The organism is Nostoc sp. EspVER01, assembly GCF_034530635.1.
Classification (GTDB): domain Bacteria; phylum Cyanobacteriota; class Cyanobacteriia; order Cyanobacteriales; family Nostocaceae; genus Nostoc.
The window spans coordinates 1-57,671 of sequence record NZ_JAVRCS010000032.1 but is presented as its reverse complement, the minus strand read 5'-3'; the positions used below and the strand labels follow the sequence as shown (position 1 = coordinate 57,671).

The window sequence follows — 57,671 nt, the reverse complement described above, 5'->3', positions numbered from 1 at the left end:
TTTTGGGGGATGAACAAGGAGCGCTCACAGATTATAATCAAGCATTAAAAATTAATCCTGATTTAATTGAAGCATATTACAACCGGGGTTCTACCCACTACGCTTTAGAAGAATATGAAAGTGCGATCGCAGATTACACCCAAGCTTTGCAAATAAATCCCCAATCTGCTGCATTTTACAGCGATCGGGCCAATGCTCGCTATGCCCTAGAAGATTATCAACACGCAATAGAAGATTACAGTCGAGCGATCGCGCTTGACCCCAGCTTTGCCGAAGACTGGTACAATCGGGGTCGTAGCCGTTCTCTGTTGGGAGATTTACAAGGAGCGCTTACAGACTTAAACCAAGCCTTACAGCGTCAGCCGAATTGGGCTTCAGCTTACATCCTTCGGGCAGATGTCTACCGGAATTTGGGAGACTCTCAAGGAGCAATTGCGGATTTCCAGAAATCCGCAGACTTGTATTATCAAGAAGGAAATATCCAGTATTACCAACAAATTATTGAACTAATTGAACAGCTTTGAAGAACCCCACCCCGCCTAACAGTGCAATTTAGACGGGGTGATTTGTCGTAAACATTTTTGTATTATTAGTTTTGTTGTATAAAAACATACTTTTATATAAGCCATGAGAAAGGCGATAAGCTAGGATTAAAATTTCTGGCTAACAGTGGAATTTTGAGAGTATCAACCAAATTCTTTCTGTTCGTTGTTGCCAAAACCAGATGCTCCCCACTCACACCCCCTATTTTTCTTGAAAATATCTGAAAATATATGAAATTTAGAACCTTCAAATATCCTTTCGCACTCATCCTAGTCAGCTTCGGTTTTTTGCAGATAGCTGATGCTCAAACTCCTGTAGCTGAAACCTCCAAGCTATCTCAAGAAGTTTCTGTACTTCGGAAACAGGGCCCAAAAGGGTTAGAAGTATTTCTTAAATCCCATGCTAAGACGTTAAATACCGCTTCTTCAGGAGCAGCTCTACCTTCCCCTGCACTTCGGCTAGCTTTAGACGAACTTTGTCAACAACGGGACTGTTACGCCTCTCGTTTGTATTGGTACACTGATATAGAACAAGCCAAAGCTGCTGCTAAAACCAGTGGTAAACCTATTCTATCTCTGCGGTTATTGGGTAGGCTGAATCAAGATTTGAGTTGTGCCAATAGTAGATTCTTCAGGGTAGCACTGTATCCGAATGTTGAAATTTCTAAGCTGCTTCAAGACCGCTTTATTTTGCATTGGCAATCAGTGCGCCCTGTACCCAAAGTAACTATTGATTTTGGCGACGGACGCAAGTTGGAGCGAACGATTACAGGCAATAGCATTCATTATGTATTGGATGCATCGGGTCGTCCAATTGATGCTATTCCAGGATTATATAGTCCCAAAGGGTTTTTGCGACAGCTACAGCAGGCTGAATTAGCAGTAAAAAATTACAGTAAACTTACACCAAGCGATCGCGAGTCTTATTTAAGAAAATACCACAGCGATCGCTTAAATTCTATCCAAGCCCAATGGGTTGCAGATTTATCCCGCCTAGGTATCCAGTCTCCCCCGAAGTTGGTAGAAATTCCCAGCAATCCCAGTCAACCACCGACAGCAGAAATAGCAAGCTCTCTAGCTGTTTCTAAAATGAGAGTTGAAACGCCAATGCTAACTGCTCTCCAGTCTGGTGCTGAACGAAATCAAAACGCCTTAGCTGAAATTACTGACCAGAAAGTTTGGGACAAAATCGCTCAACTCTATGCTGCCGATGTCAAGCTAGATCAAAACAGCATTTCTCTAATCAAAGCTAAAAAGTCTCAGTCTGTCAACACTCCAGAAGATAATTTGCCGATAATAGTGAAAAATTTTGAAGCCACAATGGCTTTAGATACAGTCAGAAATGAATATATGCTGCACAGCCAAATTCATCAATGGTTTATGCAGGGTAAGCAAACAAGGAGTGTGGAAGCGCTTAATGAACAAGTATACGGACAACTATTTTTAACTCCTAGTTCTGACCCTTGGTTGGGGCTTTTTCCCAGCGATAGCTACAGCGCCATTGATAATGATGGCATTCGTTAGTAGCTCATAAACTGATGTAAGTAAAAAGGAGTGATGAGATTTTATAGCATTGACACCTCACCCATCACTCCTCATAACTTGCGCGTTGATTAGCTGTTACGCATTGTTAAATTACACCAGCTTACTACTTCATTTATCCTCTAACTAAAGAGGCGGATAATTATTAAGTTAATACGTGCTTTTGTATACAAATATTTTTAACTTATTAATATCTATCTTTGCAATTCTAGATATACGAGTTCGACTATTGCTTGTTCTCACTAGTTTTATATCATGTCCGCATAATTAGTTATGCTAACCACAGTCATTGCACCCCACACGCCAGATGCTCCACTTGGGGAGACCCCATCGCCCTTGGCGTCTCCCCTTGGGAGAAGACCGCACTGGCTCCCCTTAATCCCCTCCCCGCTCTTCGGGAGGGGGGTGGGGTTCTTCGGGTTTAATGAGCAATCAAGCGGACATGATATTACTCGTTATCTGTGCCAGATAGTTCCATAATGAATTTGAAAATCGAAAGGCTTTAGTTCCCAACTCCTTAAATAACTTGGGGAATCTTGTTGTGAATTTTATGAATAGACAACGTATTCAGAATCACAAACAAACTTAACTTAGATTCTATGCCTTTAGTAGTAGTTGCTTGACTCCTGTGATGGAAGTTGGGGAAAGTCTTATCAGTTATTCTTAGTAACAATGGAAACAATTATCATTAGCACTAAATAATTCATTGGGGGAATGACAAAATGGATTAAACAATGATATTCAGAAGTTAAAGTTGAGATGCAGGGTTTTCCGACTGTGATATCTTATCTAATTTCTTTGCTAGTCATCATTTTGACTGGCTTATAAGTTTAGTCAAAAATTAGCATAATCTTAGAATGGGAGATTTGGCGCTCGTATTAGGAAACTCGAAATAAAAAAATAAAAATACTCAACTACTTATTGTGGGGTGGGCGTCTCGCCCGCCCCAAGCGAAGGGTGGACAAGATGTCCACCCCACAAGATTGAATAATTTATTTGTTGGAAGTTCCTTAGCTGAATTTACAGAGTTTTCCCACCAAAGGTAGAAGTAATACTTAGCAAACCGCTGTAAAATTTTCTATTGTAAAAAATATCTGGGTGGCAAAAGTTATCAATGGACACTTTAAAATTTGCTAGATTCAATTTACTTTGAGCATCTAGGTTGAATGCTAAACGTGTCATTTAAAAACTAGCCCATCTGTAGCGACTGTGGTATATAAATTGTCAAAAACCTCAAATAAATGTAGTTTTATAAGTTCAATAACCAGTTCAATTTATCACTCAATAAAATTAGGAATGCTGCAATTTTTTTAAGGATTTACCTAGTAGATTTTTTTGCTCCACCTCTGCAAGCAAGTAGCGGAGATTTAAAGTGAACATAGAAAAATTTATCCAACGCGCAGAAGTATTGCACAAGCGTTTAGCAGATTTATACGAAACTGCTAGTGTACTACCTTGGATTTCCCCGGATCTGCTGCCGCTAGCTTTTAAGGAACTCTATAACACCTCAAAGATAGTACAATTAGCGGCGGAGGAACTTTATCAGCAAAACGAGGAACTAATAAAAACACGAAATTGGCTAGAGGCAGAACGCCAACACTACCAAGATTTATTCGAGTTGGCGCCAGACGGCTATTTAGTGACTAATACAGAAGGAATCATCCAAGAAGCTAACCTCTCCGCAGCTAAGTTGTTGAATGTTTCAAAGCATTTTTTAGTGGGCAAATCAATAGTTAACTTTGTCCTTCTAGAAGAACGTCAGCAAATTCGCAACGAACTGATGCAGCTATCGCAATCAGACAGAGCTAGAGAGTTATTGGTACGTTTGCAAAAACGTTATGGCGAGTTCTTTGATGCGGCTTTGACAGTGGCAGTTATCCGCAATCACCAAGGTGAGGCAATCTCTTTGCGCTGGATGCTGCGTAATATTACTGAGCGCCAGCAGTTAGAATCAACAATAGTCAAGGACGACAGTCACATCTTTAGCGATGCCTACGGCGGTAAACTACGCCCCATACATAAATATGATAGAGGAGAAACTATTCCCCTCAACCCATTAGTAATTTGGCATGTTTCTCAGGGTTTAGTCAAACTCACTACCTACTGTGAAACGGGTGAAGAAGTGCTGATAGGATTGGCAACGGCAGGAATGGTTTTTGGTTCTAGTTTGACATCTTTAAACATTTATCAAGCAACAGCTCTTGCTGATGTTGAGTTGGTGTCAATTTACGCGACAGAGATAGCAGCTTCTCCAACACTGAGCCATACGCTTTTACCAAAAATTAATCAGCGATTACAGCAAACAGAATCTTTTTTGGTCATTTGCGGAAGACGAGGGGTACAAGAACGCTTGCACCATCTATTACAACTTTTGAAACGAGAAGTGGGTGAAACTGTACCAGAGGGAACTCGTTTAAGTGTTCGCTTTACTCACGAAGATTTTGCTAGCGCCTGTTGCACCACCAGGGTAACAATTACACGATTGATGGGTAAATTACAAGAAGAAGGTATAATCAGTTTTGATTTCAAAAAACATATTATCTTAAGAGATGTTGATTAATTAGTTCGCTGTAAATTTTACATTTTTCTTAAGCAAAGATAAGTTGCCAGCCAATCAGGAAAATTGCTATATCTGCAAAAACATGGCTGATGTATCCGGGCCAGATTGAGGAATAATTTAAGTAGCACCATGACCAAATCGCTCCTGCTAGAAATACCCCCAATGAGCATAACGTTGTTGCACGCCAGTCGAAGTAAGCTGCCAAACCAACAACGTGATGAATCGTAAAAAACAGTGCGGACAGTATTACAGCTAAAGGACTTGATACCAAAATTTCACATTTACGATAAACAAACCAACGCCAGACAAATTCCTCAAGCAAAGAGTTGACAAATATCCAATACACTGCACCTACTAAGTAAATCACAAAACTGTTCAATCCAACTTGTGTTGCTCGATCGCGAACATATTCAACATCTATCCATTTTGCTCCCAGTAGCCAATAAACAATCAAGATGATGCCTAGCATCAATAGCCCTAATCCGACTCCAGCCAATAAAGCGCGTCTTTTAGGATATTCAAATTTTAAATTCTCTTTATCAACAAATAATAACCAAATAATGGGTAGTACCAACAACCAGATTTTAGCTAATAAAGCTACTAAATGTCCTTGAAAGCCTGGGAGTATATATAGTTGAGTTGTAATACCAATGCTCGGAACTGGCACAAGTAACAACAGAGCTAATAGTGCATTTTGATTTTGGTTAGCTTTTAGCATGGGATGGTTTTAACTTTTAGACCACATCTATTTTAAAATCCATAGTTTTTATATCAAGTTAGGATGATTACTTGTAATAAAATCTATATCAACCAGGTTTACTATTAATACTGTTGGTTAAGGCAAGAGACGCGATGAATCGCCGTCTCTACAAAAGACTAATTATTGTAGAGACGGCAATTTTTGTCTTGATGATTTTTCAAATCTTGGTGAACGTATTGGTTTACTATTAATTTTTATATGCAAACTATAAAACATGAGTATCATAATCAGACTTGAATAAAGTGACACTTTGTATATTGCCACATAAATTTAATCCTAAAACTTCTATGAATTTGTGTATAAGATTCTTTTGAACGCAGCATTTTGATAATGATTTACTATGCTGATTTACTTACACATAATTAAAATTCACCGTGTCTTGCAACGTTGTGAAGGTCTGGGATTTGAGGCGGACATCAATACCCATTGTGCTAAGTACAACTTTGCGTAAAACTGTAGCGTTTTTAAACTTACAGACACGTAACGCGATGCAAACAGGGAATTCAAAATGTACCCAAAATAATGTATATGTGATTGAAGGCGTATTACTAAAATCGCGATGCCTAGATTGGGCTACGCCTACGCAACATTCAAAGCGGCTATGCACACATTTGGCAAAAAAACTCTATTATTGGGCTACATTTTAGCACTGGATTTAGGTACGACGGGCAACCGCGCCTTTGTATTTAACGCAGACGGCAAGATTGTTGGGCAAGCATATAAAGAATTAACTCAATATTATCCTCAGCCAGGATGGTTAGAACATGACCCTCAGCAAATCTGGCAGGATACCTGTTGGGTGATGCAAACTGCAATTGAAAATGCCCAAATTACTCCATCAGCGATCGCAGCTTTGGGACTAACTGTACAGCGCGAAACCTGTTTGATTTGGGACAAAACTACTGGTAAACCACTCCATAAAGCGATCGTCTGGCAAGATCGCCGCACTGCTCCCCTTTGCCACCAGTTACAAGAGCAAGGCTACGCTGACGAAATTTATGATCGCACCGGATTAATCATTGATGCTTACTTTTCAGCTACTAAACTCAGATGGCTATTGGACAATGTTACTGATGTTGACCTGAACAATGTATTAGCAGGTACTATTGATACCTGGGTACTGTGGAATATTACAGGTGGAAAAGTCCACGCCACTGACCACAGCAACGCCAGCCGTACAATGTTGATGAATCTCAAAACCTGTGAATGGGATGAGACTTTACTGGATCTGTTTCAAATTCCAGCGCATATTTTGCCCCAGATTCAGCCGAGTTTAGGAGTATTTGGAGTCACTGATGCGACTTTGTTGGGTGCTGAAATTCCCATTACTGCCATCTTGGGGGATCAGCAAGCAGCTCTATTTGGTCATGGCTGCGATCGCCCCGGTTTGATAAAATGTACTTACGGTACTGGTAGCTTTTTAGTTGCTCACACAGGTTCGGAAATTGTGCGTTCTCTACGAGGGGCTACGCCTACGCACCATCAACTCATTTCGACAGTGGCATTGACACAAGCAAATACCAGCGATACTTTAGATGTCGGCTATGCCCTAGAAGGCAGTATGTTTACCAGTGGTGCTTGTATTCAATGGTTGCGCGATCGCCTGAAGCTGATTAAAACTGCTGCTGAAACTGAAGCTATGGCCAATCAGGTAAAAGATAATGGCGGAGTCTATTTTGTACCTGCATTTAGTGGACTGGGCGCACCCTACTGGGATATGAGCGCCAGGGGAGCTTTTTTCGGCATTACCGCCAGTGTACAACCAGAGCATCTAGTTCGCGCTGTGCTGGAAGCGATCGCTTATCAAGTTCTGGAGGTGGTGCAAGCAATTAACGCATCTAGCAGTACTCCAGTTGGACGATTAACCGTAGATGGTGGTGCTTGTGAGAATAATTTTTTGATGCAGTTCCAAGCTGATGTGTTAGGTATTCCAGTTGAACGTCCGATAATGCGCGATACAACCGTTCAGGGTGCAGCATTTGCGGCAGGTTTAGCTGTAGGATTTTGGCAGAGCTATGAATCATTGGCAAAACAACGGCAAATTGAACGTGTGTTTGAGCCGAAGAGTGATTTCCCCTTGTCCAAATTTGGTACTTGGCAAAAAGCAGTGAAACGTACTCTAGCTTGGGAGGAGTAACCGATCAAAAAATCAACCAAGCCAGAGAACAAACCTTAACAGCAGTTTACGGTACTGTAAGCATTGGAACCCAATGGCGATTTCTGAAACTAGAGGGACAAACAGTCGCAATTGATTTAATGGATTATTTTCTTCCTCCTATCGAACCAATTCTGAGCTTTTTGGTGTAGATGGTGAAAGCAGGTTAATTTCATTCAAAGATCGATCGTTAAAATAACTCTTACTTTGTCAAAATATCACTTCCATATAATAAAAAGCGCATGACTACTAAACCGAAGATTTTTATTGATGGGGAATCGGGAACCACAGGCTTACAAATTTACTCACGCCTGAACCAACGGGATGATATCGAGCTAGTTAGCATTGAAGCATCTAAACGTAAAGATGCAAATGAGCGAACCAAACTAATCAATGCTGTTGATGTTATCATCCTCTGCCTACCTGATGATGCAGCCCGCGAAGCTGTTAGCTTAGTTAGTAATACTAGGGTTAAGATCCTTGATGCTAGTAGTGCCCATCGCACGGCTAAGGATTGGGTATATGGTTTCCCAGAACTAAATCCAGGACAGCGAGAGAAAATCGCCAGTGCCCAGTTTGTCAGCAATCCGGGCTGTTATCCCACAGGATTTTTAGCTTGTATCCGTCCGTTAATTGCTAAAGGAATCCTGAACAGTAACTTTCCCATCACTGTTAATGCAGTGTCAGGTTACTCTGGTGGCGGAAAGAATTTGATTAAACAGTATCATAGCTTCCACGAGCAGCAAGCCGGAGCAGAATCACTCTACCCTTATGGCATCTATGGTTTGCAGTTTGGGCATAAGCACGTCAAAGAAATGCATCAGTATTCAGGGTTAGCATCACCGCCGCTGTTCGTACCAGCCGTGGGAGATTTTGAGCAGGGGATGTTAGTACAGATACCTTTACCATTGGGAAGTTTAGATAATCCACCATCAGGTAAGGTTATCTATGAAGCGATCGCTGACTACTACCAAAGTGAAAAGTTCGTGCAGGTTGCTCCATTCCAAGATTCTACACTGCTGAGAGACGGAACATTTCTGGATGCGATCGCACTGAATAATACCAATATTGTTCAGGTTTTTGTATTTGCTAATGACATCACCAAAGAAGTCTTGCTAGTTGCTCGTCTTGACAACCTGGGTAAAGGCGCATCAGGAGCCGCAGTCCAAAACCTAAACATCATGCTCGGTTTTCCAGAAGAGTTGGGATTGTCATGAAAAAGGGTTAGGGAATGGGAAGGGGGCAGAGGAGCAGAGGAGAAGTTGCAGTAAGTTTTCCCCTCTGCCCCTCCGCGTCGCTTGAATATTTAAATTTAACCCTGTTTTCTCTCTTTGAGAGAATGCGATAACCAAAAGAGTTGTGAAGCTTCGTTTTCCAGTTTTTGTCTAGACTAAATGACGAGTTATCAATGACAGATTATCTTCTTCTGGGTCTTTTATCTAATAAATGAACCGCAGCACCAGCCGCAGCACCATTGACACCATTTTTCCAGGTAGTTCCACAACCACCAGAAATTGCACCTGCCAATACACCAGCACCAGCACCTACACCGATATCTTGAACAGGTAAACGTCCGTTTCTTCTTCTGGCTCTGGTGCTTCTTGCACCATTGGCAGCATTAACAGCAGCACCAGCAGCAGCACCTTTAAAAGCATTGTCTAATACGGAACCACAATTTGTTACAACCCCACTTAATACACCTGCCCCGGCTCCAATGGCTGCATTATTAATAACTCGGTCATCAGCAGAAGCAGGTTGAACCGGGATTAAGCCAGTACCAGCTAAAGTAGCAGCCATCAATCCAGGTAGGAATGAGCGTTTTAGCATATTTTGCATGGTAGTACCCTCTAAAAATCTTATGTTCGGTGAAAAACCAAATTTCAGTGCGATCGCTAATCCTCGTATTCCTGATTTTAGACAATAGCAATATTATCTAAAATAAGGATATTTGGATAATTGCACTTACTAACAACGTAATTTTAGCCTAAAGCTTGTTGTATTTACTGAGTGGACAATAATTAAACTGACACATTAACTAAAAAACAGTAAACCAAAAAGTTTTTCCTCAAAGAGCGATCGCTTTACTAGATGGAGAGTAGTCCATCGTCTCCCAAGACTGCCGAAAACTTTGCTGATGTGAGCTATTGGAGTGATGAATGGTATGTTGTTTATTCAAGTTAATCAGAATAATATACCTCGATTAATAACAGGAAACTTAAAATGAGAATTTTTGTTCCAGGCCGTCTTTGTTTGTTCGGAGAACACAGCGATTGGGCAGGAGAATATCGCAGTGTCAATCCTCTTATCGAAAAGGGCTACACCTTAATTGTTGGTACTAATCAAGGAATTTATGCCTCGGTCAAACCTAATTCTACTGAATTAATTATTCGCACTTCTCTCAATAATGGCAGGAGTTATGAACCGTTGAGATTACCTATGGAATCTAATACCCTGAAACGCATAGCGGCAAAGGGTGGTTTTTTTAGTTATGCTGCTGGTACAGCATATCAAATTCTGACTCACTATAATGTTGGCGGACTTGAGGTTGATAATTATCTAACCGACTTACCTATCCAAAAGGGATTATCTTCGAGTGCTGCCTTTTGCGTTTTGATTGCTCGGTCTTTTAATCGTGTGTATGACTTGAAGATGACAATTCGTTCAGAAATGGAGTTTGCCTATCTGGGAGAAAGAACTACTCCTAGCCTTTGTGGCCGTATGGATCAGGCTTGTGCTTATGGAAATCGCCCAATATTGATGATATTTGATGGTGAAAAAATCGACCTACTCGAATTGAAAGTGAGTGAAGATTTGTTTTTTGTGATTGTCGATCTCGGCGGTACCAAAAACACACAAGAAATACTAAGACGATTGAATCAGTGTTATCCTTTTGCTACTAATTCAATAGAGCAAAATGTGCAAAAATATTTTGGTTCTATTAGCTCTGAAATTACCCAGGCAGCAGTTGAAGCAATACAACTCGGAGATGCCCAACTTCTTGGAGCTTTAATGACAAAAGCCCAAGCGGAATTTGATCTACACGTAGTTCCAGCTTGTCCTGAGCAATTAACTGCAAAAAAGCTACATTTGCTTCTCCATCACGAGCCACTTAAACCTTATATCTTCGGAGGAAAAGGCGTAGGTTCTCAGGGGGATGGCACTGCACAACTGATTGTTAAAAATCAAGAGAGTCAAAGAAAAGCTATCGAAATTATTAAGCGTGATTTTCCTCAAATGCAAGCGTTACAGTTAACTATTTCAAGACTACCAACTCCTATGAGTGACTTAGCTGAGGACGAAAAGCAGTATGGGGATGTTTGTTAAAAGACCACCAGTCCGCCTCTGCGACACGCTGCGCGTTGGCGGAAGCCTCTCGTAGAGATGGATGGCGGTTCGATAAATTAAGCTTTTTAGAAATTTTTGCGTAAGTCCTGATAGTTAATGATGGGACTAAAAAATTAGTTTGATTTGCAATTCCTGTAACTGTAGAAACGCGATCGCTCCCCCAATTCTTAAAGAAAATCTTCTGCACCTCTGCCTCTTCCAATGCCCAATGCCCATTATCTTGATTTTTCTTTCAGTTCTTCAAGCAATTGAATTACATTATGCTCAAATGCTTTGTTTCGCTCTTGAACTGATTCAATTAACGGTTTATCAAAAAGATTAACGACATATTTAGCTAGCTGAATCCCTAGGAGTCTTAAATGTCCGCCTGCTACAGTTTTACGAAAATCTTCAGGTGGCTTTTGTAGAGTATTAGTAAACCATTCACAGGTTGATTTAGCAATATTGTCTGATTTGAAACAGACTAAACCCATGATATTAAATAGCCCACTATCCTTGATTAAATACTGAGTTTCTTCAACAGTTGGTTTCACACCCCAACCAAGATTGTCGATGATATCCGCTAAAAATTGAGGACGAATTGCGCTCCCTGTGTCAGCAATGGCAGGTGCTAATAGGATAGAAACCTGTCCTTTAATGAAGACACTATTAATGTTGATATCCTTATGCACATAAGTGTAAATTATTTTTTTAACTTCAGCACTTTTTCGCGTTAGTTCATCAAAGAGAATGTTAATGTCTGCAATAACGCTTTCTATCTGTGACTCATCGGAAGTATTAGATAGCAGGTTCCGAATAAACTGTTCTCTATCTTGAGCGTCTGGAGGTAGAGCAGTAAATCCTTCTAACAGCGAGATATATTTACACCCAAGGCTATGTCCAATCCAAGAAAAGTTTTTATCATCTAGATAGGCTTCATAATCATACCCTGCAACACTTGCCATTTTCACAAGCTCTGGCAAAATTTCATACTGTTCTCTCATGAGAAAACCAGCTTCTACATAATGGTTAAAAGTAAAATTAAATGGCAAAAGAATAATTGTATATCCCTGCTCAAATAGAGATTGGAGCAGATAACGATAAAAAAGCATGGGGCCAAATGTACCAAAGAAAGCCCCAGCAATAAATTGAATTACCCCTTTAGGCTTTGGATGTAGAGCAACCCAACTGTGAGAAACTGGTTTAAATCTCAGTTTTAGATTCATATTTACCATAACTTGTTTGTAGGTATATGCTGAATCTCCAAACTGAAGTTACTGCTTTTCGGATTATTCAAAAGATATTTTTACAAAACTGAGATGCTTCGGTGAACAAGCTGCGATCGCCTCGTTACTGTACAGCCGAAACTCTAAAGTCCTTAGTGATATCTGGCACTGGTTTACGAGCATCTATATCTGCTGGAGTTAATGAGAAAGCTAGTAATTCACCACAGTTACAAATTAATAATTTCTTAATAAATCGGATAGTTAAAAACACCTAATTATTTGATATGATTCACTTCCATATATACCGAAGTAAGTAGTAATAAATATGACAATAACTAAATACGTAATCTCTTTAAGTAAGAGATATTTACGATTAGCGATCGCTGCAAGTTTCCTGGGAATGTTAGCTTGTCCACAGGCTGCTTTGGCGTGGAAGCCAACTACCCATGTTTACCTCGGTCAACAGGCACTCAATGATGCCCTTGATGATGGCAAAGTCACTATTTATCGTGTTGACTATCAAAATGGAAAAGTTCTCTCCAAACTAGGAGACTATCCGGTTGATCCTACAATTCTGGCTGCACTGAAGGCGTACCCAGCACAATACCGTGCAGGCATATTAGGCCCGGATGCATACCCAGATATCCTCACTGGTCAGCAGGTGATTCACCCATCTCCAAACGACACAGGAATAGCTGGTGGATCTGGCACGTGGCTAAAATATCTATGGAACCTTAGTAATACTCCAGGTAACAATACACCACAGAAAAAAGCATTTGTGACTGGTTATCTCACCCATGCAGCGGGAGATATGTATGGTCACACATTCATCAATAACTTTAGTGGTGGTCATTTTGTAATTGCACCACCAGGAAATGCAATTAAACACATTCTTGTAGAAGGATATGTTGATAAGCGCTTGAATAAGCAAGAACTCAACGCTAATTTTTTCAACGCTAGTATTACCGGAGTTGAAGACTTCATCTATGACAACATGATCGATGCCAAACCTGGTTCATATCTAGACACAATACTTTTGAAACCAGGAGGCGGCGGAACTGAGTTATCCATACCACGCATTTACTCTACCTTGAGAGCGAAGTTGCAACGCGATATCGATGCTTATTATGCTGCGAAGTCAGACTATGACCGACGCTATGACGATAAAGTTCGCAAAGCCAAAGCTTGCAAAGCCCTAGATTTTTCTTGTAGTGCCACAAAACTATATGCTGAAGCAGCAGCAATTCAGGTACAAAAAGGTGCTTATGTGACCGCTAATGGTTTAACAGTAACTTACAAAGAATATTGGCGTGAAGATATCAACAGTGGTTTGAAAGCATGGTCTCAAGTTAGTGACCAAGTTGCTAAGGCGCTGTTTTTTAACCCCGATCGCAAAGCGAAAGTAGAAGAAGCTAAAACTATTCTGCAAAATTACGTCAACAATCACTTGATATCAATGTCTGGCGCACCGGATGCTGTGGGACAGTTTGCGGCATTAGCTAGCAAACTTAGTAGCATTATTGGTGATGTTCTGGGCCCATTAGCTGCCCCTATCAAACAACTGAAAGCTAATATTTATGATGCCATTGTCAAGAGTGCCACTGGTATGAGTATAGATGAGCTAAAAGCATATTTAGAAAACCCAGAAAGGTATTTTGATCAGGTGTTTTCTCAAGGTGCTGGAGAAAATGTGAACTTGCAAACATTCAACAAAAAATATTTGCGGATTAACGATTCAGGTTACACCAATCCTTCAGAATCGTTTGACTACCAACAATTTCCTGCTGCTTATAATACGGCGACAATCAGCAAGCTAATACTAGTCACTAAAGATGGTGTGAATCAGCTATTGACAGATTTAGGGAGTAGTTCCCGGCTGAATGAGTCAAACATTATGTTGGGCTTTATCCAGACTCTCGATGGTGATAATGAGTGGAGAGGGGGAAGAGAAGCACCTACACATCCCCAACAAAAAATGGTTGTGGCTGAGAACTGCCAAGCCTACAAGCAGATTTTTATGCTCCAACCTGGCGAACAGCCTTGTCAATAAGGTGTTCTCCGCTAAAACCCTGATATGGTGGGCCTGAGCGATAAATCGCTCACTACAAACTAGGAGTTTATTTTATATTTAATTATGTCTACTTACTTAGCTGTGGTTAAAACTATTTCACCTTAGCGCGGAAGCGGACAAAACCATAAGAATTCGCTGGTGTGCCAGATCCAGTAGCTGCGGGTAGATTGGGAAAACTGGGGACTGTAATATTGACCACTACTGCCCCATTGGTGTTAGTACCGCAGTATGATGGTGTACCTGAGTCATTAGCTGTATAAAAATACCCGCGATCGCTATCTCCTACATTCGTCAGATAAAGCGTAGGTGTAGTAGAACCAATAGCTAGAGCAATTCCTCGATCTGCTCCTGGTAAGCCACCATCATTAGGAGTCATGCCATTAAAAGTAGTGGGAATAAAATTAACATTAGTTGGAACTAAGTCACAGAATTTCACATTAGTTGCATTACCAAGACCATTGGAAAGAAAATAGATAGTGTATTCCAATTCATCTCCCGGTTTGACAGTGCCAGCATTAATTAATCCTCGCAAGTAGCCAGCAGGCCATTTAGGATCGCTATCATCAGTAGCATATGGTTCTGGTACATAGTTACTGGCATTAGTAGCAACGTCACTGCGACCATCCACAATATCAGTTAAATCTTGGTTATTGAGGCGGGTGATGCGTTTAATTAACAAAAGCTTTGCATTCACAGCAGTAGCACCGTTATTGCTTTCGCCGACGCTGGTAACACGACTACCTGTAGTATCAGTGTCTCTAGTTGGTAGATAGTTTGAACAACGTGTGCTGGCGTTATTACTAGTAGTTGCTTCCCAGCAAGCACTAGCATTTGTATCCTGCCCATTGGGAGTTAAGCTGATAGATTGTCCAGTAGTAGCCCCAACGAGAGAAGACTGATAAGTATTTTCCCAAAGATTGAGAACACTCGCAGGAGGTGTATTAATTTCATTACCACTGCCATAAGCGATATAATCAATAATTTTATTCTGGCTATCGTACAACCAGATATCATCACCCAAGTTGTTGAGTTTGGGAGTTTGTCCCAACCAAGCCTGGAAAGCTGCTGCTGTGGCTTGATGATTGGCGTTGTTATTCCCAATCCAAATTACAGCATATTGGCCTGCTTGTAAGGTTGTGCCGTTAGGAAATGTATAAGTAAAGCCGTTAGTACTATCATTATCATTAGCAGTCAGGTGTCCATCTGCTAACTTCAAACCACTCAAATCTACAGTTGATGTAGATGGATTATAAAGTTCAATAAATTCATCGTTAGTGTTAGTAGCAGTACCCGTTTCGTTGTACAAAACTTCATTAATGATGACTTTGCCAACAGTTGCTGAAACTATATCAATGATGTTTAATGGGGTTGGTTGAGTTTGACCAGGATAATAAGTCCACAAATCCAACCCTTTGGTATCTCCAAAAGAGCCATTGCATGATGTACCAGCATTACCAGCGTTACCATTCTGACCAAATTTCCGGTCATTGCTGGCGGTGTCAAAGCCGTTAATTGGGTCACTGAAAGCTGGGTTTGGTGGATTAATACCACAGAGTACTTGACCAGCCGTACCAATTTGAGTTCCACCGATGGTTTTATAACTGCGATCGTCGTAAAATCCTCTACTATTACCTATAGGATTAGCGGCATTCAGCATTGTAATAGTAGGGCCACCAGTAAAATTGTTTTCCGCATCCAGTAAGGGAAAGTGATATTCCCCTCCAAAAGTTCTGACACTAACTTTGTAATTACTACCAACCGGAAAAAAATTGCCACTGTTATCCTTACCATTCCAATTAACTGCTTGCTGTCCTGTTGTGGTCATAATCCCTCGCAAAAGACGGTTTTGAGAGTTGGTAGGATCAAAATTGCTGCCGTCTCGGCTGATAACCAGTTCGTAAGTACCTGTAACATTGCTGTCAAAGTTCAAAGTACCGCCTGTACCAAATGAACTGTTATTTCCCACAACAGTGCCGTTGAATTGTAAATTACTAACAGCAGGAATAATTGGGCTAAGGGGAATACCAGTTCCCTCTAAAGTGCCGTCTCGTTTGTAACGTTCAACAAATGGAAGCACGTTGGTGTCGATGGAGTTCAAAAAAGTAGCATATTGGGGACGAGCCAAGCTAACACCACCTTGGGGATTTGCTAGCTGACTATCCGCCCCTAGTATGTCGTGATAGAGAGGCGATATCCCGTCACTATCAAAAAAGCCAGTTTGATTACCATAGAGAACGAATCCGTTAGGATCTGTGCCTCTGAGTTCTACTTTATATCGGAAACCATCTGTGGTGACTGGATAAACTGGGAAGTTGAGATATCGACCGTTATTGCCAGTAAAAAGAGCGAGATAATAGCTGAATAACCGCCCGTTCAAGTCAGTTGTTGAAGTTTGATCGCTGCTACGTACCGTTACATCCCAAGCTGCTACACTAGTTTTTTGTTGATCGTTAAAGTTGTTACCACTACTCAAATCAATTTCACCAGTAGGAGTGGCATTAGTAGAAGAGTTACCCCCATCAGGCCCGTAGAAAACGATGTCATAAACTCCAGTTGATGGAGCTTGGTAGTAGCAGGGAATATAGCCATTGGGATTACCTCCGCCAGAAATAGCACGTGGGCCATTTAACTCCTGTTGGCGAGTTGAGATGAAGCCCCGCCCAGGTTGAGAAGTACACACAAAATCTGGTGTGCCGGGAACAGTTTCACTGCCAATACTCCCACCGACACGACCGGGGTTGTAAACACGGACATTACCATTATTTACCCCAACTGCGCTGGAGCCTAAAAGAATATACTCATCTTTATTGGCATAGACTTTTAGTAAAGTTCGTCGCAGCACAAGACCGCCATAAGTATCAGTACGCCACTCTAAGTTAGCTCTGCTACTGCCAACTGAGGCACTATTGGGATAAAGGGTACGACTACCTTCAGCCTGAGCAGATGGTATTCCAAAATTCAGGTAGCACAGTAATAGAGCAAGGCCACTTAGTAGTTTTTTATAACGGTTGGGCTGGTTGTTATTGACCGCTAAAAGATGTTTTAAAAGTAGGCTCATTGATACTTCACTAGCTCCTGATTTGAAGTGGATGACAATGGCACTACCGCATTGATGGGATGTTCAGAGATTCCATACTGAGGATTAATAGCGCCTTCTCCGTCTATTAGGTTGCCCAATGTGTACGATAATCTACCATTTAGATTCGCTGCTGCGATCACTGTTAAACTTTTAAATAAAGATTTCATTGCTTAATTCCTAAATAATTTCGCGCCTCTCTTCAGCCTATTTACCAAAGTTTTCATCGCCGATTCCTGTGGCTGGCGCGCTACAGGTTTTTGTTGCCCAAAGCCGTCAAACAATTCGTTGAGCTTAACCGTAAAGCCTAAATACGCGCCTCCCGCAGAACGTGTGCCAGAAAAATCTCGGTCATCAACTTTACCAAAGACGTAACCAGCCGAAACGCGCAGATTAGGCGTGAGGTAGTAGCCTGTTTCCAGAACAAAGCCTGTCTCACTGTAGCTAGACTGACTAATTACACGAGCTTCACCCACCAAATCCCAGCTATATCCCAAACGATAGGTAGCGCGTAATTGACCCAGATTTACCGTGCTAGTACCAGCTAAATCGTTAGCTATGTAAGAGGTACTGTTACGCAACGCATACTTCCCGTAGAATTCCCATTGCCAGTTAGGAGCATAAATCGCTTCTAAAGCAAAAGTATGGTCTTGGGAACCCGTACCACTTCCTAACAGGATAGTGTCAGGGATGGTTGATGGATTTTGGCGATATTCATAACGCAATAAAGCATTGAATTTATCGCTATTGGGATCGCGGTAGGCTAAACCCAGTTTTAGATTAGCAGTATCTCCCAATCCTGAAAGCTTTTGATTGGAAGAACCAGCTTGTTGATAACGTACTAAAGCGGTGAGAGCCGGAGAAATTTTACCCGCAGCACCTGCGGTAATTACTGTATTACTACCTCCAGAAGAAGAACGATGTTCGTAACGAGCGCTGGCTTGAAACTGCGGATTATCACTGTATTCCAGACCCACACTGTAGCTATCGCCACCATCAAACCCGATCGCAGATGATGCTTGACCAAAGGCGTAAGGTTGGGCATATTGTTGACCTGCCGCCGTGCGTCCGAAGAAGTTGCCAAATACGTGTTCGTAAGCAACGTTCAGCCGCAATCCCGAAGCAATAGTCCAGCGGTTATTTATACCAATTGCACCTTGGGTAGTCATTTCGTTAGCACCACCCAAAATTGAGTAACGACCAGTCAAGGTAGTATCCGATCCGAGTTTGTGTTCGCCGTTGACACTCAAGCTAGTAATGGAATTACCCGAATATTGACCACTACTGTAATACTGTTGGGCCAAACTGACGTTGACACCAGGAATTACTGCCCAATTCAACCCCAAAATGGTACGGTCTGGGTAAACAGTATCTTTTTGGGAAGATAAGCTGAGTTCATTTTGGGCTTGGAAGGTCAGGTTTTTAGCTAGAGGAACTGAAAAACGCGAACGCAGTTGATTAGAATTACTACTCAAAGCACTGTCGAGAATTCTGTCTTCCCGACGACGATGAATCCAATCCACATCCAGAGTAGCTTTACCCAAACGTTGTTGAATCCCAGCGGAAATTGTCGTCAGTGAATTATCAACTTTGCTCCCAGGTATCGCCTCATAACGCGGTGCAAACAGTTCTTCAAAGGTATCTAGGGGTTGGGGAGCAATCCCAAAATTGTCTTCGTGGTCGTATTGCGCTCTGACGTTGGTAGTTGAGGTGAGTTTAGCTGTAACCTGCGCTCCATAACGAGTTTGTCCTGGGACAAAACTGATAGTGGCATTATTGGCAAAACCCGTATCAGCAAAGCGATAATAGGCACGACCTTGAATCCCATTAGCAATCTTTCCTTCAGCTTCTAAACGATACGCATCACCTCTAACTTTTCCCACAACATCAGAATCATTCGTGGAATGAGCATATTCTGCAATTAACTTACCGTTCTCACCCAAAGCAATCAGTGCATCTGCACCGTAGAGTTGAAAGTCGCGCACCCCGTGATTTTCTTGAACGTAAGTTGCTCCTATCCAACTTTCTTGGTTAAGTTTGCGGGAAAGGTTATATTGCAAACGACCAGCATAGATGCTCCCGTCAGAGTCTTCGCTGTCATATTGATAGCTAACAACAATCCGACGTACCAATACTTGTCCGGTTCGATCGATATCGGTACGAAGAATCGGTTCGCGGAATAATAAAGTACCGCGATCATAGTCGATTTCGTAGTCTGGTCCTCGGTTAAGTTGTTTGCGTTCTAATACAGTCCCAGGACGATTGAGTTCTTCTAACTCGATAAAGACATTTTCACTACCTGCTTGTAATAGTCTGCGAGAGAGGAAGTAATAACCACTAGTACCATCGGGAGCAATAGTATCCCGTTGAAATCCTTCTAAGCGATCGCCATAGAAACCTGTAATTTGTAGGTTTCCTAAGTTGTAATTAGCTTTAAAACCGTGGAGTTGACGGGTGATAGAAGTAAATTGCTGCGATCGCCGCGCAAATTCTTCTGTGTTATAGTCACCCCACATCGCATAATCAGGATCGGAGCCAGGGGTACGAGCTGAACGCTCAAAACGTAAAAATACACTGTCAATGGAAGGAGCGACTACATCAACTTTCGAGCTATCACCGTAGACAGGATAGTTTTGCTCGCTGAATTGGTAAGTTCTAAACAAACGATTATCGCAGTTGCAATCTTCATTGAGGCTACGAGAACTGTTGTATGCGCCTGTAAACAACCATTCTCCGATCGCACCAGTGGCAAATATCGCTGAATGGAAATCTAATTGGGTTCCGTTGTTTTTGTCAGGAGGGAGGAAATCACGGAAACTGCCGTAATAATTTGTACCTCTAGCACCCAATCGTAAATCTATTACTCCAGTAACTAAACTCGGACGCAGTGCAGTTTCAAATTGTAGTTGGGTGAAGGCTTCTAGATCATTTGCGATCGCGCGAATTGTCACAGTTTCGGCTTTTAATTGTGATCGCAACGTCGCTGTAAATTGCCCTGCTTTCGCCTCCACTTGAAATCCCGGTTCATCGGGTTTGAAATCTTTCCCAACCAACTCTCCAGCAGTGGGTATGAGGGTGACAACAGCATCACGATTAGAGCGATTGCCACTTGCATCGATGAGTTGACCCCGAATTGTCGCCGTAGAACGTCCATCCGCCGGGATACGAGACTCAACTGTTTCTAAAGTTAATTGCTGCGGCGCTCCCCGGACTGCGACTTGCACTGTTACAGAGGGTTCTGTTCCTCCAACAGCTTGTGCAGAGATGGTGTTTGCACCTTCTTTTAACGAGACACCATACCATGTCTGCGTTACTAAATTGGTGGTAGCATCAGTTTCCGTCCGTCCCACTAAAGAAGGGTCTACCAACGCGCCATTTACCCGCAATTCCACTTGACTACCAGCGGGAAACTGCACAATCACTGTGCTAGCTTGGACATCTACAACACTGTCAGCCGTCGGAGTCAGGATTTTGATTGCTGTAGATATAGGGACAGTGGGGGACACGGGAAGATTTTCATTCACCCCTTGTCCCTTTGTCCCCGCGTCCTCTACTCCTGCAATTTTGCGTAATCCTCTAGGCAAACCTACAGAAGTTGCTGGTTGAAATGGTTGTATTTTCGTTGGAGAAGCATGAAGCAGTGTTTCAGTATGTTCATCATTCCTGTCCTCTATTCCTGCTATTTTGCCTAAGTCTCTAGACAAATCTACAGAAGTTTCTGGTTGAAATGGTTGTATTTCTGTTTCACTTGGCTGGACATTTGGAATTTTAGGAGCCGATGCTGAAGAAGTTGAAGAAAATTCGAGAGGTGAAGAATTTAAAGCCTCTCCCCTAGAAGAAGAGAGGTTTTCCAGATGCGCTGAAAAATCAGGATCTTCGACACTCTTTTCTGCTTGCGAAGGTGAATCAGGGAAAAGGAGATTTTCACTAGTGATTTCTGCTTTGACAATTGTTGGGTACAAAACAAGGCTGAGAGCTACTACTGGCATCGCCCCCATCAATCTCAGGTTAAATGTAGTTAAACAGTGCAGTCTGGGTTTCATTTCTTGACTGGCTCCTGAAATGTTGGGGTTACACCGAAGTTCATGCGTACCAAGCCACCAGGCTCTAAATGCACCAAGCGAGATTGGCTATTTCGTTCGCGGAATTTTTCGTTATGAGCTAGGGTGTAACCCCCGACACTGCTAAGGTCTAGTACACCCGTGTGGTATCCAGGTAAGGCATTAGCTAAGGAGAACAAACCATTAGGATCTGTAGTGATGCGGTTTCCGTCCTCCAGAAAAATCACTGCATTGGGTACTCCAGGCTCACCACGCTGTTGTTCACCGTCAAAGTTTTTATCAACAAACACCCGACCGATAATCGTGCCACAGTCAGAAACGATTCCTGGACGAATTTTCAATTGGTGGGTTGCTGGGCCATCCTTAGTACTAAAACGGTTATCAGCCCGTTGAGCATTAACGATCGCAGTGTTGCGACCATTACCACGCAATGCATCGGCTGTTATTTGAGCCGCGTAGGCAATATTCAAGACTTTCTCTGGGGAAATTGTTACATCTGTGCGGAATGTCACTGTGTTACCGTTGCGTTCTGAAGCGATCGCGACTGGTTGACCATCTAGCTCTCCTTGCACCGATTTCGGCAATAATTGGAATCCTAAAGGTAGGTTGTCGGTGACAAATATATTATTCAAACCAGCATCAGCGAGATTTTTTACCGACAGGCGGTAGATTACCGTATCCCCAGGTTCAGCAGTAGCGCGATCGCCTGTTTTGATAATCTGTAACTGATTGGCTTGACACAAATTTGTGGTGAATTCAAAGGCTAATAAATCCAGTCCCACTGTTTCTGCGTTGGGAACTAAAACAACTGTTTGCTCTAGTCTGGTTTCACCTGTAAGACTGATTGGTTGACCATCTAAAGAAGTAGCGACATATCGCACGACACCATTATCTTGTGTGCTATTGTTAGCAAGGATTTCAATCTTGACCCGCCGCTGTTTATAGATAGAATTTGGTGGTGGATTAACTACAAAAATGTAGGTTCTACCTGGAGCGGTTTGACCCTTATTCGGATCGAGTAGGAAATTGTAGACACCCGCAGGGTTATTCGTAACAAAGTAGGGATTACTATTCTCAGTATTCGGCGATTTACCACCAGGAACGTTGTTATTAGGAATATCTGGTAACTCTGTTCGAGTCAAAGCAACCAAACTGCCCAATTCTGTCCCCGTTGGATCGCTAGAACTGGGTTCGTAGACCCCAACTGAAAAACCTGTATAGTCAGGTAAAATTGTCCCAGCGCAACCTAAAATCCGTCCTAATGGATCGAGTAAGGGGATAGGACTAACATTAATTTGCTCAGAACTTCCTTGATATTGATAATTACTACCAGAATCTGTATAAGTATAAGTAGCTTGATTTATTAATGGCAAAGACGCAACCAGATTGTTAGTCTGTTGCGCGATCGCTGGCATAGATATAGTAGTATGCAAAAAACTTCCCAGAAGAACAGTAGCTGTTAACCGTCGCCACCAGCTACCGCTAGAAGTAATTTGCTTTTGGTTTTGAGGACGGTTCACTTACCACATCTCCTCTGAAATATCAAGCTTGTTGTTAATAAAAGCACTTATTTATTTGGGGAAATCCAGTTAAGCTAAAACTCTTTTAAAATCTCGTTTCCAGATGGAATCTGAAAATATTCTTCATTGCGGCTCTTGTCTGAGTGAGCAAGGCGGCGTGTTAATCAGCGCACTTGGGTTTGATAAGTTGCCTTAAGTGTTGTTTTGGCTGCGAGAGATGGAATCTGCAAACGGATATGGGTGTAAGCAATGGCTGGGGCTGGTTTTGTTTCCACTTTGCCGCCAGGAAGAGTAACTTTAACAGTCGGATTTTCGACAAAGCTACGCCCACCATCAATGCTATAAATGACTTTGGCATTTTTAGCGACATTGGTAGAATTAAGCACGTAGACCATTCCTTTCGGAATAGGTTGATTGAATATCAAATTCTTCACTGGGCGATCGCTCTTATTTTCGCCACTCAAGGTATATCGCAATACATCTCCTGGCTGCACCACAACTTGACCTTTTAAAGGTTCCCATTTCTGGCTTTGCTTACCCTGGTGATCCTTTGCCATCACTTGCTTTTCTGCTTCTAAACGCAATTGAATTTGCCCTTGAGTTTTGATATTCTGAGCAACAGCACTTTCTGAATGCCATATATTTGCGATTCCCGGAATTTGACCGACAAATGGAACTGTAGCAATGAGAGCGAATGCTCCTAAACCTGCAAGAGAAACACGCTTCATATAAATAACCTCAAAAAAATTCCAGAATGTGAATTGTTGACTTATCTTTCCCAGCTTTTGCTAAGAAAAAGTCACTCTCCTATTTGCTTGCTGTTTGGGGTTGGGGAGTGAGGTCAATTGGTTCGCAGATTCTTTAAGTCTGCGAACTTCAGAGTCCTCAATCCCAACGAATTAGTTCACCTTGCGTTGGAAGGTAAATGTTCTTTGAATACCCGGTGCGATCGTGCCAGTTACAGTATCCACATACTTAGTAACATCAGTGTTTGCCGTAAATCCAGTTTGGTCAATGCCAGAGCTAGTAGCTGGATTACCACTGAAGAATTGAATGGTTGCAGTTCCAGAATCCTTAGCTGAACCAACAATGTTGCTAGTATCAATTTGACCACTGGCATCGTTGTCTAATGCCCAGTTATTAGGGCTTTGCGTACCATCTTCAGTAATCACAACATTGTTAGCATTCAAAATCACATTACCGGTTCCAGATTGAGGATCGGAAATATTTGTGTATTGAATTTGGTACTCAATAATGTTTCCTGGTGCAGGCTTCTTTGGATCAATACTTAATGTGCCATCATTTCCCTGGATTACAGGCCCAGTTCCTTGTAAAACTCGCGACACTTTCAGCAGTTTTAGGAAACCAGTGTAAACGCGATCAATAGTGATGTTAGATGAATCAAAGATATTATCGTTGCCAGTATCCTTAATTCCATCACCGTTGGTGTCCGTCGTGTAATTGTCAATCGAAGCAGTGATGGGTACTGGGAAGCCTCTATTAATATCAGTAGATAACTGCGTACCTGGAGGTAAATCAACTTCCACACCATAGTTGATACTTGCACCAGGAGCAACGTTGGGGATTGTAATTGCTGCACCAGGTGTTGTAAATGCTCCATTATTATAGGTATAGACAGCAGACTGACTACCGTAAGTAATAGTCACCTTCGTATTATTCGGTAAATCTCCTGGAATTGCTGGTGGCGTTGGCTCTATCTTCAAGACACCTGAGTCAGTACCACTATTCTTAATTGTATTGGTGAAGCCAACTGATTGTGGATCGAGTGTACTACCAGGTGCTGTACCAGCAGGAACAAGGGAAGATTTATTAGTGAAGTCATCGTTGGTTAAACCTGATGGCCCAGTAGCATCTGGGGCATTTTGCGGCCCGTTGAGTAACGCTGAAGCAATAGGCGCTTGCACTGTGAAGACGTTCGCCTCACCTCCTGGTGTACCATCACCAGTGTTGTTGTTACCTGTGTCAGTTCCAGTCTCTGGAGCTGTTGGAGTAATAATATAGCCATCATCAACGTTGCCAGCCAATAGAGTATCGGGAACACCATCACCATTGGTATCTGTACCCGTAGGAGGTGTCATATTCCCTGGTGGACCCTCGTAGTTGCTGGGATTTTGGTCGCCGGATTCGTCGTATACGGGGAAATTGCTGCTGGGTGTTTGACCAAATAATTGGGCAATGTTAGCGACGGTTAAGGGTGAAGTTGCAGTTGATTCAACGGCTAGCTGAATCGAGAAGCCATTCACCGTTGTACCAGGAGCGATGGAAGTAATGATTGCTGGATTATTGATAAAACCAACGCGCGTGACTGAGGCCAAGGGTGGTGCTGTCGTAGTCCAACTCGCTGTATTAGCATTAGTTCCAATTGGAGTGGTAGTGTAGACAGTTTGCCAACCAGGAGGCGCAGTTGGTGCTGCTGCCAAATCTGTACCCAAAGGAATCGCATCAGAAACCAAGATATAAGTGCCAGCAACACCATTAACATTGATGCTTGTACCCGTCAGAGCTGCTGGCGTAATTCCCTGTCCTGTGGGATCGTTGGACTCAACTCGTAAACTCAAATCATAGGTCAGCTTGTCATCTGTAATTTGAGTGGTGCCAGCATTGTTATAGCCACTGCGAATCTTGAGAATAGTGGCTAAAGTGTAGGTTTTTACCGTTAAACCAACTTGAATTTGATTGGTGGCGCTAGCTTCCCGCGTACCATTAGCTGGTGCGCCAGCTACTTCACCAACAACACTACCATCAGGGTTATCTGCGGTATAAACGTCACCACCATCAGGATTCCGTAGTTGATTTTGAGCATTACCAGGAGTATTACCAAGGGTAACGGTAATTATGTCATTGGTTTGAGCGCCAGCCTGTACTGTAACTGGCACACGCACCAATACCGTACCACCAGGCGAAACCGAGGGTGTGAATACCTCAGTGCTAGTGATATTTTGCCAGTTTTGACCACCGTCAATGCTGTATTGTAAGCTATTAGCTACACCACCATTTGGTAATGTACCAGAAACTGTACCTGGCCCAGTTGTTGTAGCTAAGTTAGGAATCCGAAATTGGGTGGGGTCGTTACCTACGTTCGTCAAAGTGTAGGTGTAGATGAGTAAGTCACCAACCTGGACTGTTGTATTAGTAGGGCTAGAAGTTGCATCTGTTACACCAGATGCACTGACAGTGATACCAGCAACCTCTGCCACGGTGACAACGACAGTATTAGAAGTGGCATTTATAGTTGTCCCTGGACTGTTGGGATCTTCGTAGGTCGCTGTTGCAGTGTTACTGATAGATGTACCCGCAGTCGTTCCGTCAGCTAATACGGGTGCGAGAAATTGGAAAAGGCTACCAGTTAATAATGCTGTTGCTACTAGAAATTGGTAAAGTTTATGCTGCTTATTTACAGATTGATTTCGATTTACCATAGAAGTAGTTTGTTTGCTGAACTTGTATCTCAGATTTTGAGACAGGATAAAGTTCGGCAATTCCTTTTAAGGAATTACCGATTTATGGCTGCCCAAAACGTTGAAGTTTTGGGAATGCATATTTAAGGAGTTAAATTATTGACACTCCTTGGAAATGATATTGAGACAATAACCAGAAATAACTTGTCTAGTTGTTTTATGCTTACCCTTGAGAATCAAAGCTGGCAATCGCAAATATGTGTAATTTATTACTGTATTTTGCTTAGTTATAGATGTAAATAGTAATGTAGCTTTTAAAGCAAAAAAAATCTTCCGTATAAATAAGTAACTTCTATAGCTGTGAATAAGCGCATCAAAGCTGGAAAATTAACTTTATTTTGGCAACACACATAGCAATTTTAGTGGTTTAATAAGACGCTAAAAAGACTAAAACTTATATAATCAAATGCTTTTGAGTTTTTGTTGTCAGAAATATATACTGCTCTATAGAGTCATTTAGATCAAAAAAATTGAAAGTTAACTAAGCGATCTAGATCGCTTAAATAGGATAGCAATTTCAGTAAATGCGATTTAATCATAAAAAAATGCAATTTAATCATATTAATTTACCGTGTTAATGCTGAAAAAGTAAATCTATTTTATTTTTTCGTAACATTAAAGATATGCGTGTAAATACTAAAAATAGAGATTACTAGTATTAAAGTTTTACAAGAATCATTCCTCTCAATACCAAACATACCCGACATTTTTTGTCGGGTATGTTTGACTGGTATTTTTGCTCGTGTTAGTATCAGGCGACAAGTGACAGACAAACAGGGAAAGCTAGTTTATGACTCAGGCAATAAAAACCCAAACCCAAACCAGCACTGCCTACTTTCAAGCCTTGAAGTGTAAGGAATGTGGTGCGGAATATGAACTCAAAGCCAGTAATGTTTGTGAGTTATGTTTTGGCCCGTTAGAAGTCAAATATGACTACAACGCCCTACGTCTGACTGTCACTCGTGAAACAATTCAAGCTGGGCCTAATTCAATTTGGCGCTACCGCCCCTTTTTGCCTGTCGCAACTGACAATGTTATAGATGTGGGAACTGGTATGACTCCCCTAGTTCGTTCCCACCGTCTTGCCCGTCGCCTGGGTCTAAATAAGCTTTATATAAAAAATGATGCCGTGAATATGCCCACCCTGAGCTTTAAGGATCGGGTGGTGTCAGTTGCTCTATCCAGAGCGCGGGAGTTAGGTTTCACTACTGTTTCTTGTGCTAGCACTGGTAATTTGGCAAATTCTACAGCTGCGATCGCAGCTCATGCCGGTTTAGACTGCTGTGTGTTCATCCCCGCAGATTTAGAAGCCGGTAAAATTCTCGGTAGCTTGATCTACAGTCCCACCCTTATGGCCGTCAAAGGCAACTACGATCAAGTCAATCGTCTCTGTTCGGAAGTTGCAAACACACATGGCTGGGGTTTTGTCAATATTAATCTACGTCCTTATTATTCTGAAGGTTCTAAGACGCTAGGTTTTGAAGTTGCAGAACAACTAGGCTGGGAACTACCCGATCATGTAGTTGCTCCTTTGGCGTCTGGTTCGCTCTTTACAAAAATTTATAAGGGGTTCCAAGAATTTGTCGAAGTTGGTTTAGTAGAAAACAAGAGCGTCCGTTTTAGCGGCGCTCAAGCTGAAGGTTGTTCACCCATCGCCCAAGCTTTCAAAGAAGGACGCGACTTTATTAAGCCAGTTAAACCGAATACAATTGCGAAATCGCTAGCGATCGGCAATCCAGCAGACGGAATTTATGCTGTAGAGTTAGCTCAGAAGACTGGTGGTAATATTGAATCAGTCAATGATGCCGAAATTATTGATGGCATCAAGTTGCTGGCAGAAACCGAAGGCATCTTCACAGAAACGGCTGGTGGTACAACCGTGGCCGTGCTGAAAAAACTGGTAGAAGCTGGCAAAATCGATCCAGATGAAACTACCGTGATTTACATCACCGGTAATGGTTTGAAAACCCAAGAAGCAGTCCAAGGCTATGTTGGCGAACCCTTGACTATTGATGCGAAACTCGATAGTTTTGAACGTGCGCTAGAGCGATCGCGTACTCTGGATCGCTTGGAATGGCAACAAGTCCTCGTTTAGTTAGGAGTTGGGAGTTATGAGTTTTTTGTATTCATAACTCTTTACTCTGAACTTTATTCCTAACTCTCCACTCTTCACTTTTTACTTCTATGGCTGTAAAAGTTTTAGTTCCTACGACTCTTCAGAGTTTTACTAATAATCAAGCTACTTTAGAATCCAGCGGTAACACTATTGCTGAATTGTTAGATTCCTTAGAACAAAGCTTTCCTGGCATTAAATCCCGGTTGTGCGATGAACAAGGTAAGCTACGTCGGTTTGTAAATTTTTACGTCGATAGCGAAGATATTCGCCATTTAGATGGTATAAACACAACCTTGAAAGATGGCGATGAAGTCAGTATTGTTCCTGCTGTTGCTGGTGGTTAATCCTGAAAACATCTACCTAGATTTAAGAAATAAATACATTTAGGCTTGCCGCGAGTGGCAGGCTTATTTTTATTGGTTGCAAATTCAGTATATCGAAAACTTTTGTAAATGACTTTAACGGCAACTATAAAATAATTCCTGGGAATTTTTAGCTTTTGACTGACCTACTCTACAACTCAAAATAGAAGGAGCCTGTATAAAGATCGTTTACATTCAGATTAGATTCTTACCAATCCTCCAGCAGAGATTACCAAGGCGTAATCTTGCTGCTCCTGTTGAACCTCAGCAATAACCTCAATTCTCCACTCACCAATCTCAGGAGTTTCAACAATAATCCCTTCTACGTTATTAACTGTATCTGGTATGCCCTCACCTTCAAAATCATTACCAAGGAGATATGTGCTGTTAGGACGGTAGAGAATTAAGTTTAAATTATTGATTAAATCTTCTCCTGGGTAGTCAGTGTAAACAAGAGTTACTTTTAAGGGAACCTGAATATCAGAAATTTGTAGTTTATACTCAGCTTTCTCACCTGTTTTCAGACCATTCGCTTCATCAATAAAAAGTACCTGCGTTGGTTCTGCTGGATTTAAAACTTGTTGTAGCTTGATCCTTCCCCACCCTTGTTCATTATCAGCGTAAGGTCTAGACGATGGATGGGCAAAGCGGTAATTAATATAAGTTGCGGAATGAATTAGTGCAGCTTTGATTAGAGCAGCGCTTGGATCAGTAATAGACGGCTGATGCCTCTCTCGCAGATATTGCCTCACCAATGCCGCACATCCAGCAACCATAGGAGTTGCCATTGAGGTTCCTCCCAAGTACATGTAATGCTCTTTAGCAGAAGGATAAGCTCCCCAAGCAAAATTATTGCTGGCAATCTGAGAGGATCGAGTCGAGAGGATAAATGTACCAGGAGCAATTACATCAGGGTGTCGGCGACCATTTTGACATGGGCCACGGCTACTAAAAGCCGCAATATCATCTACTGAATCAACCATGCCGTCAGAATTGAAGGGAAGATGAGGAAAGTCGTTTGGCGACCAATCACCATAAGTATGAGAAAATTGCCCATTACGATTATTCTCAGATGCTCCAACAGTCAAACAATTTTTAGCTGTTCCTGGAGGACTCACACTTCCTTGTTCAATTGCTGGTGTGTCAGAAGAACGATGTTTGCCATCATTTCCAGCAGCTACTAGCACCAAAAAATTTTTGTGTTCCCAAACAAATAGATCCAGATCGTTACATCTGTCATCATAGCTTCCTGGTTCGCCCCCACCCCATGAAATTGAATGGATTCTTGCACCTCTCTCATAAGCGTCCTCAAATAGTTGTTTGAGGTCGTCAGGAATACCGAATAACCCCGACTCAGGGGGATTTTGATAATAGGAATTCAGCCAGAAAAGTTGATATTCAGGATTCCACTTAGGTGTTTGCTCAATTGCTTGGAAAATCAATTGAGCATCTGTAGCCATACCAGCAGGAATAGAAGAAATTCCTAACTTTTTTGCTTGCTCTCCGTTTCCTAATGCAGTCCCTGCGATGTGAGTTCCATGTCCTGTATATATATCAGATGCTCCGTCGTCAGCTCCAGGATTGAGAATATAGGAATTTAGAGATGATTGTATTGGGTAACTGTTAATCCACCTAACTCTTTCACGAAAGTCAAGATGAAGTGTTTCAGATTCTCCTGTATCTAATCCTGTATCAGCAATAGCAATTATTTCTCCTTTTCCGGTCAAACCAATCGTTGGCGTAGGATTAGAGGGTATAACACCTCTGCCAATTATATGACAAGCTTTTTCGTTGAACAATTTTGGGATGACTTTTTCTTCTAAGGATTTTAATCCTATTTGATTAGCAATGATTTTGAGGGAATCTATTGCATTATTGTCTGAACTTAGATCGAGTATCAGCTTAGTTGTTCCAGGTTGATCGGCAACGCGAATTCCTTGAGGCTCTAAATTTTTAGCAGCAAGATCGCGATCTTCTTGAGTAAAGAAATTGGCAATTAGGATACCTGGAAGAGGAATGCCTCGATTTTGAGAACTGGGAGGATTTTGAGCTGCTTTTAATCTAGCTGTTGCGATCGCCTCTTTCGTCGCTGATTGACCTAAATTTTGAAGATATTGGGGTTGAACACGAATTTTCGGGACATAGGGTGTGACTTGAGAAACTTCCTCAAAGCTCCTGATATGGTTAATAATATCTTCGCTGGGAACAGATACAACAATTTCTAAACGGCTCAAAGGCTGCAAAATCTTTGCACCTATCTCTTCTATTTTTTGCTTCCAGCTTTCAAGGACTGGATTCTTAAACCGCACTACTTGATCTCTCATATTGGAATATCCAGGGCTAGGGTTAGGTGCTTCCGAAAACTTCAACCGCTCTACAGGAAAGAACTGCTTGATATTATTAATCGCTACCATCGAAGCTGAAACAATTGTGAATGCTGGATAGCTCTTAACAATTCGGACGTTTTGAAAACGTTCTAGCTCATTTTTGGAGGAAAAAACTCGGTATTTTCCTTCCTTCCCCCAAAGTCTTTCTTCAATTCTGTGTCGGGCATACTTAAGTAACTGCTGAATTTTGGGGGAATTATAGGGTAAATTTCCCTTTAATTTCTGTAGTTTATCTAACTCTAATTCTCCTCCCCGTTCAGCTGCCCACATGATAACAGCCTGAAATTCTTTTTCGTCAGCAGGAGTTATGAGAAGTGTTAATCTCCAGATTCTTTCACCTTTATTGCGTAAATCATGCAACTCACTAATTAGCTGTTCATTATTGCTGAAATCAATCGTATTACTTAATGTCTCAACTGATTCGATATCCGATTTCAGTAATGTCCCAATTTCACGTACCAAATCTTTTTGTTTCCCTTGAGGAATAAATTGTTCAAGTTCTTTTATTTTTTCAACAGTTTCTTCAATATCGCTGATATTTTCTGTCGAAGGGTCAACATTACTGATTTCAGGAATAATACCATTTCTTAATTCCCCAATCAATTCACTTTTTTTAACTTGATCCAACTCAACTTGTTTAATTAAACTTTTCCTTTCGCTTGGTTCAAGATCCGATTTAATTTTCTGAAACTGATTTTTTAATTCTCTTTCAAAATTACTGACACAATCAAGAAACACACTCAAACTTGCCATTTTTCAATTTTCCTTTCCAGCTTAATTTTCACCAGTCGATGATGTTATATTTATAGGACTTATCCAATTGTGACGAAAACCCAAGCCTTTATGATTAATTTGCTTCGTCCTTAATGATATAAAATCGTAGTCCGTGTGTAAGTCCTTATTTATTCAATATTTAGTATTTTTCTGACTTCTTTTTCAAGCTCAAAAGGGAGAAAATTATCTTTTTGACAAAACAAAACATTGCTGTCTCTACTAATTTCCTCTGCTAAATTTTCGTCAGAAACATTAGTAAATATGATGGTTGGTAAATAAGGATTTTCTTTTATTATCTTCTGATAAAATGCAATGCCTGTTCTTAGACCATAATGTGTTTGCTCGTCATCAAAACTTTCTCCTGTTGGCATCATGATGTCTAAGATAAGAAGTTTAATTTGTGTCTGGTTCTTGGCAAAAAACTCTAAAGCCGAGTCTACATCTGACTTAAATTCAACCTCGTGTCCAGATAAAACTAAATCCTGAACATAACTATCCATTCTTCTTCTTTCATCATCAACGAAAAGAATCATTTGGAGCCTCCTTAAATATTTTTGGTAGAATCAAATGAAACTCAGTCGGCTTTGAGTTGTTGACTAACTTTAAGCTTCCTCCTAGTTGCTGGATAATCGCTATAGAAATGCTTAATCCTAATCCCGATCCTCCTACTTTTTTAATTGCGTCCAAAGATCGAAATCCTTCTTCAAATATCTTATTTACATCGTCTTCTACAATCCCAATTCCCCAATCTTTGAATTTAATCATCAGGTTTTCTTTATACTCACTTGCCTCTAATAATATTTTGAATTGCCCTGGATTTTTTTCAGCATATTTAATTGCATTTATCAAAAGATTATAAATTACTTGATTTAACATAACCTTATCTGTAAGTATTGCCATCCTAGCAGCATCACCAAATTCATATCTTACACCCTTTACATGTAAACCATACTCATTTAAAATAGGTTTAAGCTGGTTAACTGTTTTAACAACAATATCTCGAAAAACAATAACTGATTCAACTTTAGGTTTTTCAGAGTAACTCCTACCCAAAAAGTATTCAATTTGTCTAATTTGATAAAGAAGTAAATCACAATCAGTTAGGATATCTTCAAACTTTATTGCAATAGTACTAGGAGCTAAATTTATATCACTAAAACGCCTCTGAAGAAAGCTAGCATGGCTTCTTATACCTACGACTGGAGATTTTAGCTCATGAGTAATTCTATCAATCAGCCCTGATTTTCTACGTTCAATAGCATGAACTGCATGTTCAACAAACCCCTTAAGTATTTGAACATCTTGCTCATAAATATGCTGTCTATATTCTCTTTTGTAACCAGCTTCAACAGTCCCTATGACTAAGTTATTCAAAGGCTCAATCATTGGAATGAAAACTCTGATAATATCTTCATGTCCAAACTTCTTAAAAATTTCTTTATCTAGTCCTGGATCATCGTTATCAGGTACTTTAATTTGTTTATTTCGTACAATATTGGCTTGAATATCGTCACTATCTAGATTATGTAAAGCCATTTTCTTAAACTCTTCCTTTTTATCTTTTGGAAGCCCAGATATATAATCAGATTTAATGCTAGTTCGATCTGAATTAATTAGGGAAATATTAACCCAAGTGAATTCAAGAATTGTAGTAATACCTTTAATGACAATTTTTATAATTTCATCAAAATTTTGAGCCTTAGTAATTTCCCTTTCAATTTCCCGAATAGCCACCAATTTATTATAGAATTCAATTCTTTCCAGACGTAGAGCAGTATGACGTGCCAATAATAAGAGACGCTTTTGATATGTCTCAGGGAAATTATCAATTTTTGAACTTTCAATGTTTAATATGCCAATCCGCTTAGAACCTGTTTTGACTTCTAAGTTTTCTCTGATTGGCACTTTATCTATTAATATAGGAACAGACATCTGAGATCGCGTATCTGACCAACGTTTATGATAAGTTTTTGACCATTCATCGCTCAGAACATCATTAGCTATAATTGTTTTTCCTTCGATGAGTGCTTTATTAGTAATACCTATGCCAAATTCAAGCTCTGAAGTATTATTTAACTCTACTGACTCAAATTTGCCATTTTGATGGTTTAAACGACCAATCCATATTCGTGGCTTTGAGCCTACCAGCTTCAATGCTCCTTTTCTTAATAAGCTCCAAACTTCATTAGCTTCAGAAGTCGCTGTCATCTCAAGCATAATAGCTGTCAGATCCTGAAGTTTTTCCCTATCATCATAAATTTCCTTTTTGCCTTTGACAAAATATTTTTTTTGAATGCATAAAGAAGCAAAGTTTGCCAGTATATTAAATAAATTTTTTTCAGAATTATTGAAGTGGCGAGTATCTTTTGTAAATACATCAAGAATACCAACAATTTCGCTTTCAATCTTTAATGGAATACTTAAAAAAGAGATCCACCGTCTTTTATTGAGTTCATCAATATCAGCCAATCTAAAAGTTGCTTCATTTACATTGACCAAAGACAAGACTTTATCTCTATTCAAAATATACTGTACTCCTGGATGTCCCAAATCCATTTCAATTCTCTTGTACTTATCATCTACTTCTCCATAAGTAGCTATCACTTTAAACTTTGGCTTATCCTGCTCTTTGTTCCACAGAATACATATTGGAACAGACAAAAGGTCACAAACTTTCTCAGGAAGGGCTTGGAGTAATTCATCAGCAGAGGTTGAAATTAAGCTTTGTGACAAATCATTTAAATATCTCAATATTTCGCTAGAAGATTTCTTAAAATACTTGCTGTCTTCAATGCTTGCCATTCTTTTGTTTCCATTACGAATTTCTTTCTAGAGTGCATTCAAGTTTTTATGCCTAAAACCAACAACCCAAAAATCATTCTTGAACAGAAATAAGACTATGTATTACGTTTCATAAACCTATCCCACTAATAAAATTTGTTCTAAAAAGCTTAAAAATATGACGATAAATCAAGTTTTTTAAGCAAACTTTACTTACTCAAAAAATTAGGAATTTTTAGAATAGGGTATAAATTCATATAACTCTAATTGAATCTAGGTAATTAGTCACAAATAAGTAAGCCTAAGTAACGCTACTTGCTCCGCAAATAACATTGCAGCTACACCCTTATTAGTAACCTCAGCCACTTAACTATTTATTATGCGAATTTATTATGCGAAAACTTTCCATATATCAAACTCAGCGATCTAAACAGGGAAATGGTTTCAGGCATTTTAAGACATTTTCAGCATAATATCAATATTTTTACGGATTTTAACTGGATTTGAGGCTATACTTTATTTCATAATCAACCCCATCCAAAGGGTATGTTAAGTGCCAAAATAGAAGCGTTTTTGACAGATTAGCCAAACAAAAACTGGCTGCTTCTACTCACAATCATGCTTTAAATTAAATTTTTTATCTACGAATAGGTAATAAAGCAAGATTTAGGTTTAAAGATTTATACAGTATATGTAAGTAAATATAAATTTTTAACAATAGTTATTACAAAAAAATAAGTTTTAATAATATGCGACGAACTGTCCCACTTATCGAGACTTTTTAGGCGATCGCTTAATTCATTTAAAAATATTCTCAATAAATGAATCTCAGTGTCTCCCAAAGTTCTGAGCGTTGGCTTACAGCGCATCTATAGGAAGTCACAGAAGCTTACTGTTATGTGAAACTAAAATTAAAAAGTAAAAGTACTCCGTAGAATGCCGATAGTAACTGAGTCACTATCTGGTGTATTACCAGGCTGGATAAGATGAATTATTCCTGGTGTAATGCTAATATTATCTGTTAACTGAAAACGATAAAATGCCTCAATTTGAGTGGTAGTACCTGGTTGTCCACCTGCTCGTCCTAAACCTGTATTGATAAAATCAGGGACATTATTCCCTACAGGTAAGTTGCTACTAGTAATTTTAGGAGGTTGACCGACATAAATTCCTCCTAAATTTCCTTTCTTCAATAAATCAGGGAAATTCATAAACACCATATAATTTGTCGTTTCTACACTTCCAGATTGCCCAGGAATATAAGATTTAGTATAACCACCCCACGCACCCGCACTAATACGGGGAGAAATTTGCCAAGTAAGAGTTGCACCCACGGCGTTAGTTTGTAGCGGTGCTGATTTCCCGGTAGTGGTATTAACTGTAGTTAAGCATTCATCACCAACAAAGGTTAGCAAACAACCATCAGAAGCGTAATTATTAACGTAATACAAACTTAAATCTAGAGTATCGGTTGGTGTCAGCAGTAATTGCACACCGGTAGTGGTGGTTCCATCAAATAAACCGCTACCTTTACCGGGATTTCCTGGGTTATAACTAGTATAAATAGCCTGCAAACTAGCGCGTTTAGCAAATTGCCAATCAATAGCTATACCACCGTGACCATATCCCATATTTAAAATTGGGTTTCTTTGGGCAAAATAAGATAATGGCCCTGTTGCAGCACTTTCTACCCGATTGGGGCCTCGGAAAGCAGCTGGCATACTTACGCCTTCTGTTCCTACCATTACTGCTAATTTATTTGTCACCAGCCAATGAAAATTTAGGTCACTTACAATCAAGCTATCTGTAGGAAATTCGTAGCCAAGTAAAACATCATTTCGAGAAACACTATTGGTAAATCTAGGTGTAGTTTTTCCTTTACCATCTAAAAGACCTGTAAACAAGTAACTACTGGGAGTGATTTGACTAGTTAAATACAGCTGTGCCAGGGAAATAACATTAATATTTGTCCCGGCATCATCTGTATCCTTTTGCCCATCTCTAGGATTAACATCACCACGATTGTTAGTTCGTCCTTGAATGCCAACTATCAGTAGTCCACTGAGTTTAGTTGTTGTTGAGAATTGGTTGGCTTCAATTTCAGCAGTTTTGGCTTCTAAATTATCGACACGACCCCGCAAAGTTGCTAATTCAGGAGCAAATTCTGACTGTAATTTTTGTAATATTGCTAAATCTTCGCTAGTGACTAAATCGCTGGTGGCTGTAGTGATTAATTCGTTGACTCTATCTAAACAAGCGTTTACACCCGCAGCAAATTCATACCGAGTTAAGGCACGATTACCGCGATAGTTGCTATCTGGATAGCCGGCTATACAACCATAACGTTCTACCAAAGATTGCAAGGCTTGAAATGCCCAATCGTTGGGTTGTACATCCTTGAGTTGAGATACCGATGTAACTTGGGTCATCGGTTCTTCTGGGGAGAGGGAGGAGGATGAGGGAATAATATTATCGCCCTTAACTCCTATCTCCTGAGTAGTTTCTGGATTGATGTACTCTTGTGCTAATGCTTTTTGTGCAACTCCATTTACTCCCGCAATTAGTAACCATGCGAGCATCCAGGTTTTGCGATGACTGCGGCTAATAAGTCTACCTTTCAATTTTTTACACTCTGCTCACATACTTAAGTGAAGAGTGTATTCCCGATTGTCTAGGGTTCACATGGGGACATTTACGGATTTTGTCCCAAATTAGACTTAATGCTTCTGGGCAACTTTTGAAAGGGCGAGTATAACAGGGTATTGGGGAATGGGGACTGGGGACTAGGAAAGAGTTTCTCAATCCCTAATCCTCAATTCTCTAATCCCGAATCTATGGCAAATCGTTCACGCAAGCTGAAGCCAAAAGCCTCTAAACCAAATCAACCTCGTGCTGGTGCGATAAAACGCGTCGTTAAAAAACCTCAGAAAAAGCTAAAACGAGGAAGTTGGTTGTCATCAATATTAGCGATCGCAATTATCTTAAGTAGTGCTAGTCTAGTTATGGCTTTTGCCTGGATTAGTGTTCTCTTCATCTTCAATCCAGACGAGGTAAGCTGGCTAAATAAAATTTTACCTGCATGGGCACAAATCCCCCTTGGTAAACACGAACGCCCCAAAACTCTCAAACAAATTCAACTCGATTTGAGTAAAAAAAACCAAATATTTGGGGAAACTCTGCCTTTACATCAGGATGTGAAAACCTCATTTTTACTACCAGTTTTTCAAAAACGTGCTAATTGTCAATCTGATTGTGAAGAACTGGTGGAACTCAGGGTTTACGAGCTATCAGTTGAGTTAGAGTTTAAATCTCAGTCAGAAAATTACTACTATCTAGCGACTCAATTACCTATAACTGGCCCAGATGAATCCTTTTTGATTTCTTCTTTGCTTGATGGAACATCCGAACCCCAGGATATCAGTATTCCCCTACCTTTAACTGAAGTGCAACGCTTTGAAGGTAAGACACCATCATCAGGGGTTTGGTTTGATTTGCGGGGTAAACGCCAACAAGGAACTGGTTCTATCCGCTACGGTTACGTCGTATACTACAATCCAGAACGCACAAATTTACTACAAATGTTGTCTTGGACTAGTCCTAATGGACAATTACCCAAATGGCAGCAGGTAACTGGTGATGGTACAAAAGAGTTAGTTGTGGATCAAACAGTAGGTTTAGAACCACACTTACAGGTTTATCAAGTCAAACCTTTGAAGTTATTCCTCAAACCAATTCAATTGGAGGCAATCAGCCTCAAATCATCATCCTTCAAGGATTCTGGATACCAAAATGCCCTGTCAATTGCCCGTAGTGGATTGTGGACACCAGCCTTTGAATGGTTGAAATTTGTCAAGAAACAGCGCAAAGGAGTTTTACCAGAAGCGGCGCAAGCGCAAATGGATTTGATTCGCTTGCATTCTCAACTGACTAAAACCCAAGCCCAGAAAATTTGGGCAAGTCCTAGTCAAGAAGTGCTGGCAGATTTGATTGATGGCCGCTGGGAGAGAGCTTTACAGGTGTTTGAAGCGTCGCCACATAATGCCCAAGAAATTGCGACCTTACTCAAAGCTGATGAAAAACGATTGTGGAATCGCACAGCAGCAGCGTTGCAGGTGAACCCAAATAGACGAGAGGTGCAAGCTTGGTTCGCGTTGATTTTAGCAGTTCAGCGGGGAGAAGGACATGCTAATTCTTGGTTAAAGGCGCAACCAAAAATTACAAAAGAGAATCTTGACTATATTCAAAGTCTGTTGGCAAGACTCAATGGTGAGGGTACAAAGTCGCAAATATCCTCTAGTCACCCTAGCCAGATTGTTGGTACGGTGCAACCAATTACTCAAGTTACCAACGCCGAATGGTTGCAACCAAATTCCCCAATAGATTTGAAACTTACGGATAACCAAGTTTGGTATCAGGTGGAGGTGAGTGCATTTAATGACGGGAAACGCTGGCTAAATTTCCCCTTTGAGAATTTCAACCCACCGAAAACTGACGCCGCCAAATTTTTCTGGAAAACTTTGGGAATCACTTCTGACTCGGAAATCCAGATTGTAGTCTGGTTGCCAAATGGAGAACAAAAAATTACTATCGCCGCTATCAAAGCGGTGCAACTACAGGGTAAAGTTTTGCGCCTATTAGCTGCTGGCCCAAAAATTCCAGATAATCAAAACGATGTTCTCCAACCCAAGCCTTTAGCTTTGACGAATGCAGCATTGGAATGGGTGCAACCATCTCCTATTACTCTACGAGAACTGCATCAACAAAATCCCCAAGGGGTGAAGGTAATGCTATCGAGTCTGTGGCAATCTTTACAAAAATCCGATGAAGTTCCAGCTGGTGCTATTCCTAGCTTTGAACAGATGCAGGAAAAATTGGGTGATTGGCCCGTTCAAGTGATTGATTTAACAAATAACGCTCAATCAGAAATAATACTGACTATCTCACCAGAAGCAATAGCGTCCTTAAATCAGCCGACACCTGAAATTCAGGGAGAAAACCCTAAGCAACGCCGTGACCGGACTATAATTTTGTCTGATGTAAATAAAGTCATTTACACTGATTTTACAGGAAATTACTTACAAAGACTCTCTGCGATCGCCAAGCTTTCAGGGGTGCAATCCTTAGCTTTACTGGTAGAAAATGCTCATAACTACAGTTTGAGGCGCTGGTCAGAGAAAAATCAGCGCTTTGAATAACGCACCCCTGATTCAAATTTCCCCTTTACTCAAATTTAAATTAAAGAGGGAAAAGCGTAGGCGTAGCCCTTCTCCTGTCGGAGACGCTGCGCGTAGCTTGCTTCCACGAAGTGGTACGGCTGCGCTCAGGAACCACCCGTCGTAGACATCGCTATCTAGAAGACGGACTTATTCTTCTTTTTGGTTGGTTTCGGCTAAACGTTGGTGCTTTAAGTTTTCCAATTGCTGCAACAGAGAGTCTACCTCTGCTTGTAAATGCATCAATTTAGCTTGCTGATCGTCTTGATAATAAGACTTGGTTAACTTACTGACCCAGGCAGTCTGGGATTCGCGATCGGAAACACTAGATAAATAAGTAGGCATCGCTAATTAAATCCACTATTTAACTCACACCATTAGAAATATTATAATAATGCTCTTTTAAGCTTTATTAAAGTATTGTATATTTTCAATCAATTACTCTAATGGATTTTGGGTTCAATCATAAAAGACGGTGATTAAAATGGTTGTGTTCCAAAAAAACACTGACCCAAGTGTGTAAAGCTTCTTTCCACCAGACCGTACTTAGGAATAGTTAATTTATAGTCTGTCAATTATGACTGTACAAATGATTATCGCCGTTTTTAGGGAATTTACGCAAGGAATTATATGTAGACTATATCAAGAATTACGCGAAATTATGAAAAAACGTAGGGCGAAGCACTTACACTTAGTGCAGTATCTCATAGAAAGGAAGGTAGAAGGATATTCTCAAAAAGAGACAGCCTCTTAAGTATTTTTCCTGTCTTCACTTAAGCGAATAGAGTAGGAAAATCCACCGATATACTTGACTAAACGAAGGCAATAAAAGCAGCTTTAACCACGGAGGAATCAGAACTTCAGGGAGTTATGAGGCAAGCCTGTGAATAGGGAATAAGGAACAGGGAATAGAAAAAAGGATAGATACGTAGTGAGTCTTCTTCAAAAGTTAAATAAAGAATCCTATAGATTTACAGATGATTTTTCACCTCGTCAGTATCCTCTAAGCTAATTTGTTGAACCGAAGGTCGCCGTGGCGGTTTATGATAAATTAACGTTCTAAATAAAATAGCAAGTGAAACGCCTGCACCACAAAAAATAATATTCTTAACAAGATTCTTTGGGATTAGGGAACTCTGAACGGGCAACGTGGTAACGAAAAATCTACTTTCTTCCTCTTTACCATTTTGCACTTCCCGATCCTACCCTTTCTAAATATCCAATCCTTACATTAAGAAATTTTAAATCCCGTGACTTTGAGCCTGTCTGTTGCTACATCTCATCGCCAACCCTGGCCCGGACTGATAGAAGCCTATCGCGAATACTTGCCTGTCAGCGAAGAAACACCGATTGTCACTCTGTTGGAGGGCAACACACCTCTAATACCAGCGCCAGCGATCGCAGAGCGCATTGGCAGACAAGTAAGGGTTTTTGTAAAATATGATGGTCTGAATCCCACCGGTAGCTTCAAAGACCGGGGGATGACTATGGCAATTTCCAAGGCCAAGGAAGCAGGGGCAAAAGCAGTCATTTGTGCCAGCACGGGCAACACCTCAGCCGCCGCCGCCGCTTATGCCAGACGGGGAGGCATGAATGCCTTTGTATTGATTCCCGACGGTTATGTGGCGCTGGGCAAGTTAGCTCAAGCGTTGTTGTACGGCGCAGAAGTATTGGCAATTAAGGGTAATTTTGACCAAGCGCTAGAAATTGTCCGCGAGATGGCCGAAAGCTATCCAATCACTTTAGTGAATTCGGTCAATCCCTACAGGCTAGAAGGACAGAAAACAGGAGCCTTTGAAATTGTTGATGCATTGGGTGATGCACCAGACTGGTTATGTATTCCCGTGGGAAATGCGGGGAATATCACAGCATATTGGATGGGATTTTGTCAATATCATCAAGCTAGAAAGTGCGATCGCCTACCGAAGATGATGGGATTCCAAGCCGCAGGAGCAGCCCCCTTAGTACATGGTCAGCCAGTGGCGCATCCCGAAACCCTAGCGACAGCAATTCGCATTGGCAACCCTGCAAGTTGGGAATTAGCGATCGCAGCCCAAACCGCCAGTCAGGGAAATTTCCACGCCGTTACCGATGCCGAAATTCTCGACGCTTATCGACTTTTGGCAGCATCAGAAGGTATCTTCTGCGAACCTGCTAGCGCCGCTTCTGTAGCCGGGTTGTTGCAGGTGAAAGACCAAGTTCCCACAGGTGCGACAGTCGTTTGTGTTCTTACAGGCAATGGTCTAAAAGACCCAGATACAGCCATTAAACACAATCACAGTCAATTTCAACAAGGTATTGCGGCAGAATTGGGCGCAGTCGCCAAGGCAATGGGATTTTAGGGCATTGGGTATGGGAAGGGGCACAGGGGCAGAGGAGAAAAACTTACTGCAACTTCTCCCCTGTTCCCCTGCTCCCTTGCTCCCCTGCTCCCCTGCTCACTGCCCCTGCTCGTTCGTGTGCCAAGCTATCAATAGCATCACCCAAGGCAGTAGTCAGGTTATTGCGGCTTTGGGCGTGATTGTCCTGCTCAGTTTTCAAAGCTTGCAAGAGGCGATCGCGTTCTTTAATCGCGGCGATAAGTTTAGCTTGCAAGTCTTCCACAGATTTTAGCTGTTCTATTTCTTGTTGAATCGCTACTGGTGTCCCAGCAGCGAGTGTGTCTATTTCAAAACCTTGGAGTTTATGCAGTTCTGCCTTGAGGGAGGCGATCGTCTGTTGGGAAAGTTGGGCATCTGTGCGGCGTTGTTCTGCTTCTGTGTTGTAAAGCTGACGCCATTTTTGGGCACTTTCCCAAGCAGTATCGCGCTCGTGTTGCAGCTGTGCCATCTGCTCTTTGATTACCTGGATTTCTGTCAACCACTGTTGTGTTAAATCTTCATTCATAGATTAATAGTCATTAGTTAGGAACTCTCCCCCACTTCCCACTCGGTATTCTTGCGGTAGAAAGATAGATGCGATCGCTACGCAAAATTTAGCACAGTAGTTAATAAACCCAACCAGTTTTAACTCTAAATTATGCCAAAGCCTCGTTTTTTTCGCTTTTTTCGCCATCTCAATTGGCGCACGATTAAAAAAACTTTTTCTAGGACAATCGAAAGGCGACTTTTAGGACTCGCCTCAGAAATCGCCTTCAATGCCATGTTATCCCTGTTTCCAGCAATTCTTGCTATCATCACAGCCATTGGCTTATTGGCAGAATCTTTACAAAATACCTTTAAACAACTGGCGGCACAACTAAGTCAAGTCCTACCCGAACAAGCCCTGAATCTGATTCGTGATTTTGCTACCGCAGAAATTACTAATTCCAAAAACAGTGGTTTATTTTCTCTAAGCTTTGTATTAGCAATTTGGACTGCTTCGGGGGCGGTGAGTACCGCAATGACAGCCCTCGATCAAATCCATCAAATTTCTCCAGAAAACATCCGCCCCTTTTGGAAAGCCAAACTTGTCTCTCTGGGATTAACAGTCGGTACTATGTTGCTTTTAGTATTGGCTTCTTTCTCAGTGTTTACTAGCGACTGGCTTTTGGGAATAGTAGTGCGCGAAAATAGTTCTTTGATATTTTTGTTGCATCTTTGGCTACTGTTACGCTGGCCTTTATCTTTAAGCATTGTTGCTGTCGCCTTTGGCTTTGTCTATCGCTATGGGCCAAGCAAATGGAATTCAGGTACGCCGATGATGCCTGGAGCAATTTTAGCGGCTGTTTTTTGGGCAATGTTGTCTGCTCTATTTCGGTTATATGTGGCGAATTTTGGCAATTATAATAAAGTATATGGTGCTGTAGGGGCTGTGATAGTTTTAATGCTCTGGCTGTCAATGAGCGCTGCTGTTCTGTTAATTGGCGATCAGTTGAACGTAACCGTCGGCGAAGATATGCGCTTAAAAGCCCAACCGCAATCGAAAGTAAAATATTATTCGTAAATACCTGAGAAAATGATTGCAAAAGCTCAGTAGGGGAGTAAAATATCTAACGATTCAATACAAAGTTAGCGATCGCCTCCATGCCTGATTCTCCTCCTCGATTTCCGATGATTGAACCTGATGCCAAAGCACCCACCTTGAAGCGCCTGCGTCAGTTAAGTCGGCTGCTGGATAATGTTATTACCATTCCTGGCACAAAGATTGGTTTTGGTTTAGATCCAATTTTAGGACTCATACCGATTGGTGGTGATTTTTTGGGAATAATGTTTTCTAGCTACATCATTCTAGAAGCAGCACGGCTAGGCGTATCTAGAGCCACTCTAGGTAAAATGGTTTTGAATATAATCATTGATGGTTTAGTAGGCGCTGTCCCAGTTTTGGGAGACTTTTTTGATTTTGCCTGGAGAGCTAACACTAATAATATCAAGCTCTTGGAAGAATACTTAAAGTTTCCCAGCGAGCAAAAGAGTGCAGATCGGTGGTTTATCTTTGCCGTTTTGGCTGGACTGTTGCTAATTTCCATTGTCTTAGTAGCATTGCCCGTGATCCTAATTAGAATTTTGTGGAACGCCCTAACAGGCGGTTAAATTGTTTATTGATAAAAGAATGAAAGATTGGTGGCAAGCTACTTTTCCCAAAGGGCGGCAAAGTTTAGTTATTAGTGATGCTAAAGGTTATCCTATACAAATTGCTTATGGCGAAAAAGGTAAAGGTAAACCGCTAATTTTATTACATGGTATGGGGAGTTGGAGCTACAATTGGCGCCACAGTGTAGCAGCATTATCTAAATATTACCGAGTAATTTGTTTTGATGCCAAAGGTTTTGGTTTTTCTGAAAAACCATTATCTCGTAAAGAACACAACGGTCATCAAGTTATTGAGTTTCAAAGAATTATTCAGGCATTATGTGATGAACCCGCAGTGATTGTGGCAGAATCTTTGGGGGGATTAGTTGCCCTTGCTCTTGCTCAAGAAAATCCGCAGTTAATCGGACGGCTTATAGTAGTAAACGTACCTGTTTTTGCCGAACAGCTACCCCATTGGTCTATGTGGCTGCTTGCCAAAACACCCTTAGAAGTAATGCAAACAATTGACTCCTTACGTCTGACATATTTGTTTGCACCTCTATTTAGAGAAGTTATGGCAATAGAAAGACGTGGGGTATTATTCGATCCCTCAATTTTGACGCAGGAAGATATCTATTGGATAACTTACCCGTTTACTGAATTGCCTGGTACGATCGCAAAAGTTGCCGAAGAGTTACAAATAGCGGCGCGAGAAATTGAGAATTGGCAAGCAAATAAGCCCAATATGCTCACCAAAATTCAAAACAACCTGAGTGCAATTAAGTGTCCCACACTAGTTTTGTGGGGTGAGCAAGATAGTTGGTTTCCTGCTAGTCATGGTAAAAAATTACATCAACATATCCCCAATTCCAAATTACAGATTTTATCTAACTGTTGTCATGATGCCTCAACTGGTGCTTCTGAGGTGTTGAATAAAACGATTCTTGAGTTTTTAAAAGATACTAACTTCTAAAGAAGAATTCAGAAGCCAGAATTCAGAATTCAGTAATCTTTTAGTAGGGCTTTTAAATCCGGTGATTCAGTTGCTCTCTACGTTCGCGCAGCGTGTTGCAGACAGACGCTACGCGTAGCTTAATTCTGAGCAAGAGTATTACTGTTACGCTATATACCAGTTGCACAAAATTCATTCTGACTCCTGAATTCTGACTTCTGAATTCTGTTTCGATAAAAAGAGAGTGGGAGGAAGCATATCAGTTAGCTTTCAGACTCCCACTCTACCATTTGCTGCTGAAGTGAACAGGAATGTATACAGACGTTACCCATTAGGGGGCTAATGCGTAGTTCAACAACAACGCCTGTACGCATTGAATATTCCTGTTGCAGCAAATGCCAAACCTGATTATTGAATTTATTTACTGAGATAAATACTCGGCAAATAATTGTTATAGATAGCTTTTTGTTTTTGTAACTCACTTAGTAAATAGTGTTTTACAAAAGGAATTTGCTGAGGTGGTAGTCCCTGATAATCAAACCCTTGAAGTCGTTTATCTTCATACAATTTAACTTGAATCATCAAAAGCTAGTTGCCATTTTGGCAAGTTTTTAAATTTCCTAATTGCTCATATATAACTTTTTAAAAGCAGTTAAACCGCTATATAGCAAATAAATTATTCGTATATAACAAGATTCCCGACTTCTTGAGAAAGTCGGGAATCTAAACCAAGCTAATTGGCAAAAAGTGTTAATTTAACGGGGTTTTACTTTACCGTAGTATTAATACTGGCGTAAAATAGCAGACAATGAACTATTTTTACGAAGATCCATCAAGTCTGCTAAAGGTTCTGTGCGCGTATCCAGGTGGTGCTTGTGTTCTGCTGGGAGAACAGTTACCAGATGCTTTGTTTTAGGTTGCATCTGCATAAGGGGCATTAGTTGTGGCTGTGGCACAAAAATTGGCTGACTCTTGGGAAGATGTGGTTCCAATTTTTGGTGATGCTTCTGTGCCAAGCGTACCTGATGGCGATTAACCTGTTTTTGAACTTTTTGCGGTTGCTTGGTGCGGTTAAGCATTCGGAAAATCAGCAAGGAACCGCCACCACAGCTGAGAACGATCGCAGCAATCATCCATAAAGGTGTAGGATTGCTATTCTCAGACGGGGGACTGATTGGTTCTTCAACTATAACTGGGATTTTTTCTGGTTCTTCTTGTGGCACGGGGCCAGCATTACCTAAGCTATATAAGGCAAAGGTGCCACCTCCCAGAAACATGGCTAAACACCCAGTCAACAATAGCCAAGGATGATGTGCAACCAGATATATCAGAACATTCGAGCTGTTTCTTAGTCTCGATTTCCTGTTTGTCAGCTCTGGAGTAGCCCTTTTTAATTGGGTTCGCTCGCGCTGTACACTCTGACTTTTTTCCATGATTACTTTCAGATTTGTACCCCTCTAGTCAATAAATTGTACTGGAGGAGTCAAGCATCAGGTATCCGTAACAAAGTTGAGATTTTAGTAGCTTTTTTGTAAAACCTAAGCTACAAAATCTGGCTAAATTTTGCCAAAGTTCTGTATTTATTGTGACTTTTTGCCGTAATAATCGGAAATCAGTTTGCTGATTTATTCTGTCAGCTAGGAGAATGCCTTTCAAGAGCAAGTTGAATTAACCGATCGACTAATTCTGGAAAGGAGACTCCACTATGGGCCCAGAGTTGGGGATACATACTCGTTGCAGTAAAGCCTGGTAACGTATTGATTTCGTTAATAAATACTTCTTGTGTTGCTTCTACATAGAAAAAATCTACCCTTGCTAACCCAGCAGCGTCAACAGCGGCAAAAGCTTGCAAAGCCATGTCCTGAATTTGACGAGCGATCGCATCTGGAAGCTGGGCAGGAATCAGTAAATCTGCCCGACCCTCAGTATATTTAGTTTCATAATCATAAAAATCGCTGTCATAAGTAATCTCTCCAATGACAGAGGCTTGGGGTTGATCGTTACCTAAAACGGCACACTCAACTTCTCTAGCGACTACTCCAGCTTCTACAACTAGTCGGCGATCGTAACTGGCAGCACTATCTAAAGCGGCTTCTAATTCTGGGCGCGATCGCACTTTGGCAATACCCACCGATGAACCCAAATTAGCTGGCTTGACAAAAGCAGGATAACCTAACGCTGCCTCAATCTCATCACACAGTTTCGGAAATACGCAAGGATTAGACCAAACTTGGGATCTAGTTACCGCTTTATATTTTACCTGTGGTAATCCCGCTTGCTCAAAGGCAATTTTCATGGCAATTTTATCCATGCCCATTGCCGAACCTAAAACCCCAGAACCGACGAAGGGGACTTGCATCAAGGTGAGTAACCCTTGAATCGTCCCATCTTCACCGTTGGGGCCGTGGAGGATGGGAAACCAAACATCTACTTGGGCAACTTCAGAGGGAGATTGCCACTTGCTTAAGGTTTGGGCTTGAGGGTTAGATGTCAGATTTCCCTCAGAAGTTGATTCTTGAGATTCCAGTAACGGACTGCCGGTTGCTAAAACCTTTTCGGGTGCTTCTCCAGCCAGCCAGCGGCCATCTTTTTGGATGTAAAAAGGCAGTATTTCGTACTTGTTAGCATTTTCCCCTGCACTTAAGGCTTTAGCGATCGCCCCAGCTGATTTGATCGAAACTTCATGTTCTCCCGAACGACCGCCAAACAGTAACCCCACCCGCAGCTTAGTCATTTTCGGTTCCTCCACACTTCTCAAGCAGATAGCGTATCACAACCTACAAAAATTGCCATATTTTTCTAGATTATTTTATTGCCCCTTCAACGAAGAGGCAGGGGGCAAGGGGGCATTGGGCATGAAGAAGAGACAAAGGAGAGGGGGAGACGGAGAGACTTGTTTAATAATTCTCCCTTGTCCCCCTTGTCCCCCTTGTCACCCTGCCCCCTGCCCCTGCCTCCAATTAAAACAATCGTGTTGTCAGCTACAGTAATATTCCAGGAGAATGGGCAACAATATTGATAACTAACTAGAAATGCAGCCCTACCCGTAAAAGATGCTGCCGTTTCATGAAACCCAGAATTATTGTTTGTGGCTTAGGACGTACCGGATATAAAACCTTTCGTCTGCTGAGACATCAGGGAGCCTTCGTTGTTGGCATTCATCACCAATCTATCTCTGGCGAAACAGCAGGAGATGTGATTGTTGGAGATTTACAAGCAGCTTCTACCCTGACAGCAGCAGGAATTCAACAGGCGCACACTTTAGTCATCGCTGGATCTAAAGATGCTCTGAATTTATCTATTATGATGCAAGCGCGGGTGCTGAATCCCCAGATTCGGATTATCAACCGTTTTTATAATACAAATTTAGGAGAGCGCCTAGATCAAAGTTTGCCAGACCATTTGAGTATGAGTGTTGTCGGATTAGCAGCACCCGTATTTACCTTTGCAGCGCTGGGAAACAGAGCGATCGGACAAATAAAATTATTTCAGCAAACTTGGCCAATTCACGAAGAATACATTCATGAAAACCACTTCTGGAAGGGCCGAAGGTTGAGTGAATTGTGGGAAGACCGATCGCGGATGCTAATTTATTACTTGCCAGTCAAAGGTGAGATGGATTTGGTATCAGCTGTCATATCTGGCCAAGAAATCCAAGTAGGCGATCGCATAATTATTGGTACACAACCCCGCATCCGTTCTCCCCGGAGATCGTTGATTAAAAAACTGCTGAAAGTTATGACTAATCTTCAGCAGTTTCAGCAACATGGGCGATCGGTAGTAGTGGGTGCTATTGTCCTATTAGCGGTGATCCTGATCGCTACATTCACCTATATGTCGGCTGAGTTGAGTTTGTCTCCTGTCGATGCTCTATATTTTTCTGTAGGCATGATTACAGGAGCAGGTGGTAATGACAAAGTAGTAGAAAATGCTCCTAACAGTATTAAGTTATTTACTGTTGTAATGATGCTGGTTGGAGCAGTGGTAATTGGTATTTGGTATGCCATGCTCACCGATTTTGTCTTAGGAAGCCGCTTTAAGCAATTTTGGGATGCAGCCCGAATTCCCCAGCGATCGCACTACATTGTCTGTGGCTTGAGTGGTATTGGGGTGAGAATTGTCCAACAACTCCACGCCAGCGGACATGAAGTTGTAGTAGTTGAACCCGACTCCAACAATAAATATATCAACACCGCCCGCGAACTGGGTATTCCCGTCATTCAGGGAGATGCCAGCTTCCGCACAATACTCAAAGCCAGCAATATAAACTCTGCCGCCGCAGTGCTGGCTGTTACTAGCAATGATGCTACCAACCTGGAAATTGCCCTCAAAGCCAAAGGTTTAACACCCAGCATTCCGGTGATTGTTCATTATGCCGATCCTGATTTTGCTGGGATAGCGCAACAGCTATTTGGCTTCGAGGCTGTACTGAGTCCGGCTGAACTGGCAGCCCCAGCTTTTGCTGCCGCTGCACTAGGGGGGCGTATCCTTGGTAATGGCATCACAGCGGATAGTCTTTGGGTGGCTTTTGCGACTGTGATTACAACTTCACACGTCTTTTGCGGTCAGTGGGTGAAAGATGTAGCAATGTCTGCTGACTGTGTACCTTTATACGTAGAAACAAATCACCAAACTCTTCATGGCTGGGATTTATTAGAAACTAACCTCAGTGATGGTGATGTTTTATATATGACTATGCCAGCGACGCGGCTATATCAATTGTGGCGGGGCGAACAAGTTTGCGAATCACACGCTTAAATAATTCGTAATTAAGATATACAAAATATTCTTATTTGCTCCCCTGCTCCTCTGCTCCCATGCCCCCCTGCTCACCCTATTCCCCACTCCCATTTATTTGTTAACTACTCGTTGTTGGTATTCTTGCTCAGTAATCATATCGAGAGTGTTCTCTAGGCGATCGACAAATACGATACCGTCGAGATGATCGTACTCGTGTTGAAAAATCCGAGCGATAAAATCTGTTAATTCTTGTTTTTGTAAGTTGCCTTGAGAGTCTGTGTATTCCACCTCAATAGATTTATACCGAGGAACTAACCCCCTAATTCCTGGAACACTTAAACAACCTTCCCAATCTTTAACAACTTCAGTTGAATGAGCAATGATTTTGGGATTAATCATAGCAGTAGGTTCCATTTCCGGGGCGTTGGGATACCTGGCATTAGGGCGGGAAGCCACAATAAATAAACGATAGGATTGTGCTACTTGAGGCGCAGCAATTCCCACACCGTTAGCCTTGGCAACAGTGGCGATTAAGTCCTCAATTAATTTTTGGATCTGCTCATCTTGAATATTTTCAACCCAAGCAGCTTTTTGGCGCAATGTTGGATTGCCTAATTGAATTATCGGCGCTAATTCAGTCATGATAAAGCTCCTTTATGTAATGGGGAGTAAGGGGGCAGGGGAGCAGGGGAAGAAGAACTATTTACAAATGACCAATGACAAATGACAAGTATTATCCTTCACGTCTCACAGGCAAAGGAGCAGGTTGAACTCCTACTTGGACAATTTGCCCATTGCGTTCCACTTCTATGGGTAATTTAGTACCAATTTTGCTCTTTTCTACTAGCTTTTGTACTTCTTCAATTTTAGTAACAGGCTGGCTGTTAATGCTTTTAATCACATCGCCGACTCGTAGTCCAGCTATAGATGCAGGCGATCGCGGCACAATCTCAACCAGCAAAACGCCTTCATCTGCTGTAAGATTTAAGCGATCGCCGGCTCCATTTTTTATTTTTTCTTTAATTTCTGGTGTCAGTGTCACCATCTGGACACCTAAATAAGGATGATCCACCTTACCTGTAGCAATTAATTGCTGGGCAATTCTTTGTACAGTGTTAATAGGGATAGCAAATCCCAAACCTTGAGCGCCGCGAATAATAGCTGTGTTCATCGCAATTACCTGTCCACGAGCATTAAGCAATGGCCCACCAGAATTACCAGGGTTAATCGCAGCATCCGTTTGGATGTAATCAACCCGCTTGTCACTAGCACCAATATCGCTACCAGAACGACCTGTGGCACTAATAATTCCAGAAGTGACGGTATTATTCAAGCCTAACGGGTTGCCAATAGCTACTACTGCTTCTCCTGGTTGCAAGGTATCGGAGTTACCCACAGCTAGAGTTGGCAGATTATTAGCGTCAATTTTAATCGTTGCCACATCTGTTACCGGGTCTTCACCCAAAACTTTCCCATCAAAAGTCCGGCCATCTTTGAGTATAACAGTCACTCTATCAGCACCATCTACCACATGGGCGTTGGTAACAATTTGACCAGAAGAGTTAATAATAAATCCAGAGCCACTACCCCGCTCTACCCGTTGTCTAGGCTGTGGACTTCCCTCTCCAAAAAACCGCCGGAAAAATGGATCGTTAAATTCGTCTGGTACGCGAGAAGTGATTGTTCGGGAAGAATCAATACGAACTACCGCAGGCCCCACCTGTTGCACTACTTTCACGACAAAATTAGGATCTCCAGACGAAGAGAAAATCTGCGGGGGGACAATTACCGGATTAGGTTCTGTTGTGTTTTGGGCTTGAGTATCGCTTTGCTGATTATCAACAGTCCTAGCAGGTAGAAGAGAGCAGCTCCCCAGGAACACCACTGCTACCCCATATGAGAGCATCCACAACCTCTGGGGTAAGCCCCTGGTTTTAATCTTTTTGGGTGCTGAGTGATGGTTTGTTATCTTCATGTGTCGTTGCTTCTCCCTTGTCAGTCAGTGGGTGTTAGGATCTTGCCTACTGGGTATGTATGTCCCAAAATGGTTACAACTTAAAAGCTTATTTTAGGTCTAGCGTGTCTCAATGCTAAATTAGTGCTTTCTCTTCTATTGTGACGATTAGCAGCAAAGGTGGTGGATAATGGAAATTCCCATAGAAAGTCTGTGGAGTCAGGTACTAGAGCGCCTAAAGCTTGAACTATCCCGACCTACCTTTGAAACTTGGATCAAAACTGCTAGTGCAGAGCGATTAGAAAATAATTGTTTGGTTATCCGCACTCCTAACCCATTTGCTCGTAATTGGTTACAGAAGTATTACATCAATACTATTGCTCATGTAGTCCAAGATATTCTCGGTCATCCCGTGGGAATTTACATTACGGTTGCTCAAGGTGATGAAGTTTCTCATTTTAGTGAACGAGAGGTTGCTTGGGAATCACCAAATTCCAGCAGTATTTCTGAAGTTGTTGCTAATCACAATCATAAAACTACTGACTTAAACTCTAAATATGTCTTTTCGCGATTTGTAGTTGGTGCTAACAATCGCATGGCTCATGCTGCTTCTTTGGCAGTTGCAGAATCTCCGGGTAAAGAGTTTAATCCTTTATTTTTATGCGGTGGTGTCGGCTTGGGTAAAACTCATCTGATGCAAGCTATTGGTCATTATCGCTATGCAATTTCTCCTAATTGTAAAATATTTTATGTTTCTACTGAGCAGTTTACTAATGATTTAATTACAGCCATCCGTAAGGATAGTATGCAAAGTTTTCGAGAGCATTACCGAGCGGCTGATGTTTTATTAGTTGATGATATTCAGTTTCTGGAAGGGAAGGAATATACCCAAGAGGAATTTTTCTATACTTTTAATACTCTACATGAAGCTGGTAAACAAGTTGTCATTGCTTCCGACCGTCCGCCTAATCAAATTCCTAGCTTGCAAGAACGTCTTTGTTCTCGGTTTTCTATGGGCTTAATTGCCGATATCCAAAAGCCGGATTTAGAAACGAGAATGGCAATTTTACAGAAAAAGGCTGAGGATGAAAATATTAGTCTTCCCCGCGACGTGATTGAGTATATTGCTTCTAACTACACTTCTAATATTCGAGAATTAGAAGGAGCTTTAATTCGGGCGGTGGCTTATATTTCTATTTGGGGTTTACCGATGACGGTGGAAAATATCACACCAGTTTTAGAACCGCCTAATGAAAAAATGGCAGCTACCCCAGAAGCAATTTTAAAGGTTGTGGCGGATAACTTTGATGTTTCAATAGATGACCTTAAAGGTAACTCACGAAGAAGAGAGATTAGTTGGGCGCGTCAACTAGGAATGTATCTGATGCGCCAACACACCGCTTTGAGTTTGCCAAGAATAGGCGAGGAGTTTGGTGGTAAAGACCATACAACGGTAATCTATAGTTGCGATAAAATTAATCAACTCCAGGAGAGCGATCGCACTTTAGCACAAACCATCCGCCAACTGAGCGATCGCATCAATATGACTAGCCGTTCTCAAAAACCATCGTGAAGATTTATTTTAAGTTTTCCACAAGCAGCAGTCTGAATTATGAGCTTTGACGGGTGAAGAATTAGTCAAGAATATTAAGTAACGTATAAAAATTGATTAAATTTAACTTAGATTGTGCAAAAAACTGGGGAAAACTTGATATTCTACAGTGAAAATTTAATTGAGTATAATTACCTTGTGGAAAATTAGCTAGGTTTTTCCACAAGTTTTCCACAAGGTAAACTTGCCTAACTATGATTGCAATAGAAATTGTGGAGTTTTCTAGTAATCCGTTAAGTTTGCTGAGTTTGTAGTGAGCGCTTTAGCGCTCAAATCAAGGACTAAAGTCCTTATTACAAACTTATTTACCCATCAAATAATAAATGGGATGAGTCGCTTAAGGTAGTTTAACCGTTTTTATACGCAGATAAATCTACTATCTGCGTATTTTTTATGAAAAAAAGATTCATCCCAATGTATATTTCTGCATTCTTTTGGGAATCATAAATCGAGGAAGCATGAGAAACCGCAAAATATGACTTCCTGAAATATCACGTAACTTTTAGAGGATAATTATGTCTAAACGCAACTTGCCAAAAGGCCGTAGTATTAGTTCAGTTGCTCTAGAACCAGAAGTGGCGATCGCAATTCTGGGGTTGTTTTCTGCTGCGGCTGATGGTGAAGGTATTTCTTCCACAGAAGAATATGCTTTGAGTGAATTTCTCGGTCGGGTTGACTTATTTGAAGATTACTCTGAAGAAGACTTTGAAGAATTGACCGAAAAAGTCGTCAGTTTGATTGAAGAAGAAGAACCAGAAGATTTAATCGCCCAGTCTATCGAATCCTTACCCAATAGAGGTTATCGCGAAGCTGCATACATCACAGCTATCTTAGTAGTAGGGATTGACGAAGAAGTACCCGAAAGCGAACAAGATTATATCTCTGAACTTCAAGAAGCCTTAAATATTTCAGACGAACGCGCACAAGAACTTATAGACGCAGTGTTCGGAGAAGAAGAGGAAGAAGAGTAATATTTTTTGACTTGCAATCTCAGTCATTTATCATCTTTAATTTGGGGTTGCTAATTTAGAATATGAAATAATTTTGTTTGTATTAAGTTGTTCAGATTCCCGGCTTCATGAAGAAGTTGGGAATTTTGCATTGTATCAAAATTAACATTTTTCAGATAAAAGTAAAATATCCTTGAGCGATCGCCATTCAACTTTCACATCACGTTATCATCGGATATTGTGGAATTTCCGTGCGTAACTCGATAGCATCTATGACCGCCTCTCACTCCGAAACTCCATCTACCAAACCCGATGCAAGTACTTTTATTTCTGACCATCTACAGGTGGATCGCAGTAAGCTAAGTCAAATGTACTTGCATTATGTCGAGACGAAGGATAAATATCCTCACGCGGTATTGCTGTATCGGGTAGGAGATTTCTTTGAATGCTATTTCCAAGATGCTGTCAAACTAGCACAAGAATTGGAATTAGTTCTCACTAGTAAGCAAGCTGGGGAACAGGGACGGGTGGCGATGTCTGGTGTTCCGCATCACGCTTGGGAACGCTACGCGACGATGCTAGTAGAAAAAGGCTACGCAGTGGTAATTTGCGACCAAGTGGAAGATGCTTCTGAAGCGGCTGGGAGATTGGTGCGGCGAGAAGTAACGCGCATTCTTACACCCGGCACTTTGCTAGAAGAAGGAATGCTCAAATCCAGTCGCAATAATTACTTAGCAGCAGTAGTCATTGCCGCAAATCATTGGGGTTTAGCCTATGCAGACATCTCTACTGGTGAATTTCTTACTACTCAAGGTAGCGATTTAGAACATTTGACTCAAGAATTAATGCGCTTGCAACCTTCGGAGGTGTTAGTTCCGACAAATGCGCCGGATTTGGGTAGTTTGCTGCGTCCGGGAGAAACTTCGCCACATCTTCCTGAGTGTTTGCCACCATCATTTTGTTATAGTTTGCGATCGCAACTTCCATTTTCTCAAGGCGAAGCTAGACCTAGATTATTGCAGAAATTTAAGGTGCGATCGCTCGAAGGACTCGGTTGCGATCATCTTCCCCTCGCTGTTCGTGCGGCTGGCGGTCTTCTGGAATACCTGGAAGATACTCAAAAAGAAAACCCTGTCACTCTTCAAAGACTCCGCAGCTACACTGTCACCGACTACTTAATTGTTGATAATCAAACCCGCCGTAACCTAGAAATTACCCAAACCGTCCGAGATGGCACTTTTCACGGTTCCCTACTTTGGGCGTTAGATAAAACTAGTACAGCAATGGGTGGGCGGGCTTTGCGGCGGTGGTTGTTGCAACCGCTACTCGATATTAAAGGCATTCGGGCGCGGCAAGATACCATCCAAGAATTGATGGAAAATACGCCCCTACGTCAAGATTTGCGGCATTTATTACGGCAAATTTATGATTTGGAACGCCTTACAGGAAGGGCGGGTTCTGGTACAGCCAATGCTAGAGATTTAGTAGCTTTGGCAGATTCCCTCTCACGCTTACCGGAATTATCCAATTTAGTAGTTGAGACGCGTTCTCCCTTCCTGAAAGCTTTGCAGAAAGTCCCAAGTGTATTGGAAGAATTGGCACAAAAGTTACACGCACATCTTGTAGAGTCGCCACCCATACTAATTAAAGAAGGCGGATTAATTCGCCCCAGTGTAAATCCCCTATTGGATGAAAGAAAGGCGACTGTAGAAGCAGACCAGCAATGGATTGCCAACTTGGAAGTTGATGAAAGAGCTAAGACAGGAATTTCGACACTGAAGGTAGGATTTAACAAAACCTTTGGTTATTACATCAGTATTTCTCGCACCAAAGCCGACCAAGTACCCGCTAACTATATCCGCAAGCAAACCCTGACCAATGAGGAACGTTACATCACCCCAGATTTAAAGGAACGGGAAGCCCGGATTCTGACGGCGCGAGATGATTTAAATCAGTTGGAATATGAGATTTTTACAGCGTTGCGGGAAGAGGTAGCACAAGAGGCGGAAGTAATTCGCAATCTGTCTCGTGCAGTGGCGGCGGCAGATGTGTTGTGTGGTTTGGCTGAATTGGCGGTGCATCAAGGTTACTGTCGTCCCGAAATGTTGTCAGGAAGGGAGATAAACATAGTTGATGGGCGTCATCCAGTGGTGGAACAGTCTTTACCTGCGGGTTTCTTTGTACCGAATTCGACTCAATTAGGGAGTAGGGAATCGGGAGTAGGCAGTAGTGAAGAAGAAATTCCCCCACTCCCCACTCCCCACTCCCAATTCCCTGACTTAATCATCCTCACCGGGCCAAACGCAAGTGGCAAAAGTTGTTATTTGCGTCAGGTGGGATTAATTCAGTTAATGGCGCAGATTGGTAGTTTTGTACCAGCGAGGTTTGCTAGATTGGGAATATGCGATCGCATTTTTACCCGTGTTGGCGCAGTAGATGATTTAGCAACTGGTCAATCTACCTTCATGGTGGAGATGAATGAAACCGCAAATATTCTCAACCATGCCACATCTAGGTCGCTGGTACTATTAGATGAAATTGGTCGCGGGACAGCAACATTTGATGGTCTTTCCATTGCTTGGGCGGTGGCGGAATATATAGCAGTTGATATTCGATCGCGCACAATTTTTGCTACTCACTATCATGAGTTAAATGAACTGGCTAGCATTATCCCGAATGTAGCTAACTATCAGGTGACGGTGAAAGAATTACCCGACCAAATTATCTTTTTGCACCAAGTTCAACCAGGAGGTGCTGATAAGTCTTATGGAATTGAAGCGGGAAGATTGGCGGGTTTACCAGCCGTAGTTATTCAACGGGCAAAACAAGTGATGGGACAAATTGAAAAACACAGTAAGATTGCGATGGGACTGCAAAATCTCGATGGGTAAGCAAGTTCGTAGTAAGGACTTTACCCGGATTTCTCACCACACCTCTTAAAGCCTGCGCAAGTGCCGGGGAGAAGTAATGAGTAATATCATGTCCGCATAATTAGTTATGCTAACCACAGTCATTGCACCCCAC

Annotated in this window: 39 protein-coding genes (1 of these 39 running past the window's edge); 19 read left to right on the top strand and 20 right to left on the bottom strand. The window is 41.5% G+C overall.

Features of this window, described 5'->3' with window-relative positions:
* The 3 genes from RMX69_RS22815 to RMX69_RS22805 all read left to right on the top strand — a co-directional run.
* Window positions 1-524: the 3' end of a tetratricopeptide repeat protein gene (locus tag RMX69_RS22815; protein ID WP_322638790.1), read on the top strand. 1,294 nt of this gene lie to the left of the window's left edge; only the last 524 of its 1,818 coding nucleotides appear in the window; its start codon lies beyond the left edge, outside the window; its stop codon occupies window positions 522-524.
* 249 nt (window positions 525-773) lie between these two features.
* Window positions 774-2,066, top strand: coding sequence for a hypothetical protein (locus RMX69_RS22810; protein WP_289795508.1), 1,293 nt, complete (start codon window positions 774-776; stop codon window positions 2,064-2,066).
* A gap of 1,390 nt (window positions 2,067-3,456) precedes the next feature.
* The gene (locus RMX69_RS22805; protein WP_322638789.1) at window positions 3,457-4,644 is read left to right on the top strand and encodes a PAS domain S-box protein; all 1,188 of its coding nucleotides are present in this window, start codon (window positions 3,457-3,459) and stop codon (window positions 4,642-4,644) included.
* A 28-nt stretch (window positions 4,645-4,672) separates the two neighbouring features.
* On the opposite strand, the gene RMX69_RS22800 is transcribed toward RMX69_RS22805, so the two are convergent.
* On the bottom strand, window positions 4,673-5,362 hold the full coding sequence (locus tag RMX69_RS22800) for a CPBP family intramembrane glutamic endopeptidase (RefSeq protein WP_289795510.1): 690 nt from the start codon (window positions 5,360-5,362) through the stop codon (window positions 4,673-4,675).
* A gap of 643 nt (window positions 5,363-6,005) precedes the next feature.
* Between RMX69_RS22800 and glpK the strand changes: the two genes are divergently transcribed.
* A complete protein-coding gene (gene glpK / locus RMX69_RS22795) occupies window positions 6,006-7,541 on the top strand; it encodes a glycerol kinase GlpK (protein WP_322638793.1) in 1,536 nt (511 codons plus the stop codon).
* Window positions 7,542-7,801: 260 nt separating this feature from the next.
* Complete coding sequence (gene argC, locus RMX69_RS22790) at window positions 7,802-8,776, top strand: N-acetyl-gamma-glutamyl-phosphate reductase (protein ID WP_322638788.1); 975 nt, start codon at window positions 7,802-7,804, stop codon at window positions 8,774-8,776.
* A 199-nt stretch (window positions 8,777-8,975) separates the two neighbouring features.
* On the opposite strand, the gene RMX69_RS22785 is transcribed toward argC, so the two are convergent.
* Complete coding sequence (locus RMX69_RS22785; protein ID WP_322638787.1) at window positions 8,976-9,395, bottom strand: hypothetical protein; 420 nt, start codon at window positions 9,393-9,395, stop codon at window positions 8,976-8,978.
* A gap of 384 nt (window positions 9,396-9,779) precedes the next feature.
* On the opposite strand from RMX69_RS22785, the gene RMX69_RS22780 reads away from it, so the two are divergent.
* A complete protein-coding gene (locus RMX69_RS22780; protein WP_322638786.1) occupies window positions 9,780-10,883 on the top strand; it encodes a GHMP kinase in 1,104 nt (367 codons plus the stop codon).
* Window positions 10,884-11,119: 236 nt separating this feature from the next.
* Here the strand turns inward: RMX69_RS22780 and RMX69_RS22775 are convergent, their stop codons facing one another.
* A complete protein-coding gene (locus RMX69_RS22775; RefSeq protein WP_322638785.1) occupies window positions 11,120-12,109 on the bottom strand; it encodes a DUF1350 family protein in 990 nt (329 codons plus the stop codon).
* A 101-nt stretch (window positions 12,110-12,210) separates the two neighbouring features.
* On the opposite strand from RMX69_RS22775, the gene RMX69_RS22770 reads away from it, so the two are divergent.
* Together RMX69_RS22770 and RMX69_RS22765 are read left to right on the top strand one after the other, a co-directional pair.
* Complete coding sequence (locus RMX69_RS22770) at window positions 12,211-12,384, top strand: hypothetical protein (RefSeq protein ID WP_322638784.1); 174 nt, start codon at window positions 12,211-12,213, stop codon at window positions 12,382-12,384.
* Between the two features lie 50 nt (window positions 12,385-12,434).
* Window positions 12,435-14,159, top strand: a complete 1,725-nt coding sequence (locus RMX69_RS22765; RefSeq protein WP_289795514.1) for a hypothetical protein — start codon at window positions 12,435-12,437, stop codon at window positions 14,157-14,159.
* Between the two features lie 112 nt (window positions 14,160-14,271).
* On the opposite strand, the gene RMX69_RS22760 is transcribed toward RMX69_RS22765, so the two are convergent.
* The 6 genes from RMX69_RS22760 to RMX69_RS22735 form a co-directional block, all read right to left on the bottom strand.
* On the bottom strand, window positions 14,272-17,238 hold the full coding sequence (locus RMX69_RS22760; RefSeq protein ID WP_322638783.1) for a lamin tail domain-containing protein: 2,967 nt from the start codon (window positions 17,236-17,238) through the stop codon (window positions 14,272-14,274).
* Window positions 17,235-17,426 carry a hypothetical protein gene (locus RMX69_RS22755; RefSeq protein ID WP_289795516.1) on the bottom strand — a complete coding sequence of 64 codons (192 nt, stop codon included), beginning with the start codon at window positions 17,424-17,426 and terminating at the stop codon, window positions 17,235-17,237. Before RMX69_RS22755 ends, RMX69_RS22760 begins: the two co-directional genes overlap by 4 nt.
* A gap of 3 nt (window positions 17,427-17,429) precedes the next feature.
* Window positions 17,430-21,299, bottom strand: coding sequence for an Ig-like domain-containing protein (locus tag RMX69_RS22750; RefSeq protein ID WP_322638782.1), 3,870 nt, complete (start codon window positions 21,297-21,299; stop codon window positions 17,430-17,432).
* A complete protein-coding gene (locus RMX69_RS22745; protein WP_322638792.1) occupies window positions 21,296-22,732 on the bottom strand; it encodes a hypothetical protein in 1,437 nt (478 codons plus the stop codon). The genes RMX69_RS22750 and RMX69_RS22745 overlap by 4 nt, the downstream gene beginning before the upstream one ends.
* A 269-nt stretch (window positions 22,733-23,001) precedes the next feature.
* Complete coding sequence (locus RMX69_RS22740; protein ID WP_289795518.1) at window positions 23,002-23,565, bottom strand: hypothetical protein; 564 nt, start codon at window positions 23,563-23,565, stop codon at window positions 23,002-23,004.
* 171 nt (window positions 23,566-23,736) lie between these two features.
* The gene (locus tag RMX69_RS22735) at window positions 23,737-26,277 is read right to left on the bottom strand and encodes a hypothetical protein (RefSeq protein WP_322638781.1); all 2,541 of its coding nucleotides are present in this window, start codon (window positions 26,275-26,277) and stop codon (window positions 23,737-23,739) included.
* A gap of 829 nt (window positions 26,278-27,106) precedes the next feature.
* Here RMX69_RS22735 and thrC (RMX69_RS22730) point away from each other — a divergent pair.
* Window positions 27,107-28,411, top strand: a complete 1,305-nt coding sequence (gene thrC, locus RMX69_RS22730; protein WP_322638780.1) for a threonine synthase — start codon at window positions 27,107-27,109, stop codon at window positions 28,409-28,411.
* Between the two features lie 89 nt (window positions 28,412-28,500).
* Window positions 28,501-28,776, top strand: a complete 276-nt coding sequence (locus RMX69_RS22725; RefSeq protein WP_289795521.1) for a ubiquitin-like small modifier protein 1 — start codon at window positions 28,501-28,503, stop codon at window positions 28,774-28,776.
* A gap of 218 nt (window positions 28,777-28,994) precedes the next feature.
* Here the strand turns inward: RMX69_RS22725 and RMX69_RS22720 are convergent, their stop codons facing one another.
* The 4 genes from RMX69_RS22720 to RMX69_RS22705 form a co-directional block, all read right to left on the bottom strand.
* Window positions 28,995-31,934: a S8 family serine peptidase gene (locus RMX69_RS22720; RefSeq protein WP_322638779.1), complete on the bottom strand. Its 2,940-nt coding sequence runs from the start codon at window positions 31,932-31,934 to the stop codon at window positions 28,995-28,997.
* Window positions 31,935-32,083: 149 nt separating this feature from the next.
* Window positions 32,084-32,488 (bottom strand): response regulator, encoded by a 405-nt coding sequence (locus RMX69_RS22715; protein ID WP_289795523.1) that lies wholly within the window; start codon window positions 32,486-32,488, stop codon window positions 32,084-32,086.
* Complete coding sequence (locus tag RMX69_RS22710; protein ID WP_289795524.1) at window positions 32,472-34,757, bottom strand: GAF domain-containing sensor histidine kinase; 2,286 nt, start codon at window positions 34,755-34,757, stop codon at window positions 32,472-32,474. The genes RMX69_RS22715 and RMX69_RS22710 overlap by 17 nt, the downstream gene beginning before the upstream one ends.
* An 890-nt stretch (window positions 34,758-35,647) precedes the next feature.
* Window positions 35,648-37,315, bottom strand: coding sequence for an iron uptake porin (locus tag RMX69_RS22705; RefSeq protein WP_322638778.1), 1,668 nt, complete (start codon window positions 37,313-37,315; stop codon window positions 35,648-35,650).
* Window positions 37,316-37,570: 255 nt separating this feature from the next.
* Here RMX69_RS22705 and RMX69_RS22700 point away from each other — a divergent pair, with 255 nt between their 5' ends.
* Entirely contained in the window at window positions 37,571-39,931 is a 2,361-nt protein-coding gene (locus RMX69_RS22700; protein ID WP_322638777.1) for a hypothetical protein, read from the top strand.
* 168 nt (window positions 39,932-40,099) lie between these two features.
* On the opposite strand, the gene RMX69_RS22695 is transcribed toward RMX69_RS22700, so the two are convergent.
* Window positions 40,100-40,294: a hypothetical protein gene (locus RMX69_RS22695; protein ID WP_194041136.1), complete on the bottom strand. Its 195-nt coding sequence runs from the start codon at window positions 40,292-40,294 to the stop codon at window positions 40,100-40,102.
* A 905-nt stretch (window positions 40,295-41,199) separates the two neighbouring features.
* Here RMX69_RS22695 and thrC (RMX69_RS22690) point away from each other — a divergent pair.
* Window positions 41,200-42,291 (top strand): threonine synthase, encoded by a 1,092-nt coding sequence (gene thrC, locus RMX69_RS22690; RefSeq protein WP_322638776.1) that lies wholly within the window; start codon window positions 41,200-41,202, stop codon window positions 42,289-42,291.
* A gap of 43 nt (window positions 42,292-42,334) precedes the next feature.
* Here thrC (RMX69_RS22690) and RMX69_RS22685 read toward each other — a convergent pair whose 3' ends face one another.
* Window positions 42,335-42,835, bottom strand: coding sequence for a hypothetical protein (locus RMX69_RS22685; RefSeq protein ID WP_289795526.1), 501 nt, complete (start codon window positions 42,833-42,835; stop codon window positions 42,335-42,337).
* Window positions 42,836-42,967: 132 nt separating this feature from the next.
* Between RMX69_RS22685 and RMX69_RS22680 the strand changes: the two genes are divergently transcribed.
* The 3 genes from RMX69_RS22680 (at window position 42,968) to RMX69_RS22670 (ending at window position 45,412) form a co-directional block, all read left to right on the top strand.
* Window positions 42,968-43,873, top strand: coding sequence for a YihY/virulence factor BrkB family protein (locus tag RMX69_RS22680; protein ID WP_322638775.1), 906 nt, complete (start codon window positions 42,968-42,970; stop codon window positions 43,871-43,873).
* 80 nt (window positions 43,874-43,953) lie between these two features.
* Window positions 43,954-44,460, top strand: a complete 507-nt coding sequence (locus RMX69_RS22675) for a DUF4112 domain-containing protein (protein ID WP_322638774.1) — start codon at window positions 43,954-43,956, stop codon at window positions 44,458-44,460.
* A gap of 19 nt (window positions 44,461-44,479) precedes the next feature.
* Window positions 44,480-45,412 (top strand): alpha/beta hydrolase, encoded by a 933-nt coding sequence (locus tag RMX69_RS22670; protein WP_322638773.1) that lies wholly within the window; start codon window positions 44,480-44,482, stop codon window positions 45,410-45,412.
* A 396-nt stretch (window positions 45,413-45,808) separates the two neighbouring features.
* Here the strand turns inward: RMX69_RS22670 and RMX69_RS22665 are convergent, their stop codons facing one another.
* From RMX69_RS22665 to RMX69_RS22655, 3 genes are all read right to left on the bottom strand, one after another.
* On the bottom strand, window positions 45,809-45,973 hold the full coding sequence (locus RMX69_RS22665; RefSeq protein WP_322638772.1) for a hypothetical protein: 165 nt from the start codon (window positions 45,971-45,973) through the stop codon (window positions 45,809-45,811).
* 200 nt (window positions 45,974-46,173) lie between these two features.
* Entirely contained in the window at window positions 46,174-46,668 is a 495-nt protein-coding gene (locus RMX69_RS22660) for a hypothetical protein (protein WP_289795530.1), read from the bottom strand.
* 356 nt (window positions 46,669-47,024) lie between these two features.
* Window positions 47,025-48,125 (bottom strand): D-alanine--D-alanine ligase family protein, encoded by a 1,101-nt coding sequence (locus RMX69_RS22655; protein ID WP_322638771.1) that lies wholly within the window; start codon window positions 48,123-48,125, stop codon window positions 47,025-47,027.
* Between the two features lie 332 nt (window positions 48,126-48,457).
* On the opposite strand from RMX69_RS22655, the gene RMX69_RS22650 reads away from it, so the two are divergent.
* Entirely contained in the window at window positions 48,458-50,149 is a 1,692-nt protein-coding gene (locus RMX69_RS22650; protein WP_322638770.1) for an NAD-binding protein, read from the top strand.
* 93 nt (window positions 50,150-50,242) lie between these two features.
* Here RMX69_RS22650 and def read toward each other — a convergent pair whose 3' ends face one another.
* Window positions 50,243-50,773 carry a peptide deformylase gene (gene def, locus RMX69_RS22645; RefSeq protein ID WP_179068956.1) on the bottom strand — a complete coding sequence of 177 codons (531 nt, stop codon included), beginning with the start codon at window positions 50,771-50,773 and terminating at the stop codon, window positions 50,243-50,245.
* A gap of 91 nt (window positions 50,774-50,864) precedes the next feature.
* Complete coding sequence (locus tag RMX69_RS22640; protein ID WP_289795534.1) at window positions 50,865-52,106, bottom strand: HhoA/HhoB/HtrA family serine endopeptidase; 1,242 nt, start codon at window positions 52,104-52,106, stop codon at window positions 50,865-50,867.
* Between the two features lie 169 nt (window positions 52,107-52,275).
* On the opposite strand from RMX69_RS22640, the gene dnaA reads away from it, so the two are divergent.
* The 3 genes from dnaA to mutS all read left to right on the top strand — a co-directional run bounded on the left by dnaA (window position 52,276) and on the right by mutS (window position 57,538).
* Complete coding sequence (gene dnaA / locus RMX69_RS22635; RefSeq protein WP_289795535.1) at window positions 52,276-53,658, top strand: chromosomal replication initiator protein DnaA; 1,383 nt, start codon at window positions 52,276-52,278, stop codon at window positions 53,656-53,658.
* A gap of 554 nt (window positions 53,659-54,212) precedes the next feature.
* Window positions 54,213-54,668, top strand: a complete 456-nt coding sequence (locus tag RMX69_RS22630; RefSeq protein ID WP_322638769.1) for a tellurite resistance TerB family protein — start codon at window positions 54,213-54,215, stop codon at window positions 54,666-54,668.
* 251 nt (window positions 54,669-54,919) lie between these two features.
* Window positions 54,920-57,538, top strand: a complete 2,619-nt coding sequence (mutS, locus tag RMX69_RS22625) for a DNA mismatch repair protein MutS (RefSeq protein WP_322638768.1) — start codon at window positions 54,920-54,922, stop codon at window positions 57,536-57,538.
* Window positions 57,539-57,671: the final 133 nt, after the last annotated feature.

Excerpts from the sequence above, each read along its gene's own strand:
- RMX69_RS22775 (WP_322638785.1), bottom strand. The coding sequence starts at position 12,109 with ATGAATCTAAAACTGAGATTTAAACCAGTTTCTCACAGTTGGGTTGCT.
- RMX69_RS22740 (WP_289795518.1), bottom strand. The coding sequence starts at position 23,565 with ATGAAGCGTGTTTCTCTTGCAGGTTTAGGAGCATTCGCTCTCATTGCT.
- glpK (WP_322638793.1), top strand. The coding sequence starts at position 6,006 with ATGCACACATTTGGCAAAAAAACTCTATTATTGGGCTACATTTTAGCA.
- RMX69_RS22705 (WP_322638778.1), bottom strand. The coding sequence starts at position 37,315 with ATGCTCGCATGGTTACTAATTGCGGGAGTAAATGGAGTTGCACAAAAA.
- RMX69_RS22660 (WP_289795530.1), bottom strand. The coding sequence starts at position 46,668 with ATGTTTCTGGGAGGTGGCACCTTTGCCTTATATAGCTTAGGTAATGCT.
- RMX69_RS22810 (WP_289795508.1), top strand. The coding sequence starts at position 774 with ATGAAATTTAGAACCTTCAAATATCCTTTCGCACTCATCCTAGTCAGC.
- RMX69_RS22675 (WP_322638774.1), top strand. The coding sequence starts at position 43,954 with ATGCCTGATTCTCCTCCTCGATTTCCGATGATTGAACCTGATGCCAAA.
- RMX69_RS22665 (WP_322638772.1), bottom strand. The coding sequence starts at position 45,973 with ATGATTCAAGTTAAATTGTATGAAGATAAACGACTTCAAGGGTTTGAT.
- RMX69_RS22750 (WP_322638782.1), bottom strand. The coding sequence starts at position 21,299 with ATGAAACCCAGACTGCACTGTTTAACTACATTTAACCTGAGATTGATG.
- RMX69_RS22640 (WP_289795534.1), bottom strand. The coding sequence starts at position 52,106 with ATGAAGATAACAAACCATCACTCAGCACCCAAAAAGATTAAAACCAGG.
- RMX69_RS22765 (WP_289795514.1), top strand. The coding sequence starts at position 12,435 with ATGACAATAACTAAATACGTAATCTCTTTAAGTAAGAGATATTTACGA.
- dnaA (WP_289795535.1), top strand. The coding sequence starts at position 52,276 with ATGGAAATTCCCATAGAAAGTCTGTGGAGTCAGGTACTAGAGCGCCTA.
- RMX69_RS22800 (WP_289795510.1), bottom strand. The coding sequence starts at position 5,362 with ATGCTAAAAGCTAACCAAAATCAAAATGCACTATTAGCTCTGTTGTTA.
- RMX69_RS22670 (WP_322638773.1), top strand. The coding sequence starts at position 44,480 with ATGAAAGATTGGTGGCAAGCTACTTTTCCCAAAGGGCGGCAAAGTTTA.
- RMX69_RS22695 (WP_194041136.1), bottom strand. The coding sequence starts at position 40,294 with ATGCCTACTTATTTATCTAGTGTTTCCGATCGCGAATCCCAGACTGCC.
- RMX69_RS22780 (WP_322638786.1), top strand. The coding sequence starts at position 9,780 with ATGAGAATTTTTGTTCCAGGCCGTCTTTGTTTGTTCGGAGAACACAGC.
- RMX69_RS22650 (WP_322638770.1), top strand. The coding sequence starts at position 48,458 with ATGAAACCCAGAATTATTGTTTGTGGCTTAGGACGTACCGGATATAAA.
- mutS (WP_322638768.1), top strand. The coding sequence starts at position 54,920 with ATGACCGCCTCTCACTCCGAAACTCCATCTACCAAACCCGATGCAAGT.
- RMX69_RS22630 (WP_322638769.1), top strand. The coding sequence starts at position 54,213 with ATGTCTAAACGCAACTTGCCAAAAGGCCGTAGTATTAGTTCAGTTGCT.
- RMX69_RS22710 (WP_289795524.1), bottom strand. The coding sequence starts at position 34,757 with ATGGCAAGCATTGAAGACAGCAAGTATTTTAAGAAATCTTCTAGCGAA.
- RMX69_RS22680 (WP_322638775.1), top strand. The coding sequence starts at position 42,968 with ATGCCAAAGCCTCGTTTTTTTCGCTTTTTTCGCCATCTCAATTGGCGC.
- RMX69_RS22715 (WP_289795523.1), bottom strand. The coding sequence starts at position 32,488 with ATGATTCTTTTCGTTGATGATGAAAGAAGAAGAATGGATAGTTATGTT.
- thrC (WP_322638780.1), top strand. The coding sequence starts at position 27,107 with ATGACTCAGGCAATAAAAACCCAAACCCAAACCAGCACTGCCTACTTT.
- def (WP_179068956.1), bottom strand. The coding sequence starts at position 50,773 with ATGACTGAATTAGCGCCGATAATTCAATTAGGCAATCCAACATTGCGC.
- RMX69_RS22655 (WP_322638771.1), bottom strand. The coding sequence starts at position 48,125 with ATGACTAAGCTGCGGGTGGGGTTACTGTTTGGCGGTCGTTCGGGAGAA.
- RMX69_RS22735 (WP_322638781.1), bottom strand. The coding sequence starts at position 26,277 with ATGGTAAATCGAAATCAATCTGTAAATAAGCAGCATAAACTTTACCAA.
- RMX69_RS22720 (WP_322638779.1), bottom strand. The coding sequence starts at position 31,934 with ATGGCAAGTTTGAGTGTGTTTCTTGATTGTGTCAGTAATTTTGAAAGA.
- RMX69_RS22760 (WP_322638783.1), bottom strand. The coding sequence starts at position 17,238 with ATGAGCCTACTTTTAAAACATCTTTTAGCGGTCAATAACAACCAGCCC.
- RMX69_RS22685 (WP_289795526.1), bottom strand. The coding sequence starts at position 42,835 with ATGAATGAAGATTTAACACAACAGTGGTTGACAGAAATCCAGGTAATC.
- RMX69_RS22755 (WP_289795516.1), bottom strand. The coding sequence starts at position 17,426 with ATGAAATCTTTATTTAAAAGTTTAACAGTGATCGCAGCAGCGAATCTA.
- argC (WP_322638788.1), top strand. The coding sequence starts at position 7,802 with ATGACTACTAAACCGAAGATTTTTATTGATGGGGAATCGGGAACCACA.
- RMX69_RS22700 (WP_322638777.1), top strand. The coding sequence starts at position 37,571 with ATGGCAAATCGTTCACGCAAGCTGAAGCCAAAAGCCTCTAAACCAAAT.
- RMX69_RS22745 (WP_322638792.1), bottom strand. The coding sequence starts at position 22,732 with ATGCCAGCGATCGCGCAACAGACTAACAATCTGGTTGCGTCTTTGCCA.
- RMX69_RS22725 (WP_289795521.1), top strand. The coding sequence starts at position 28,501 with ATGGCTGTAAAAGTTTTAGTTCCTACGACTCTTCAGAGTTTTACTAAT.
- RMX69_RS22785 (WP_322638787.1), bottom strand. The coding sequence starts at position 9,395 with ATGCAAAATATGCTAAAACGCTCATTCCTACCTGGATTGATGGCTGCT.